43 protein-coding genes, 2 pseudogenes and 1 riboswitch are annotated in these 52,078 nt (G+C 40.0%); of the genes and pseudogenes, 19 read left to right on the forward strand and 26 right to left on the reverse strand.

Annotated features, from left to right (window positions below; all coding sequences use genetic code 11):
• The 4 genes and pseudogenes from ACLS0A_RS06810 to ACLS0A_RS06825 form a co-directional block, all read left to right on the forward strand.
• Positions 1-1,017 (forward strand): DNA adenine methylase (locus tag ACLS0A_RS06810; RefSeq protein WP_423111572.1); only part of this gene is annotated, 1,017 nt, incomplete at its 5' end.
• Positions 1,017-2,429 (forward strand): hypothetical protein, encoded by a 1,413-nt coding sequence (locus ACLS0A_RS06815; protein ID WP_416082831.1) that lies wholly within the window; start codon positions 1,017-1,019, stop codon positions 2,427-2,429. The genes ACLS0A_RS06810 and ACLS0A_RS06815, both read left to right, overlap by 1 nt.
• A gap of 123 nt (positions 2,430-2,552) precedes the next feature.
• Positions 2,553-2,680 (forward strand): annotated as a pseudogene (locus ACLS0A_RS06820) (helix-turn-helix domain-containing protein); the annotation flags it as partial.
• A gap of 387 nt (positions 2,681-3,067) precedes the next feature.
• Positions 3,068-4,513, forward strand: a complete 1,446-nt coding sequence (locus tag ACLS0A_RS06825; protein WP_416082832.1) for a glucose/sorbosone family PQQ-dependent dehydrogenase — start codon at positions 3,068-3,070, stop codon at positions 4,511-4,513.
• 66 nt (positions 4,514-4,579) lie between these two features.
• Here the strand turns inward: ACLS0A_RS06825 and ACLS0A_RS06830 are convergent, their stop codons facing one another.
• The 4 genes from ACLS0A_RS06830 to ACLS0A_RS06845 form a co-directional block, all read right to left on the reverse strand.
• The gene (locus ACLS0A_RS06830) at positions 4,580-4,903 is read right to left on the reverse strand and encodes an HI1450 family dsDNA-mimic protein (protein WP_103853038.1); all 324 of its coding nucleotides are present in this window, start codon (positions 4,901-4,903) and stop codon (positions 4,580-4,582) included.
• 108 nt (positions 4,904-5,011) lie between these two features.
• Positions 5,012-7,651, reverse strand: a complete 2,640-nt coding sequence (gene ppc, locus ACLS0A_RS06835) for a phosphoenolpyruvate carboxylase (protein ID WP_416082833.1) — start codon at positions 7,649-7,651, stop codon at positions 5,012-5,014.
• A 231-nt stretch (positions 7,652-7,882) separates the two neighbouring features.
• The gene (gene purR, locus ACLS0A_RS06840; RefSeq protein ID WP_415777098.1) at positions 7,883-8,887 is read right to left on the reverse strand and encodes an HTH-type transcriptional repressor PurR; all 1,005 of its coding nucleotides are present in this window, start codon (positions 8,885-8,887) and stop codon (positions 7,883-7,885) included.
• 421 nt (positions 8,888-9,308) lie between these two features.
• Positions 9,309-9,911 carry a peroxiredoxin C gene (locus ACLS0A_RS06845; RefSeq protein ID WP_103855102.1) on the reverse strand — a complete coding sequence of 201 codons (603 nt, stop codon included), beginning with the start codon at positions 9,909-9,911 and terminating at the stop codon, positions 9,309-9,311.
• A 158-nt stretch (positions 9,912-10,069) separates the two neighbouring features.
• Between ACLS0A_RS06845 and metC the strand changes: the two genes are divergently transcribed.
• Positions 10,070-11,263 (forward strand): cystathionine beta-lyase, encoded by a 1,194-nt coding sequence (metC, locus tag ACLS0A_RS06850; RefSeq protein ID WP_416082834.1) that lies wholly within the window; start codon positions 10,070-10,072, stop codon positions 11,261-11,263.
• A gap of 67 nt (positions 11,264-11,330) precedes the next feature.
• On the opposite strand, the gene ACLS0A_RS06855 is transcribed toward metC, so the two are convergent.
• From ACLS0A_RS06855 to ACLS0A_RS06890, 8 genes are all read right to left on the reverse strand, one after another.
• Positions 11,331-12,380, reverse strand: a complete 1,050-nt coding sequence (locus ACLS0A_RS06855) for an ABC transporter substrate-binding protein (RefSeq protein WP_416082860.1) — start codon at positions 12,378-12,380, stop codon at positions 11,331-11,333.
• Between the two features lie 8 nt (positions 12,381-12,388).
• A complete protein-coding gene (locus ACLS0A_RS06860) occupies positions 12,389-13,498 on the reverse strand; it encodes a metallophosphoesterase (RefSeq protein ID WP_416082835.1) in 1,110 nt (369 codons plus the stop codon).
• Positions 13,499-13,579: 81 nt separating this feature from the next.
• Entirely contained in the window at positions 13,580-14,638 is a 1,059-nt protein-coding gene (locus ACLS0A_RS06865; protein WP_416082836.1) for an ABC transporter substrate-binding protein, read from the reverse strand.
• A 97-nt stretch (positions 14,639-14,735) separates the two neighbouring features.
• A riboswitch (TPP riboswitch) is annotated at positions 14,736-14,838 on the reverse strand.
• Positions 14,839-15,059: 221 nt separating this feature from the next.
• Positions 15,060-17,666 carry a bifunctional aconitate hydratase 2/2-methylisocitrate dehydratase gene (acnB, locus tag ACLS0A_RS06870; protein ID WP_416082837.1) on the reverse strand — a complete coding sequence of 869 codons (2,607 nt, stop codon included), beginning with the start codon at positions 17,664-17,666 and terminating at the stop codon, positions 15,060-15,062.
• Between the two features lie 114 nt (positions 17,667-17,780).
• Positions 17,781-18,077: a YciI family protein gene (locus ACLS0A_RS06875; protein ID WP_046098686.1), complete on the reverse strand. Its 297-nt coding sequence runs from the start codon at positions 18,075-18,077 to the stop codon at positions 17,781-17,783.
• A gap of 13 nt (positions 18,078-18,090) precedes the next feature.
• Positions 18,091-18,549, reverse strand: a complete 459-nt coding sequence (yciA, locus tag ACLS0A_RS06880; RefSeq protein ID WP_017806408.1) for an acyl-CoA thioester hydrolase YciA — start codon at positions 18,547-18,549, stop codon at positions 18,091-18,093.
• Positions 18,550-18,558: 9 nt separating this feature from the next.
• A complete protein-coding gene (locus ACLS0A_RS06885) occupies positions 18,559-19,104 on the reverse strand; it encodes a septation protein A (RefSeq protein ID WP_103853027.1) in 546 nt (181 codons plus the stop codon).
• Entirely contained in the window at positions 19,104-19,832 is a 729-nt protein-coding gene (locus tag ACLS0A_RS06890; protein ID WP_416082838.1) for a hypothetical protein, read from the reverse strand. The genes ACLS0A_RS06885 and ACLS0A_RS06890 overlap by 1 nt, the downstream gene beginning before the upstream one ends.
• A 451-nt stretch (positions 19,833-20,283) precedes the next feature.
• On the opposite strand from ACLS0A_RS06890, the gene dld reads away from it, so the two are divergent.
• Positions 20,284-21,975 carry a D-lactate dehydrogenase gene (gene dld, locus ACLS0A_RS06895; protein ID WP_416082839.1) on the forward strand — a complete coding sequence of 564 codons (1,692 nt, stop codon included), beginning with the start codon at positions 20,284-20,286 and terminating at the stop codon, positions 21,973-21,975.
• 85 nt (positions 21,976-22,060) lie between these two features.
• On the opposite strand, the gene hemH is transcribed toward dld, so the two are convergent.
• The 3 genes from hemH to ydiJ are packed head-to-tail and all read right to left on the reverse strand — an operon-like array spanning position 22,061 to position 26,550.
• Complete coding sequence (gene hemH, locus ACLS0A_RS06900) at positions 22,061-23,029, reverse strand: ferrochelatase (RefSeq protein ID WP_416082840.1); 969 nt, start codon at positions 23,027-23,029, stop codon at positions 22,061-22,063.
• Positions 23,026-23,445, reverse strand: coding sequence for a hotdog fold thioesterase (locus tag ACLS0A_RS06905; protein ID WP_416082841.1), 420 nt, complete (start codon positions 23,443-23,445; stop codon positions 23,026-23,028). The genes hemH and ACLS0A_RS06905 overlap by 4 nt, the downstream gene beginning before the upstream one ends.
• 9 nt (positions 23,446-23,454) lie before the next feature.
• The gene (ydiJ, locus tag ACLS0A_RS06910) at positions 23,455-26,550 is read right to left on the reverse strand and encodes a D-2-hydroxyglutarate dehydrogenase YdiJ (RefSeq protein ID WP_416082861.1); all 3,096 of its coding nucleotides are present in this window, start codon (positions 26,548-26,550) and stop codon (positions 23,455-23,457) included.
• A gap of 481 nt (positions 26,551-27,031) precedes the next feature.
• Here ydiJ and ompA point away from each other — a divergent pair, with 481 nt between their 5' ends.
• From ompA to grxD, 5 genes are all read left to right on the forward strand, one after another.
• Complete coding sequence (gene ompA, locus ACLS0A_RS06915; RefSeq protein WP_416082842.1) at positions 27,032-28,063, forward strand: porin OmpA; 1,032 nt, start codon at positions 27,032-27,034, stop codon at positions 28,061-28,063.
• 95 nt (positions 28,064-28,158) lie between these two features.
• Complete coding sequence (locus tag ACLS0A_RS06920) at positions 28,159-28,740, forward strand: LemA family protein (RefSeq protein WP_103853020.1); 582 nt, start codon at positions 28,159-28,161, stop codon at positions 28,738-28,740.
• A 12-nt stretch (positions 28,741-28,752) separates the two neighbouring features.
• A complete protein-coding gene (locus ACLS0A_RS06925; RefSeq protein ID WP_416082843.1) occupies positions 28,753-29,196 on the forward strand; it encodes a TPM domain-containing protein in 444 nt (147 codons plus the stop codon).
• On the forward strand, positions 29,189-29,977 hold the full coding sequence (locus tag ACLS0A_RS06930) for a TPM domain-containing protein (RefSeq protein WP_416082844.1): 789 nt from the start codon (positions 29,189-29,191) through the stop codon (positions 29,975-29,977). The genes ACLS0A_RS06925 and ACLS0A_RS06930 overlap by 8 nt, the downstream gene beginning before the upstream one ends.
• An 83-nt stretch (positions 29,978-30,060) precedes the next feature.
• Positions 30,061-30,393 (forward strand): Grx4 family monothiol glutaredoxin, encoded by a 333-nt coding sequence (gene grxD / locus ACLS0A_RS06935; protein WP_103853017.1) that lies wholly within the window; start codon positions 30,061-30,063, stop codon positions 30,391-30,393.
• Between the two features lie 218 nt (positions 30,394-30,611).
• Here grxD and ACLS0A_RS06940 read toward each other — a convergent pair whose 3' ends face one another.
• On the reverse strand, positions 30,612-31,502 hold the full coding sequence (locus tag ACLS0A_RS06940; protein ID WP_416082845.1) for a DUF3298 and DUF4163 domain-containing protein: 891 nt from the start codon (positions 31,500-31,502) through the stop codon (positions 30,612-30,614).
• 130 nt (positions 31,503-31,632) lie between these two features.
• On the opposite strand from ACLS0A_RS06940, the gene folP reads away from it, so the two are divergent.
• The 3 genes from folP (at position 31,633) to sixA (ending at position 34,405) form a co-directional block, all read left to right on the forward strand.
• The gene (gene folP / locus ACLS0A_RS06945; RefSeq protein ID WP_416082846.1) at positions 31,633-32,457 is read left to right on the forward strand and encodes a dihydropteroate synthase; all 825 of its coding nucleotides are present in this window, start codon (positions 31,633-31,635) and stop codon (positions 32,455-32,457) included.
• A gap of 53 nt (positions 32,458-32,510) precedes the next feature.
• Positions 32,511-33,845, forward strand: coding sequence for a phosphoglucosamine mutase (glmM, locus tag ACLS0A_RS06950; protein WP_115249614.1), 1,335 nt, complete (start codon positions 32,511-32,513; stop codon positions 33,843-33,845).
• A 92-nt stretch (positions 33,846-33,937) separates the two neighbouring features.
• On the forward strand, positions 33,938-34,405 hold the full coding sequence (sixA, locus tag ACLS0A_RS06955; RefSeq protein WP_416082847.1) for a phosphohistidine phosphatase SixA: 468 nt from the start codon (positions 33,938-33,940) through the stop codon (positions 34,403-34,405).
• Positions 34,406-34,467: 62 nt separating this feature from the next.
• On the opposite strand, the gene ACLS0A_RS06960 is transcribed toward sixA, so the two are convergent.
• The gene (locus ACLS0A_RS06960; RefSeq protein ID WP_416082848.1) at positions 34,468-36,048 is read right to left on the reverse strand and encodes an AbgT family transporter; all 1,581 of its coding nucleotides are present in this window, start codon (positions 36,046-36,048) and stop codon (positions 34,468-34,470) included.
• 196 nt (positions 36,049-36,244) lie between these two features.
• On the opposite strand from ACLS0A_RS06960, the gene ACLS0A_RS06965 reads away from it, so the two are divergent.
• Complete coding sequence (locus ACLS0A_RS06965; RefSeq protein ID WP_416082862.1) at positions 36,245-37,585, forward strand: L-cystine transporter; 1,341 nt, start codon at positions 36,245-36,247, stop codon at positions 37,583-37,585.
• Between the two features lie 132 nt (positions 37,586-37,717).
• Here ACLS0A_RS06965 and potE read toward each other — a convergent pair whose 3' ends face one another.
• The 3 genes from potE to speFL form a co-directional block, all read right to left on the reverse strand.
• The gene (potE, locus tag ACLS0A_RS06970) at positions 37,718-39,040 is read right to left on the reverse strand and encodes a putrescine-ornithine antiporter (protein ID WP_416082849.1); all 1,323 of its coding nucleotides are present in this window, start codon (positions 39,038-39,040) and stop codon (positions 37,718-37,720) included.
• Positions 39,041-39,092: 52 nt separating this feature from the next.
• Positions 39,093-41,255 (reverse strand): ornithine decarboxylase SpeF, encoded by a 2,163-nt coding sequence (gene speF, locus ACLS0A_RS06975; protein ID WP_416082850.1) that lies wholly within the window; start codon positions 41,253-41,255, stop codon positions 39,093-39,095.
• Positions 41,256-41,446: 191 nt separating this feature from the next.
• The gene (gene speFL / locus ACLS0A_RS06980; RefSeq protein ID WP_423105275.1) at positions 41,447-41,719 is read right to left on the reverse strand and encodes a leader peptide SpeFL; all 273 of its coding nucleotides are present in this window, start codon (positions 41,717-41,719) and stop codon (positions 41,447-41,449) included.
• Positions 41,720-42,154: 435 nt separating this feature from the next.
• On the opposite strand from speFL, the pseudogene ACLS0A_RS06985 reads away from it, so the two are divergent.
• Positions 42,155-42,250: pseudogene (locus ACLS0A_RS06985) on the forward strand (IS1595 family transposase); the annotation flags it as partial.
• Positions 42,251-42,303: 53 nt separating this feature from the next.
• Here ACLS0A_RS06985 and ACLS0A_RS06990 read toward each other — a convergent pair.
• The gene (locus ACLS0A_RS06990; protein ID WP_416082852.1) at positions 42,304-43,632 is read right to left on the reverse strand and encodes a cation:proton antiporter; all 1,329 of its coding nucleotides are present in this window, start codon (positions 43,630-43,632) and stop codon (positions 42,304-42,306) included.
• A gap of 162 nt (positions 43,633-43,794) precedes the next feature.
• Between ACLS0A_RS06990 and ACLS0A_RS06995 the strand changes: the two genes are divergently transcribed.
• Positions 43,795-44,685, forward strand: a complete 891-nt coding sequence (locus tag ACLS0A_RS06995; RefSeq protein WP_416082853.1) for an endonuclease/exonuclease/phosphatase family protein — start codon at positions 43,795-43,797, stop codon at positions 44,683-44,685.
• Here ACLS0A_RS06995 and ACLS0A_RS07000 read toward each other — a convergent pair.
• Complete coding sequence (locus ACLS0A_RS07000) at positions 44,669-45,019, reverse strand: RidA family protein (protein WP_194750728.1); 351 nt, start codon at positions 45,017-45,019, stop codon at positions 44,669-44,671. The genes ACLS0A_RS06995 and ACLS0A_RS07000 overlap by 17 nt on opposite strands.
• Before the next feature lie 105 nt (positions 45,020-45,124).
• Here ACLS0A_RS07000 and ACLS0A_RS07005 point away from each other — a divergent pair, with 105 nt between their 5' ends.
• Entirely contained in the window at positions 45,125-45,847 is a 723-nt protein-coding gene (locus tag ACLS0A_RS07005) for a YwiC-like family protein (RefSeq protein WP_416082854.1), read from the forward strand.
• A 165-nt stretch (positions 45,848-46,012) separates the two neighbouring features.
• Here ACLS0A_RS07005 and ACLS0A_RS07010 read toward each other — a convergent pair whose 3' ends face one another.
• The 4 genes from ACLS0A_RS07010 to guaB form a co-directional block, all read right to left on the reverse strand.
• The gene (locus tag ACLS0A_RS07010) at positions 46,013-46,507 is read right to left on the reverse strand and encodes a hypothetical protein (protein ID WP_416082855.1); all 495 of its coding nucleotides are present in this window, start codon (positions 46,505-46,507) and stop codon (positions 46,013-46,015) included.
• Between the two features lie 3 nt (positions 46,508-46,510).
• On the reverse strand, positions 46,511-47,224 hold the full coding sequence (locus tag ACLS0A_RS07015) for a hypothetical protein (RefSeq protein ID WP_416082856.1): 714 nt from the start codon (positions 47,222-47,224) through the stop codon (positions 46,511-46,513).
• Between the two features lie 622 nt (positions 47,225-47,846).
• On the reverse strand, positions 47,847-49,406 hold the full coding sequence (gene guaA, locus ACLS0A_RS07020) for a glutamine-hydrolyzing GMP synthase (protein WP_416082857.1): 1,560 nt from the start codon (positions 49,404-49,406) through the stop codon (positions 47,847-47,849).
• Between the two features lie 62 nt (positions 49,407-49,468).
• Positions 49,469-50,932: an IMP dehydrogenase gene (gene guaB / locus ACLS0A_RS07025; RefSeq protein ID WP_416082858.1), complete on the reverse strand. Its 1,464-nt coding sequence runs from the start codon at positions 50,930-50,932 to the stop codon at positions 49,469-49,471.
• A gap of 179 nt (positions 50,933-51,111) precedes the next feature.
• Here guaB and birA point away from each other — a divergent pair, with 179 nt between their 5' ends.
• Complete coding sequence (gene birA, locus ACLS0A_RS07030) at positions 51,112-52,044, forward strand: bifunctional biotin--[acetyl-CoA-carboxylase] ligase/biotin operon repressor BirA (protein ID WP_416082859.1); 933 nt, start codon at positions 51,112-51,114, stop codon at positions 52,042-52,044.
• Positions 52,045-52,078 lie beyond the last annotated feature (34 nt).

A 52,078-nucleotide genomic window follows, 5' to 3' on the forward strand; every position in this document is an offset into this window, starting at 1 on the left:
ATAATGCAAAAAAAAGGAATATCTGGAGAGTCATTTTTTGATGTATTTTCTGGAACGGCTAATGTAGCAAAATATTTTAAAAAGCTAAATTATAAAGTTATTAGTTGTGATTTAATGTATTACTCTTATGTTTTACAGAAAGCTTATTTAGAAAATAATACAGAGCCCACATTTGAAAAATTATCAGATATAATTGATACATTGAAGCATCAAGATTTTTTTTCAACACCTCTGCAATTAATATTAAGTTACCTTAATAACATAAAGGATAAAAACGGTTTTATTTACAAAAATTATACACCTGGAGGGAGTAAAGAATTAGAACAACCAAGAATGTATTTTACTGATAAAAATGGTAAATTTATAGATAAAGTAAGAGTTAAAATAGAGGATTGGTACAATAATAATTTATTGACGGAACAAGAGTATTTTATTCTTATAGCGTCATTAATTGAAACAGTTTCATTCTATGCAAATATTTCAGGGGTATATGCAGCTTTCCATAAAACATGGGATCGAAGAGCATTAAAATCAATGTATTTAAGAGAGCCTGAGATAATAAAAAACTCTCACATAAATAAATGTTATCAAAATAATTCATTATATTTATTAGATGAAGTTAAAGCTGATATTTTCTATTTAGATCCCCCTTATAATCAGAGACAATATGCACCTAATTATCATCTATTAGAAACAATAGCAAAGTACGATTCACCTGAAATAAGAGGTGTCTCTGGTATGCGTGATTATTCAGAACAAAAATCTAGTTTTTGTAACGAAAAAACAGCACTTGAAGATTTAGAAAAAATTGTAGTAAATGGGAAATATAAACATTTATTACTAAGTTATAACAATGAAGGGATTATGTCTAATGAAAAAATATTAGAGGTATTAAAATCAAATAATAATCATGTTGAAATTTATGATTTTGATTATTTAAGATTTAAAAGTAATAATAATGGATTAAGTAGTCATAAAAAATATGTTAAAGAAAAATTATATATAGTGAGTAAATAATGAGTATTTTATGGATCTTAACTGAAGAAAGACCGAAAGTAGATGTAATTGAGATTATTTTTTCTAGGTTTGCAAAAGAAAAAGGTTTTGGGTTTATTCACTCAGGCTCTACTACAATAATCCCTTTAGTAAAGAATGATCGTTTTACATTTTCTTATCAAGTGTTAGGGATTAATACTCCTCATATTTCTAAAATTATTATTAAAACAGTTTCAGGAAAATCTAGCTTTGTTGATTACTTAATTTATTACCAAAATCAAGAGCCGGGTCCAACAGATCAACCTTTATTCGCTATTGAGGAGACTAAAACTGATGATAGTGAAAGTAGAAATACAGGGGTATTTCAACGCTGTACGAAATTTGTATATATTGATTTATTTTATCCAAATGTAAAGAAAATCATGCTTTATTCATTACAGGTGGAGCAAAAAGAAAAACCTAGTGCAACAAATGTATTTGGAAGTAAATTATTAGCAACTTACGGAGTTGAAATCTTAGGTAAGCATCAAAATGAAGAACAGATGACACCATTTAATTCCATTGATGAGTTAATTGATTTTAAAAATTCAATGCGTAAGCCGCCAAAGGGCAATGTACCTATATTAATTTATAAACTTCAAGATGAAATCAAAATATCAGGGAGATTAATAAAATCAGGTAGTTTATCTCATGATCCTAATATTGGGGCTCTAAGTATGATTTCTGCAGTATTAAGGAAAATGGGGTGGGAAGGGAAAATTACAATTATTGAACATGGTCTAGTTCAAAATAATCTACCTAACTCAAGCTTAAAACCAAATAAATTTATTCAAATTGCTAATAAATTAAATGTTTCATTACAAGGATTAAATATTATTAATCATAATACTTATAATGAGTATTGGAATATTGAAACTAATGGGGAAAAATTAGGGACTATATTTCTTCATATAGCTGTAGATTCTTTTTCTAAAGGATATTCTATTTTTGAGAATCATGCTGGTTGTGAAAAAAGTTACTTTAAGAGAAGTAATGGTGAAGTAGTTCCTTTAGAAAAATATAGTGATAGAACATTATATAAATCAGGTGATAAAACTGCTATTGCTTATATACCTGATCTAATTTTAGTTGATGTTGATTCCTTAGAAATCATAAATATTGAAGGAAAAACTTATGAAAATCGTTTTAAAGGTATTAAAGAATTGAGAAATTATGATTTTATTGAAAAAGAATATATTAAGCCATCATACCCTAAATTTGATATTGTAAGAACAGTTGTTTTATACGGAGGATCGATTTTCGATAATACAACATTAGAAGCAGAAATTGGTTTTTTATTAAACAGAAGTGGGAAAATGATTTTAGGAATTAAAGCTCCTAAACTATTCACAGAGGCAATATCTAACTTATTAGACTATTGGAAGGTAAAATAGGTATTTACCATAAATATTTATATGTAAAAGATCAGACCTAATCTGATAAATCATAATAAAAAGTGAGAGTTTCTTATTTAGAATATGAGTGACAAAATCAATTTAAACAAAAACGAAACTCTCATGTTTTGTTCTAACAGCCCCCTCATTAAACGCAAGACTTGGTTGCTTAATTTAGCTACAGAATTAAGTAACATCTCACAAGCCTGTAAATTGTGGGTATGAAGTGCGATACCTTTTATCGTTATCAATAAGCGGCAGAATAAGGTGGCATTGAATCCTTACTAAATCAAAATTGACGTGAGTCTAACCTCAAAAAACGCCTTGATGAGAAAGATAAGTAAGGCTCTTCTAGCTAATTTCAAACAAAGATTAATCGCATTTGAGAAGTTTGTCACTGAAAAAGGCATTATTTCAAGTAAATCGCAGATTGACCTACCATCTTGGCTATGAAAAATATCAGACTAGAAAAGGCAAAAATGCTTGTAACGGCTAAACGATCACCATTAAGTTGATATGAGTATTAACACTGAGTTTGGAATAGGGGCTGCGGTGGAAATTTTCGATTCTTCACCGCACTTTTTTCGTATCAATAAAATGTTTCCTAGCAGGAAAAACACCTTTTCTAATAATGGGTATTGGCACGTTTTAGCTTGTGGTACAATCCACGCGATTTTTTAACCTTAGGAGAAAATAATGAAAAATTAGCGTTTGCAGGGGCATTATTTGCTTTTGCAGTAACAAGTGCCAGTGCCATTGATGTAGTCAGCAAAGATGGCAAGGTGGATTTTGGTTCACGTTTTGAAGCAACGGTTATTACTAACAATGTTGATGGCGGTTGGGAGATGATCTGGGGGCCGAAAGAGCAACTTTGGCTAATAGAACGTGCAGGTAGAAATATCATGAGCATTGATTCAAAAGCTGGTGAGAAAACCGTGTTGTATCATTTTGCTAATGCTTATGAGAAATTCCCGCATCAAGGCGTGTTAGGGTTAGCCTTAGAGCCAAATTTTGATGCAGGTGAACCTTATGCTTATGCGGCTTATACTTATGTTGATGGTGAGAAAAAATTCGCTCGTATTGTACGCTTAATCTATGATGCGAAAGCCAATAAATTAGGTGATGAGCAAATTGTGATTGACCATATTATCGCAAGCGTGGAGCACAATGCAGGACGCATTAAATTTAGCCCAGATGGCAAACTTTATTACACCACAGGCGATCTGGGTTATAACCAAGGTAAACACGTTTGTGATGAAATTACTTCACAAAAATTGCCAACAGCTGAACAAGTAAAAAATCACGATCACAGTGCTTATAACGGCAAAACCTTGCGTATCAACAAAGACGGTTCAATCCCTGATGATAACCCTGTGATTAAAGGCGTGAAAAGCCACGTTTATACTTATGGACACCGTAATCCACAAGGTTTAGTGTGGGTGGGGAATCACCTTTATAGCACAGAACAAAGCCCATCAAGTGATGATGAATTGAACAAACTTGAAGCGGGTGGAAACTACGGCTGGCCACACGTTGCAGGCTTTAAAGATGATTTAGCCTATGTTTATGCAAATTATTCTGCGGCGGTAAATTGCCCGACAGTGAAATACGATCCGAATGTGATCCCTGAAGGCGTGCCAACGCAAAAAGAAACAGATTATAAAGAGCCAGTGGTTGATCCGGTGAAAACCTTCTTCACCGTGAACAATGACTACAATTACACCAACGCCACTTGTGGTAAATTGGCTTACATTTGCTGGCCAACTATTGCCCCGGGTAATGCGGTATATTATCCAAAAGACGGCGTGATTCCTGAGTTCCGTAATTCATTATTATTAGCAACCTATAAGAGCGGTTCGATTTATCAAGTAAAAATGAATGAAGATGCAAGCAATGTGCAAGGGGATACAGGAAAATATTTCACCAGTGCAAATCGTTATCGCAATGCGTTAGTGAGCCCTGACACCCGCAAAATCTATGTGGTAACAGACAATATGGGGAACGGTCGCCAATTAGATGACACACCAACATCAAAAATGGCAAATCCAGGATCAATTATTGTGTTTGAATATATTGGTCAATAATTCTTCTTTCTAATAGGAAAAGTGCGGTGAAAAATTCAAAAAAATTTCACCGCACTTTTTATCGCATTATTTTTTCCAAATAATATGATATTGACGATCTTCTTCTTGATGAGAAATGAGGAATTTCGCGAAAATATCGTCCATTTCGTCTTGCTCATTGACTAAGCCGATCCAAACTTCGGCATATTCTTCAGGATCAATTAGCACGCCGATTTCTTCTTCCCAATCTTCTGCGGTTTCGACAAATTCTACCGCCCCGCGTTCTTCAAATTGGAGATTAAAAAGCAGAATATCTGCGGGATCAAGATTTTCCCCAGCCATTTCAAGAAAAATATCGTAGGCAATATCAATGGCTGTATCGGGATCGAGTTTTTGTTTTTGTTCTGTCATTGGTTGTCTTATTTAGGTGAAAAGGGTGGGTATCATAACATAAGAATAATGGTGAAAGAAAAAGTGCGGTGATTTTCCACCGCACTTTGTTTTTTGCTCGGTTGGGTTTTAGCCCGTATTACGCATTCCCGCTGCGATACCTGTGATGGTGATCATTAAGGCTTGTTCAACATCAGGATTTGGATTTTCTGGATTTTCACGCAAGCGGCGTAATAATTCCACTTGTAATAAGTTAAGTGGGTCGGTGTAAATATTACGCAGTGCGATAGATTCGGCAATCCAAGGAAGATCAGACATTAATTGATCTTCGTGCGATAAAGACAGAATTGTTTGAATATCCGCTTTTAATTGTTCGCGTAATGATTGCCCTAAGTACCACAATTCAGGTTTCACAAGGTGCTGATCGTAATGCTCTGAAAGCCAGGTGTCGGTTTTGCTGAATACCATTTCCAACATTCCGATACGCGTAGAGAAGAACGGCCATTGTTTACACATTTCTTCGATCACATCACCTTTGCCTTGCTCAATAGTTAAACGTACGGAAGCACCTGCGCCAAGCCACGCTGGGAGCATTAGGCGGTTTTGCATCCAAGCGAAAATCCAAGGAATGGCACGCAAACTTTCTACCCCACCATTTGGATTACGTTTTGCAGGGCGTGAACCTAATGGCAATTTTGACAGCTCTTGCTCTGGCGTTGCAGAACGGAAATAAGGCACGAAATCTTTATCGCCACGCACCACGCCACGGTAAATTTCGCAAGACGTGGTGGAAAGCTCGTCCATCACTTCACGCCACGCGGCTTTTGGCTCTGGTGGTGGTAATAAATTGGCTTCTAAAATTGCGCTAGCGTAAAGATCTAAACTGCCCACAGCTACGGCTGACAAGCCCAATTTAAAGCGGATCATTTCCCCTTGTTCAGTAACACGCAAGCCGTTTTTCAATGAGCGTGGCGGTTGAGAAAGTAGCGCTGCGTGTGCTGGTGCGCCACCACGTCCAATTGTGCCACCACGTCCGTGGAATAAGGTGAGTTCAATGCCGAGTTCTTCACACAAATTCACTAGCTGTTCTTGCGCACGATATTGCGCCCAAGAAGCCGCCATCATTCCTGCGTCTTTGGCACTGTCGGAATAGCCGATCATCACCATTTGTTTGTTGTCAATCACGCCACGATACCAACCGATATTGAATAATTGGCGCATTACTTCTTCAGACGCATCTAAGTCATCAAGGGTTTCAAACAATGGTACAACAGGCAAGTGATAAGGCACGCCCGCTTCTTTCAAGAGTAAATGCACAGCAAGCACGTCAGAAGCCGTGCGCGCCATAGAAATAATGTAGCAAGAAATCACGCCCTCCGGCTGTTCTGCGATCACTTTACAGGTATCTAACACTTCTTGCGTTTCTGCTGAAGGTTGCCAATCACGCGGTAACAATGGGCGGCGTGAGCTTAATTCACGGATTAAGAACGCTTGTTTGTCATCTTCTGTCCATTGTGAATAATCGCCTAAACCGATATAACGGGTGATTTCTGCAATGGCATCGCTATGACGTGTGCTTTCTTGGCGAATATCAAGGCGAGAAAGGGATAAACCAAAGCAACGGATACGGCGTAAGCAATCAAGTAGCGCGCCGTTAGCGATAATGCGCATTCCGCATTGATGCAGGGATTGGTAACAATCGTAAAGGGGTTCCCAAAGCTGTTCATCATCAGTGAGCAGTTCTTGCTGATCCACAACAGGGGTTCTACCCTCTAATAAATCGCCATAATACGCCACGGTTTTGATCAATTTGCTACGCAAGCCTTTCACCACAAAACGATATGGCTCTAGGTGATCGCCATATTTAGCACGAAATTCAGGTGTGCATTCAATCACCGAAAGTTCATCGGCGAGTAATTTGATGTCTTCTAAGAAAAGTTCCGCTGCTTTCCAACGATTCATCAACAACACTTGGCGCGTGGTTTGCGCGGTAACAAATGGGTTTCCATCACGGTCGCCGCCCATCCAAGAAGAAAAACGCACTGGAGCAAGATCTACTGGCAGCTGCACCGCAAAGTTTTTCTCTAAATGGAAGTTAAATAAACGGCAGAATTCTGGCACAGCTTTCCATAAACTGTTTTCAATCACCGCCATTCCTGCTTTGGCTTCATCAACAGGCGTAGGACGTTGAGTACGAATTTCATTGGTATGCCAAGCAAGGGCTATCAGCTGCATTAAGCGGCGTTTCAGTTTGGTTGTTTCCGTTTCGGTTAAATCATCGTGTTCCAAACGGCTTAAACAGCGGTTGATTTCAACGTGTTTATGCCCGAGTGAACGGCGTGTTACCTCTGTTGGGTGAGCGGTAAGCACCAGCTCAATAATCAATTTCTGTACCGCATCAAGCACTTTTTCTGTTGGCACATTTTGCGCTTTTAAGCGTTGAAAGAGCGCTTCTAAGGTACGGTCGGAAGATTCTTGGTCAATATGCTGACGGGAAATGGTTTGATATTGCTCAGCAATATTGGTGAGGTTTAAGAAGTGGCTGAAAGCACGCGCTACAGGAATGATATTTTCATCGGAAATCGTGGCTAGTATTTCAAGCAATTGTTCACGGGATTTTTCATCACCTGCACGGGAATTTCTTGATAATACGCGAATTTTTTCAATTAAATCAAGAATTTCACTGCCTTGCGCATCACTGATGGTTTCCCCTAAGAAATGCCCAAGCATATTGATGTTGTTACGCAGCGTTGTGTATTGTTGGATCATAAGCACCTCACAAAAAAGTAAATTCGTTTTCTGAGATAGATATAATCAAAAATAGGGAGAAAGGTCAATTATTTAAAAGATAAAAAATAATATAAATCAAAAGTGCGGTGGTTTTTCTATAAATTTTTCTAGCTTTTTTATATAAAATCTAAATAAGTTGCAAATTTGTTAAAAAATAGAAATAAAAATGCCCGCACTTAACGGGCATTGTACTGAGCGGATAAATTGGCGTTAATTACATTTTTTCACCGAGCTACGGATCACCAATTCAGGGTGCATTTCAATAATTTCGTGCTGGCCTGATTTCTCACTAATACGTTGGAACAATAAGTTCACCGCTTGTGCGCCTAAACGCGATTTAGACTGGTGTATCGTAGTGAGTGGCGGCGAATAAAAACGTGAGGCGTGGATATTATCGTAGCCAATAATGGAAATATCATCAGGCACTTTCAGCCCTTTTTCGCCAATGGCAGAAATTGCGCCCAGCGCCATTACATCATTACAGCAAAACACGGCTGTTGGCAGTTCATCTTGCCTTAAGATTTTATTCATACATTCATAGCCGTCTTCTGGCTCAAAAAAGCCCTCCATCACCCAGTTAGGATTGATGGGCAAGTTGGCGTCTTCCATTGCTTTAACAAAGCCCTCATAGCGTGTTTTGGCGGTGGTTTTAATTAATTCTCCCGCGATAATACCAATGGCTTTATGTCCGTTATCAATCAAATATTTGGTTGCCATATAACCGCCCTCAAAGCTGTTATCTTGAATAATATCAGTGTTTTGATTATTCGGTCCCCAATCCATTACCACCATTGGAATATCCGTGAAATTCGCCAATAGATCAAGAGAATCTTGCGTATATTCTGCACACATCACCAATACGCCGTCCACGCGTTTTTTGGCGAGCATTTCTAAGTGATTTTTTATTTTTTCAGGCTCATTTTGTGTGTTACATAAAAATAAAGAATAGCCTTGGCGATAACAATGCTCTTCTACTGCGTGAATAATTTCCGCAAAATAAGGGGCTTCACTGGTGGTAACGATCATTCCAATGGATTTTGTGGTATTAACTTTCAAACTTCTCGCTACTGCACTTGGTGAATAATTGAGCGCTTGAATGGCGTCACGTACTTGCTTTTCTGTTTCAGGTGCAACAAAGCGGGTTTTATTGATCACGTGGGATACGGTGGTGGTGGACACGCCCGCCATTTTTGCCACATCTTTAATTGTTGCCATAGTTCCTCCAAAAAAATTTTGGCTATTATAAGGGGCGAAATGGAATTGTTAAGGTTTATTGTGAAAAAATTTGCGCTGTATCACAGCTTTTTCAACGTTAGTTAAGAAATTTTCTTTTTTTCGTAATTTTGCTATAATTCTGACAAGTTTTATCAACTTTTAGGAGTAAATTATGGGTACATTTGGCTATGCAATGATGATGGTTATTCTTTCTTTAGGCGTTATTCTTACCCTCGCCTCATCAATTTTTTAACAAAAAAATAGCGATTTAAAATTAAAATCTCGCCAAAAGAAGCTAAGTTTATTGAAACTTAGCTTTTTTATATTCATTATTTTAGTAAGGCTATAAAATAAAAATAAACCCTACTTAAGTAGGGTTTATTTAGTTCCTAAATTAAAATAATACTAAACAAATAGAAAATTAGAGTTTATCTGCGTTTTGTTTAAGGTATTTTGCTACACCTTCTGGGCTATCTTTCATCCCTTCTTTACCTTTTTCCCATTGAGCTGGGCAAACTTCACCGTGCTCTTCGTGGAATTGTAACGCATCTACCATACGGATCATTTCGTCAATGTTACGACCAAGTGGAAGATCGTTTACAACTTGGTGACGAACCACGCCATCTTTGTCGATTAAGAACGAAGCACGAAGTGCAACACCAGCTTCTGGGTGTTCGATACCGTAAGCTTGTGCGATGTCGTGTTTAACGTCTGCTACCATTGCGAATTGAACTTCACCGATACCACCGGCATCAACAGAAGTTTTACGCCACGCATTGTGAGTGAATTGAGAGTCGATAGACACACCAACTACTTCAACACCGCGATTTTTGAATTCTTGATAACGGTGATCGAATGCGATGATTTCAGATGGACATACGAAAGTAAAATCTAAAGGCCAGAAGAAGATAACAGCTGGTTTACCTTTGATGTGTTCTTTTAAGTTAAAGTTATCAACGATTTCACCGTTGCCTAATACTGCTGATGCAGTAAAATCTGGTGCTTGACGAGTTACTAATACCATAGTACAAATCTCCTATAAAAAATTGATGATAGATATGCTTAAATAACAATAAGCGTAAATCGGCAAATATTCTAAAGAAAAGCACCGCACTTGAATAGCTGTTTTTATCTATTAAATTGATTATTTTTACCTAAATTTAATAAAAGTAAGGAAAATTTATGAAAGCAAATACTACATCAAACACCACTTTTGTCCACGCTGGACGTAAAAAGAGAATGACGCAAGGTAGCGTCAATCCTGTGATTCAGCGAGCTTCTTCGCTGGTTTTTGATTGCCTTGCAGACAAAAAAGAAGCGGGCAAAAATCTCACCAAAGGGGCATTATATTATGGCCGCCGTGGCACGCTCACTCATTTTGCTTTGCAAGATTTAATGTGTGAATTAGAAGGCGGCGCGGGTTGTTATCTTTACCCTTGTGGCGCCGCGGCAGTAACCAATGCGATTCTTTCTTTTGTCGCCACAGGGGATCATATTTTGATGACAGGGGCGGCTTATGAGCCAACTCAAGTATTCTGTAATGTCATTTTGCAAAAAATGGGCGTGAGTACCACTTATTATGATCCGCTTATAGGCGCAGAAATTGCCAATTTAATGCAGCCCAATACCAAAGTGGTGTTTTTAGAATCACCGAGCTCACTCACAATGGAAGTGCCTGATATTCCTGCGATTGTCAAAGCCGTGCGTGCGGTGAATCCTGACGTGGTGATTATGATTGATAACACTTGGGCGGCTGGCGTATTGTTCAAGGCATTGGAACACGGTATTGATATTTCGATCCAAGCAGGCACGAAATATTTAGTCGGCCATTCCGATGCAATGATTGGTACGGCGGTGTCTAACGCCCGTTGTTGGGATAAATTACGCGAACATTCTTATTTAATGGGGCAAATGGTAGATGCGGATACCGCTTATATGACTGCGCGCGGTATTCGTACCTTAGCGGTTCGCCTTAAACAACATCAAGAAAATAGCATAAAAGTGGCGCAATGGCTGGCTCAACAGCCTGAAGTCAAGGCCGTGTATCACCCCGCCCTGCCAAGCTGCCCAGGACACGAAAACTTTAAGCGTGATTTCACGGGCGCAAGTGGGTTGTTTTCTTTTGAATTAAACGAAAAATTAACTCAAGAACAATTAGAACGTTTTATGGATCATTTTGAGCTCTTCTCAATGGCCTATTCTTGGGGTGGATTTGAATCTTTAATTCTGTATAACCAACCGGAAGAAATCGCCAAAATTCGTCCAAATATTGCACGCAAGCTCACTGGCACATTAATTCGTGTACATATTGGTTTTGAAGAAGTTGAAGATTTAATCGCCGATCTGAAAGCAGGCTTTGAACGATTGAAAGGCTAAACTTGAAAGGCTAAGGGCTAAAAGCACAGACCCCACCTAAAAAGTGGGGTCGTTTTTTGACTAAAAATTAATTTTCTTTTTTCAGTTTAATTTCTTGCACCCATTTATTCACTAAACGTTTCCCTTCTTCTGCTGAGCCAAAACGCTCGAAGTCAATATTAATCGGTTTTAAGGTTTTTGGATCAACGGATTTTGGTGAGGCTTCGGCATTCACATTGGTTGGAATTTGATATACCCCTGTTTCACGCCACGGCAGCTCTTGCGCTTCTTTAGATAATGCCCAATCCACAAATAATTTCGCATTATCTAAGTTTCTCGCACCTTTAATAATGCTCAATCCACCAAGGGAATAACTATCGCCCTCGCAAGGCAAAATAGCTTCCACTGGCGCACCATTTTCTTTCTCCGTAGCATAACTATGCACAAAACCCACGCTTACCGCACTTTCACCGCGAGATAGATTGCTGGTTACTTGCGCACTTTTCATATATTGCGATACATTCGCATCAAGCTGTTTTAAATATTCAAAGGCTTTTTCTTCCCCTAAAAGCTCAATGAGCGTAACAATGGCCGTGTAAGTTGTGCCTGAAAGCTGTGGATCAGGGATTTGAATTTGCCCTTTTAAGCGTGGATCGAGCAAATCTTTCCAACATTTTGGATACTCTTTAATACCGAGTTCAGCAAATTTTTCCGTATTCACGCCAAAGCCGAGAACAAGCATATATAAAATAGACGTAAATTCGCCTTTTTTATCTAACAAGACTTTAAATTGTGGCATTGTTTCCGCTTGTTTTGGTGAGCGATAGGGGCTAAGCAAGCCAAGATCTGCCGCCTGATGATGCAATTCGATTGTGCCGCCATACCACACGTCCGCTTGCGGATTATTTTGTTCCGCTTTTAACTTGGATAAGGTTGCGCCTGTGCTGTTACGCACAAACTGGGTTTGCACATTGTATTTTTTACTAAAGGCTTGCGTGATTTTTTCACAAGTTGAGCTTTGCACACTACAATATACCGTCAGCCTGCCTTCCGCCTGCGCAGGATTGGCAAACAATGCACTCGCCCCCAAGCAAAGTGCGGTGAAAATTTTGCTAAAATTTTTATTTAGAACGTTCATCATCATTCCTACTTTTTTCCTTTCACATCTATGATAAACACTTCCGATTGCGATCCCAATCGCATTGGGATTCCCCAAAAACCATAACCTGAAGTTACGAAAAAATGTCCGTTGCCAATTTTCTCATAACCATAATCTAAACGATATAACACTTTTGTGATCAAACTTGCAGGAAACACTTGCCCTTTGTGCGCGTGGCCTGAAACTTGAATATCGATCGGTAAGGAGGAATGCTCCATAATTTCTGTTGGGCGATGATCTAACAGAAAAATCGGTAGCTCCCCTTTTGTTTTATCATTAGTTTTATCAAGTGCGGCTAAAATTTGCTTAGTTTTTGGCCGCGCTTTGAATAAATCATCATTGCGTCCAATCAGCACAAAACGGTTATCCACTTCTAGCGCTTGATCCATCAGAACCGTAATGCCCGCCTTGCGAATTTCTTTGGCAATGGCTTGTTGCTGACCAAAGAAATCGTGGTTGCCTAAGGTGGCATAAACCCCAAGGGGCGCACGCAGTTTCGCAAGATGTGGCTGCATTTTTTCTGCTACATAAGCGCGAATATTATCGTCCATAATATCTCCCGGCAGCAAAATAATATCCACCTTTTGTTCATTCATTATTTCAGCCAGTTGATCTAATTGTTTCCCACCAAATAAACGCCCAAGGTGAAAATCACTTGCCATTCCAATGCGCAGTGGCTTGAAAGGCTTATCTAGCGTGATTTCATAATGAATCACCTGTGGCGTGTAAGCATTATACACACTCAAACCAATCAAACTGGCTAAACCAAGGGGATAAAACCAAGCTAAAGTGCGGTGTAATTTTTGCTTAAATTTTTGTTTTCTAAAAATAAAGTAAATCGCCACGCACACCAAACTGACAAAACTGGCAAAGAGCAAAAAGGCTAAAATAAATGCACTGGTGCGGAACATTGGATAAATGCGCGACACAGTGAGCAAAATAATACTGTTTGCGCCGAGATAAGTAATAAGGGTTAAAATTTTACGACAAACAGGACTGGTATTTTGCAAATAAAGCCAAGATAGCGTGCGGTTAAAAATATAAATGAAGAATTGTAAAAAAATAATACAAATTGCGAAAATAATTTGGTATCGCATTACGAACAGCTTTCCTAAAATAAAAAAATCATAAAGAGCGGTTATTTTTAACCGCACTTTATATTTTGTCAATGGAAAAGCTTAGTCGAGCTTAATTTCTTCAATCCAACGCTTAATCAAGCGCTTGCCCTCTTCGTCTGAACCAAAGCGTTCAAAATCAAAGTCAATGAGTTTTAAGGTTTTTGGATCAGTGGAATTTGGTGAGGCTTTGGCGTGAATATTGGTTGGAATTTGATACATTTTTTCTTCGCGCCACGCAATTTCTTGCGCTTCAGGCGTTAATGCCCAATCCATAAATAATTTTGCATTTTGTAAATTTCTTGCCCCTTTCAAAATGCTGATGCCGCCAAGGGAATAGCTGTCGCCTTCGCAAGGTAAAATGGCTTCCACAGGCGCACCATTTTCTTTCTCGGTTTGATAACCATTAATAAAACCAATGGTTACCGCCGCATCACCACGAGAGAGATTGGATTTCTCTGTACCACTTTTAGCATATTGAGAAATATTTTTATCTAAGGCTTTCAAATAGCGGAAGGCTTCTTCTTCACCGAATAACTGCACTAGCGTTGCGATAAAGGTATAGCCCGTGCCAGTATTGCGCGGATCAGGCATTTGAATTTGATCTTTAAATTTTGGATCGGTTAAATCTTTCCAGCATTTTGGATAGTCTTTAATGCCTAATTGTTTGAATTTTTCCGTGTTTACGCCAATGCCTAACACAATAATGTAACCAATGGAGGTCACATCGCCGTGTTTGTCGAGCAGGGCTTTAAATTGTGGCATAGTTTCCGCTTGCAATGGTGAACGATAAGGCTCGAGTAAGCCTAATTGTGCGGCTTGAAAGTGTGGCTCAATTGTGCCGCCGTACCAAATATCCGCCTGTGGCAAGGCTTGCTCCGCTTTGATTTTAGCAAGGGTTGCGCCCGTGCTGTTACGCACAAATTTGGTGTCCACGTTATATTTCTTGGCAAAAACTTTCGCCATTTTTTCGCAGACGGAATGTTGCACACTGCAATAAACCGTTAATCGCCCTTCAGCTTGCGCATTGTGGCTGAATAAAAATAGGCTGCCTGCAACATAAATAGGTAGAAGCGATTTGGCTAAAAATGATGAGAAAAACGTCTTAAATTGCATTGTCATTTCCTTATTAACAAATGATTAAAAAGTGATATTGACGAGCAAGAAAGAAATTAGAAAGGTAAAGCAGAAAATTCCGCAAAATAAAGGCGTTTGCAAGAATATGATCTAATTAGTTTCCTACGTCAGCATTAACTGAATCAGGTTCACGGGTATTATCTCAGCTTGTTTGGATATTCCATCAAGCACCCCGACTAATTCTCGTTTAGTATAGAAAGGGCAGGCTAGGGCTGTCAATGAGAAAAAGGTCAAATGGCATTAATTAATGATGAAAAGATTTAATAAAAATAATGAAAAAAATTACCGCACTTTGCTTTTCATTTAGGAAAGAAAATAACTGCATTTTTATTTTTAATAAACAGAGAAAAAAGAAAAGTGCGGTGAAATTTTTTGAATTTTTCACCGCACTTTGTGATAGGCGTTATTAAGCTGGTGCTTGGAAGATTACTTGATCGGCTTTTTGTGTATATTGATTAAGTTGATCAAAATTCATATAGCGATAAGTGTCATCTTTGTCCTGTTGTAAATCCGCCACATAGGCTTGGTATTCTTCTGGCGTTGGCAGTTTGCCGAGTAAGGCTGCTACGGCGGCGAGTTCTGCGGAAGCCAAATACACATTTGCGCCTTGTCCTAAGCGGTTCGGGAAGTTACGGGTGGAGGTGGACACCACGGTGGCGTTGTTTGCCACGCGCGCTTGGTTACCCATACAAAGTGAACAACCTGGGATTTCAATACGCGCGCCACTTTTACCGTAAATGCTGTAATAGCCTTCTTCTGTTAATAGGCTGGCGTCCATTTTAGTTGGAGGCGCAAGCCATAGACGGGTTGGAATCACATCTTTGAATTTAGCTAATAATTTTCCAGCGGCACGGAAATGCCCAATATTGGTCATACAAGAGCCGATAAACACTTCGTCAATTTTATCCCCTTGCACTTCAGAAAGCAGGCGAGCGTCATCAGGATCATTTGGCGCACATAAAATTGGTTCTTTGATTTCGTTGAGATCGATTTCGATCACCGCGGCATATTCTGCATCAGGATCAGCGCTGAGCAATTCTGGGTTTTCTAACCATTTTTCCATTGCTTTGATACGGCGTTCAAGGGTGCGTGCATCGCCATAGCCTTCTGCAATCATCCATTTGAGCAACACGATATTAGAATTGAGATATTCAATGATCGGTTCTTTATCTAATTTGATGGTACAAGCCGCCGCAGAGCGTTCAGCAGAGGCATCAGAAAGTTCAAAGGCTTGTTCCACTTTAAGGTGTTCTAGACCTTCAATTTCTAAAATACGGCCTGAGAAAATATTTTTCTTGCCTTGTTTTTCTACGGTGAGTAAGCCTTGTTGGATCGCATAATAAGGAATAGCGTGTACTAAATCACGCAAGGTGATCCCCGGTTGCATTTCCCCTTTGAAACGCACTAGCACGCTTTCAGGCATATCCAACGGCATTACGCCTGTGGCAGCGGCGAACGCCACCAAACCTGACCCCGCAGGGAAAGAGATACCAATCGGGAAGCGTGTGTGCGAATCGCCGCCAGTGCCTACGGTATCAGGCAATAACATACGGTTGAGCCAAGAGTGGATCACGCCGTCCCCTGGGCGCAGGGAAACACCGCCACGGTTCATAATAAAATCAGGCAGGGTGTGGTGGGTAACAACGTCCACAGGTTTTGGATAGGCAGCCGTATGACAGAAGGATTGCATTACTAGATCTGATGAGAAACCTAGACAGGCGAGATCTTTTAGCTCATCACGAGTCATTGGGCCGGTGGTATCTTGCGAGCCGACTGAAGTCATTCTTGGTTCGCAATATTGCCCCGGGCGAATGCCCTCTACACCACAAGCGCGGCCGACCATTTTTTGTGCAAGGGTAAAGCCTTTGTGGTTATCCGCCACCGCTTGTGGTTTCGTGAACACATCATTATCAGGTAAGCCAAGGGATTGACGCGCTTTATGGGTTAGCCCACGTCCGATAATTAATGGAATACGTCCGCCTGCGCGTACTTCATCTAATAACACATTGGTTTTTAAGCGAAATTCAGCCAAAACTTCATCGCTATCGTGTTTACAGATTTTGCCTTGGTATGGGTAAATATCAATCACATCGCCCATATTGAGCTTGCTGACATCTACTTCAATTGGCAATGCCCCCGCGTCTTCTAAGGTGTTGAAGAAAATAGGAGCAATTTTTCCGCCTAATACCACGCCGCCTGCACGTTTATTCGGAATGTAAGGAATATCTTCCCCCATAAACCATAGCACCGAGTTAGTGGCGGATTTGCGTGATGAACCTGTGCCGACCACATCGCCCACATAAGCGAGCGGATAGCCTTTTTCTTTTAACGCATTAATTTGTTGAATTGGCCCAATATTACCTACATCATCAGGTTGAATGCCTTCTCGTTCATTTTTCAGCATTGCTAAGGCGTGCAAAGGAATATCAGGGCGCGACCACGCATCTTGCGCAGGGGAAAGATCGTCCGTGTTGGTTTCGCCCGACACTTTAAATACGGTAACGGTGATCTTTTCATCTAATTTTGGACGTGATAAATACCAGTCTGCATTCGCCCAAGATTCAAGAATTTGTTGCGCGTAAGGATTGCCTTGTTTGGCACGTTGTTCTACATCGTAGAAATTATCGAACATTAAAAGGGTGGAAGAAAGGGCGCTGACGGCATAAGGGGCAAGGGCTTCATTATCAAGGGCTTGCAGCAAGGGTTCTATATTATAACCACCTTGCATTGTGCCCAAAATTTGCACCGCACTTTCTGGGCTAATTAATGGAGAATGTGCCGTTCCATTGACAATGGCAGCAAGGAAGGACGCTTTGACATAGGCTGCTTCGTCCACCCCTGCTGGCACGCGGGTTTTAAAAAGCTCAAGGAGATAATCGGCTTGCTCAGCAGGGGGATTTTTTAATAATTCGATAAGCTGTGCGGTTTGTTCGGCATCTAATGGTTTTGGTACAACACCTTGTGCCGCACGTTCATCAATATGTTTTTGGTAATTTTGTAGAAAGTTTGACATTGTGTTTCCTCTTATTGCTTTTATCGTTAGGGGTAGCACTTTTCTTGCTTTCACTTTCTTGCGTTAAACAAGAAAAGTGCGGTGTTTTTTGAGAGAATTTTTGCGATTTTTTGCTTAGAAAACTTTCTTAAATGGCTTAATCATCACCTCGCCATAAACGCCAGCTTCCACATAAGGATCTTGGCTTGCCCATTGTTGTGCCGCTTCAAGGCTGTCAAATTGGGCGATTACTGTTGAGCCAGTAAATCCAGCTTCACCGGGATTTTCGTCATCAATGGCAGGATTTGGGCCTGCGGTTAAAAGGCGGTTTTCTGCTTGTAATTGTTTTAAACGTGCAAGATGCTGTTCACGCACGGCAAGGCGTTGAGCAAGGGTATTGGGTTTGTCTTGAGCAAAAATAACGTAATACATAGTTTCTCCTTTCTTAGGCTTCATCAATTAACGCAAGGGCTTTTTCTAGCTCTGGGTTATTTTCTCTTGGAACTGCACGCGGTCGGCCGTTGCTATCTACTGCAACAAAGCTGAATACGGCTTCGGTTACGCAATAACGTTCACCAATGGGTTCGCTGGATACTTTTTTCGCCCACACTTCAATTTTAATTTGCAATGAAGTGCGTCCCACTTTCACGCAGCGGCCGTAGCAACATACCACATCGCCCACAGAAATCGGGCGGATAAAGGTCATACTATCCACCGCCACGGTAACCACACGGCCGTGCGCAATTTCTTTGGCTAAAATTGCACCGCCCATATCCATTTGCGACATAATCCAACCACCGAAAATATCGCCGTTGGCATTGGTATCAGAAGGCATCGCAAGGGTGCGTAATAACAATGTGCCTTGTGATTGGCGACCCGTTTTGGTTTCAATAAATGCAGACATAATGTTTTCCTATTGTTCTTTATTCTCTGTTTTTGGAAGATAACGATAAATATAAACGCCTGTTGCGACTGTTGCAACAAGGCTAAGTCCAATAATGCCGAAGGTTTTGAAATCCACCCAAAGATCATCGGAAAAATATTGGCTGATGATGATATTTAGGATCATACAAAACAGAAAAAATCCTGCCCAGCCTAGATTTAATTTATTCCAAACGGCATCAGGCAACTGAATTTCTTTACCTAATAATTGCTGAATGAGCGGTTTCTTAAAAATCACTTGGCTGATAATTAATGCTAAGGCAAACAAGGCATAAACTACCGTTACTTTCCATTTTAAAAATTCTAATTCGTTGAAATAAGCGGATAAAGCGCCAAAAAAAACCACCGCACTTCCCATAATGAGCTGTTGTTTTTCAATTTTGCCGTATTTCAGTTTTAGTACCACAAGCTGAATGATTGTCGCAATAATCAAGGCGATGGCCGCTTCACGAATACCAACCAGTTTATAAACAGCAAAAAAAACTAAGAGCGGTATAAATTCTAAAATTTGTTTCATTATTGTTGATCCTTGCGCATAAATAAGGTGTAAAAGCGATAAGTGAAAAGTAACGAAAACACGCCAACCACAGCGCTTAAAAATAACATTACCACATCAAAAACTAGATTATCGCTTAATGAAGAAATGCGTCTTACCACAAATGGCAGCACCACATAAATTAACAAACAATAAATAAACAACGGCGCAGCGCGTTTCGCGCCACTTAGCCAGCTATTTTTCAAGGCTTGCATAATACTTACGGGCTGAATCAGATATTCCGTGGAAGCTAAACTTAAACGTACAAAAATAAAAAAGCCGAGTAACATCGCCACCAAAGAGAGGATTGAAGGGGATTGCCCTTGCAAAATGGCAAACAGACTTTCTACCAAGCCGATCATTAAGGGAATAAACCCAATCACACTCACTGCCACCACGCCTGCAAAACGTTGTAAAGTTAACACCGCACTTTGGTTTAAGGGATTTTGATTTAACGGATTTTGTTGTTGAGTGCTAATGCGGTGAAAGGTGAGAATCCCCCAAGAAGAAATAAATAGGCTAACTAACTGTTGTGCCACACCAATTACCAAAAATTCTGCGCTGATATTGCTTGGCAAAGGCAGATTTTGTCCATTTGCTTGGCTGATTTCAGGCATCGGCACGACCGCGCTTAAAAGAAAATAGAAGATTAACGAGCTAATCAAAAAGAAAAAGATAAATTGCTGAGTAATCTTTTTTTGATTACGCATAAAATTCCAACAATCTTGAAAAATTTGAGTAAAATTAATGTTCATTAGTTTGCTTCCAGTTAAAAATCATTGCGACATTATACAATAACTCTTTTTTTGTTGCTTTTGGTTTGCTAAAAATCCCACATCGCAATGTAATCCTTTAAAATGTTCGCACTATTGCGCATTCAACATATTTTATCTAAAAGAGAGGAGCGATATTATGCGTTAATTGTCCTTATTGTTAAACAAAATGAAAAGTGCGGGAAATAAATTTTTCAAATTTTTTAACAAATTTTTAAAAACTTTGAACTTCATCACAAAACGATTCCTTTTCAATGGCAAAAATTGGCGAAATACGCATCAATGGTTAGGAGATAAAGCATCCGCGCATTCTTTGATTGAAATTCCTTGTTATTCCTCTTATAGTAGCTAATGTTAAATTCTTGTTACATTATATAAGAGGTGTCAAATGTCAATAACGCATTTAATTACTCAATTAACGCAAATTGTTAGCCCTAAATATGTGATTACCGATCCGCTAAAAGCCGAAGAATACACCACAGGCTATCGTTTCGGGCAAGGAAAAGTGCTAGCAGTGGTGCGTCCGGGATCATTATTAGAATATTGGCAAGTGTTAAAAGCTTGTGTCGCAGCTGATGTGATCGTGATTTCACAAGCGGCAAATACAGGGCTGACGGGCGGTTCAACCCCTGCGGGAAATGATTATGAGCGTGATATTGTGCTTATCAATACAATGCGAATGACAGGGATTCAGCCGATAAATAATGCAGAGCAAGTGGTATGTTTTGCTGGTTCGCGTTTAAACGATTTGGAATCATTGCTGAAAGAATACAAACGTGAGCCGCATTCTGTTATCGGTTCATCTTGTATCGGCGCTTCGGTGATTGGTGGAATTTGTAATAATTCAGGTGGAGCCTTGGTGCAACGTGGGCCAGCTTATACGGAAATGGCATTGTACGCACAGTTAGATGAGAACGGCGAATTGCACCTAATCAACAATCTTGGTATTGATTTAGGCGATAGCCCAGAAGAAATTCTGACTAACTTGCAAGAAGGGCGTTATCAGCGTAAAGACATTCATCTTGATTGCGGTAAAGGACACGATCACGATTATTGCCATCACGTTCGCCAAATTGATGCAGACACACCTGCACGTTTTAATGCGGATCCGAATCGTCATTATGAAGCGTCAGGCAGTGCAGGAAAATTGGGCGTGTTTGCTGTGCGTTTGGATACCTTCCCGCAAGATAAAGAAAGTGCGGTGTTTTATATCGGCACAAATGATACACAGGTTTTAACTGACATTCGCCGTCATATTTTGGCTGAATTTAGCAGTTTGCCTGTATCGGGTGAATATATTCATCGTGATGCCTTTGATATTGCCGCTGAATATGGAAAAGATACTTTCTGGGTGATTAAACGTTTTGGTACGCACCGTTTACCAAAATTATTTGCACTCAAAGCCAAAGCCGATCGCCTAATGAAAAAATTCGCTTTTTTACCAAATCATCTCAGCGACAAAGCGTTGCAATTTGTTTCTAAATTATTGCCGCAACATTTGCCACAAAGTTTGAGAGATTATCGTGATCAATATGAACATCACTTAATCTTAAAAATGGGTGGGGAAGGCGTGAAAGAAGCAAGAGAATATTTGCAAAGCCTATTTGCAGATAAATCCAAAGGGGCATATTTTGAATGTAGCCCAGAAGAAACCCAAGCTGCAATGTTGCATCGCTTTGCTGTGGCTTCTGCAGCCATTCGTTATCGTGCCATTCACGAACCTGAAGTGGAAGAAATCGTGGCATTGGATATTGCTTTACGCCGTAACGATCAAGATTGGTTTGAGAAATTGCCTGCCGAGTTAGAAAATAAATTAATTCATAAACTCTATTACGGACATTTTATGTGCTATGTGTTCCACCAAGATTATTTAGTCAAAAAAGGCTACGATTGGGAAGAAATCGAACACGAAATGTTAGCCTTGCTTGATAAGCGCGGCGCGCAATATCCAGCAGAACATAACGTAGGGCATTTGTATGAAGCGAAACCAGAATTGAAAGCGTTCTACCAAAAATTAGATCCAACCAATAGCTTCAACCCAGGCATTGGTAAAACTTCTAAGAAGAAACACTGGGCTTAATTATGGTTTGAGTGAAAAACGAAAGTGCGGTCCAATTTTTAGAAAAATTTAGCAAAATGCCTAGACATTCATCTAGGCATTTTTTCTATATTTTCTTCTTAATTAATTCCGCCATCATTTCAATATGGGCGGGTTCTGCGTTAAGGGCAGGGATATATTGGAAAGATTTTCCTCCGTTATGCAGGAAAATGTCGCGGTTTTCTACTTCAATTTCTTCCAACGTTTCTAAACAATCGGCAGAGAAACCAGGGCAGATGACGGCGATTTTTTCAATGCCTTGGTTTTTTGTGGCATTTTGTAAAAAATGATCCGTATAAGGCTGCAGCCATTCTTCACGACCGAAACGGGATTGAAAGCAAAGTTGCCATTGGTTTTCTTTTAATCCAAGGCGATCTACCACTGCGATGGTGGTTTGTTTACAATGCTCGCGATAATAATCCCCTTCTTGCTCATAACGTAATGGAATACCGTGATAAGAAAAGAGCAGAAATTCATCGGGTTTCATTTTAGCTTTGATGGATTGCACGAGTGCATCAATATATTGTTCATCAAGATGATAAGAATGGATAAACTCAAACGGCACTAGCCTACGAATGGATTTTAATGATTGGGCAAAGCAATCCAATACTGCTGCCGTTGTGGTGCTGCTGTATTGCGGATAAAGCGGTAGCACAATGATTTTATCCACTTGATTTTTGAGTAAATTTTCCACCGCACTTTGCATTGAAGGATTACCATAAGTCATTCCAATTTCCACAAGGGCGTTAATTCCTTGTTGATCGAAATACTGTTGTAACTTCTGCTGTTGCTGTTTAGAAATCACCAATAATGGTGAGCCTTGTTCTGTCCAAACACTGCGGTAGGTTTCTGCCACACGTCTGGAACGGCGAGGCAAAATCACGCACTTTAGTAGCGGCCACCATTGCCAGCGGGGAAGATCTACCACGCGTGGATCGGTGAGAAATTGCCATAAATAGCGTGAAAGGGCTTTGGGTTCTGGAGCGTCTGGCGTGCCTAAATTAGCAAGAATTACGCCGATTTTCTGTTTGTTCATTGATTTACCACGCTTAATGTGAGTTTTGCAAAGCAACATAGTTTATCGGCTTGATCTTTAATGTCAATTTGCCAAAATTGGATGGTTTTGCCTAAGCGAATAGGGGTAGCTTTGGCAGTTACCACACCTTCACGCACAGGGCGAAGATGGCTTGCGTTAATTTCTAATCCAACCACCGCTTGCTTTTCTTCCACGCAACAAAATCCTGCCATTGATGCAACAGTTTCCGCCAATGCCGCAGAAATTCCGCCGTGTAAAAAACCCATTGGTTGAGTGGTGCGTTGATCGACAGGCATTGTGGCTTCTAACCAATCCTCCCCTTGAGCGCTAAATTGAATGCCTAAATGTGCTACAGCACAATGTGCATTAAATTGATTAAGTTGTTCTAATGTAAAGTGTTTTTTCCAAATTTTCATTGTTTTATTCTAGTTAAGTAAAGTTAATAGGGCTTGTACTGGGTGCTTTAGCTGCCATTTTTCAAACCGTTTTACTTGGCTACGACAAGAATAGCCTGTGGCAAGGCAATAATCAGGATTTTTGCCTGCCAGTTTTTTCTCCCACGAGCTGGCATAAATGGCTTTCGACATTGCAAGATGTTGTGTTTCGTGGCCGAATGTACCAGCCATTCCACAGCAGCCCACGGTTTCCACTTGTAATGGTTGTCCAAAGGCAGCAAAGATTTCTTGCCATTCTTTAGGACTATTTGGTAGCCCTGTGGATTCAGTACAATGGGGGAATAAATGCCATTGTTGCTCTTCTGGTAAAGTGCGGTGGTTTTTTTGTGAATTTTTTATTCCCTGTGCGAATTGCTCAGAATGGAGTTGATTTTTTAGCCATTGATGGGCGGTAAGCACTTGGAAATCGCCACGTTCCGCACCTAAAATTTCACGATATTCATCACGGTAAGACAGCACAATAGCAGGATCGACCCCCACTAAAGGAATGTCTAACTTCGACATTCGATTTAAAAACGCAGCTTGATTTTTCGCCGTTTTAGCAAAGCGAGTGAGGAAACCTTTGATATGTTGTGCTTTGCCATTGGGCTTGAACGGCAATAAAATAGGGCGATAGCCGAGTTTTTGCGTTAGTGCGACAAAATCTGCTACCACTTTGGCATCATAATAAGACGTGAAAGGATCTTGTACGATAAGCAGCATATTTTGCTTTTCCGTTTCGCTTAAGTTTTCTAGCTGTTCTAAATTCAAACCTTGATAGTTAAGGGCGACTAATTGCTGTTGCAAATTCGGTTGGCTTAATAAAGGCAAATCCACCATTCCTAAGGCTTTTTGTGCCAGCGGTTGGGTAATTTTAGCCGCAGTAAAAAAGTTAAAAAATTTCGGCGCTTTTGCCATATAAGCCGCAACCAGTTCCACATTTGACACTACATAATCTTTGATTGGGCGAGCATAACGTTGATGATAAAAATGCAAGAACTTGGCACGGAAGCTCGGCACATCAATTTTTATCGGACATTGGCTTGCACAGGCTTTGCACGAAAGACAGGTGTCCATTGCGGCTTTCACTTCGTGAGAAAAATCATATTCGCCACGCGCTTTTTGCAGGCTATGGCGAATTTTAGCCACAAAATCGCTGAGTTTCATTTGGCTTTGGCGAAAATCTAACTGATCGGCAGAAATATTTTGATTTGCGAGCAAACGCAGCCATTCACGCACCATCGCGGCACGTCCTTTCGGTGAAAATAAGCGATTTTTGCTCACCTTCATTGAAGGACACATTGTGCTGTTTACATCAAAATTAAAGCATAAACCATTGCCGTTGCAGTTCATTGCGCCAGAAAATTCTGCTTTCATTTGAATTGGAATTTGGCGATCTTGATCCGCGCGCATTGGTGATAGGATAGAGTAAAGCGCTTGTTCGCTGTCAAGTGCGGTGCAAATTTTGCCCGGATTTAGGCGATTTTGCGGATCGAACAGAGTTTTGATGTAACGCAGTTCTTGCCATAATTCAGGCGTGAAAAAGGTTTCGCCATATTGCGAGCGCATCCCTTTGCCGTGTTCGCCCCAAATCAGTCCGCCGTACTTGTGCGTTAGATCGGCCACTTGATCGGAAATTTCTTTAAACAGTTTCACTTGTTCTTTGTCGCATAAATCAAGGGCGGGGCGAACGTGTAGCACGCCCGCATCAACGTGGCCAAACATTCCGTATTCTAAGTGATGGGCATCAAGCAGCGCACGAAATTCACTGATGTAATCGGCAAGATGTTCAGGTGGTACGCAGGTGTCTTCCACAAAAGGAATGGGCTTAGCCGCACCTTTCGCATTCCCCAGTAAGCCCACGGCTTTTTTACGCATCGCATAAATACGCTCAATGGAAGGCAAATCACTGCAAACTTGATAGCCGATAATATCATCTTGATTTTGCGCAATTTTTTCATCAAGCTGTGCGCAAAGTTGTGCTACTTGTTTTTCAATCAGGGCTTTGCTGTTGCCAGCATATTCCACAATATTCAAGCCAAGAATTGGGTTTTCTTGATCTTCAGTAAGTAGATCGCTCACGGAGTGCCAAATGATGTCTTGTTTGGCGAGATTTAGCACTTTGCTATCCACGGTTTCCACTGAAAGGGCATTCGCTTTGAGCATAAAAGGGGCGTTACGTAACGCGGCATCAAAAGAGCGGTATTTTATATTAATTAATGTGCGATATTGTGGGATTGGCGTGAGATCTAAAGTTGCTTCACAAATAAACGCAAGTGAGCCTTCTGAACCTGTTAAAATGCGTGAAAGGTTAAATTCTGATTCATCATTATTAAATACATTTTTGAGATCGTAACCGGTTAAAAAGCGATTAAGTTGTGGCAAATCACGCAAGATTTCAGGGCGTTTTTGTTGGCAACGCTGGAAAATTTCTTGATGCAAATGACGGCTGCGCTGAGAAAGCGGTTGTTGCTGTAATGATTGCTCGAAATCTGTGGTTTTCAGCACGTGGGTGTCAATCACTTCGCCATCGATTAAGACGGCACGCAAACCTAAAACGTGATCGGAGGTTTTGCCATAACGTAATGAACCTTGCCCTGAGGCATCGGTATTGATCATTCCACCTAGGGTCGCGCGGTTGCTGGTGGATAATTCGGGCGAGAAAAACAACCCATAAGGTTTCAAAAATTGGTTCAGTTGATCTTTTACTACGCCTGCTTGCACTTTTACCCAACGCTCTTGCACATTGAGTTCAAGAATTTTCGTCATATAACGCGAAAGATCCACAATAATATTATTATTTAAGGCTTGTCCATTGGTGCCTGTACCGCCACTGCGTGGGGTAAAGGTGAGCGAAAGGTATTTTTCTTTTTGAGCTAGTTTAGTGAGGCGAACCACATCTGCCGTATCCTTAGGGAATAAAATGGCTTGTGGCAGTTGCTGATAAACACTGTTATCCGTTGCAAGACTTAAGCGATCCGCATAGCTTGAAGCAATATCGCCCGCAAAATGTTGGCGTTTAAGTTCTGCTAAATAATCAGAAACTAAAGGTGAAAGCTGTGGAATATCAGATAGACGTGGTAGCATTTTATTACTCATATAATGATTAACAGAATGAGCAGATTTTAGCATATTGTTACGATCCTTTCATCGAAAGAAAGGGATCAAATTTGTTTTTTCGGTAAGGTGAAACGAGAAAATAGATCTATTTCTGCTTAAAAAATAATCTGAAACAGTAAGTGTTTGTATGAATTTTGAGCTAAAAAGAGAAAAATCGTTTGATTTTCTATTTTTTCAAGCTGATAATATATTCGCTTTGAATAGGTCCGATCTGATTAGATTGACGTAAAAGCAAAGTAGGAATAGAGAAAATATCGTTCTCTAAATACTTATAAGATTAAACTTAGCCATAAACTATGGGTTCATTTTATAAAAAAAGTTTGTTTTTTTGTAAAAAAAGTTTAAGATCAACGTACACACATTATTGTGTTTAGGTTTCATTTGGCAACTGATACTAAATGAAACTTTCATTTTAAATTTATTGATGACTAAATAGAGGATCATCCAAATGAAAAAAACTGCAATCGCATTAGCTATCGCTGGTTTAACTGCTGCATCAGTAGCACAAGCTGCACCACAAGCAAATACTTTCTATGCTGGTGCTAAAGCTGGTTGGGCATCTTTCCACGATGGTTACGGTCAATTAGAAGGCACAGGTTATGGTTATTTACGTAACTCTGTAACTTACGGTGTATTCGGTGGTTACCAAATCACTGATAACTTCGCTGTTGAGTTAGGTTACGATGACTTTGGTCGTGCTAAACTTCGTAAAGCTGGTAAAACAGTTGCTAAACATACTAACCACGGTGCACACTTAAGCTTAAAAGCAAGCTACCCAGTATTAGAAGGTTTAGATGTTTATGGTCGTGTAGGCGCGGCATTAATCCGTTCTGACTACAAAAATAAGAAAGGTACAACAACTCTTCTTGGTGAAGATGCGCACAGCTTAAAAGTATCTCCAGTATTTGCTGGTGGTTTAGAATATAACCTTCCATCATTACCAGAGTTAGCATTACGCGTTGAATATCAATGGGTTAACGGTGTTGGTCGTTTAGAGCAAAACGGTGAGCGTGTAGATTACACTCCAAACATCGGTTCTGTAAGCGCAGGTTTATCTTACCGTTTCGGTCAAGGTGCACCAGTTGTAGCGCCTAAAGTTGTTTCTAAAACTTTTGCGTTAAGCTCTGATGTAACTTTCGCATTCGGTAAATCTAACTTACGTCCAGAAGCACAAAGCACATTAGATGGTATCTACGGTGAAATCGCTCAATTAAAATCTGCAAACGTTGCAGTAGCTGGTTACACTGACCGTATCGGTTCAGAAGCATCTAACTTAAAATTATCACAACGTCGTGCAGAAACTGTTGCTAACTACTTAGTATCTAAAGGTGTTTCTCAAAACGCTATCTCTGCAACAGGTTACGGTGAAGCTAACCCAGTAACTGGCACTAAATGTGACGCAGTTAAAGGTCGTAAAGCATTAATCGCTTGTTTAGCTGATGACCGTCGCGTAGAAATCGCTGTTAAAGGTAACGAATAATTTTTCGTTAATACTTTGATAAGTTTATGAAAAAAGACCTAAACGAAAGTTTAGGTCTTTTGTTATCTCGTCATTTTATCGTTAAGGAAAAGAAAATGAAAAAGTGGATTATTGTGCTAATCGTGGCTGTGATCGCAGGTTTCACACTAATGACAAGCTACAATGGTTTAGTGCAAGCGGAAGAAAAAATTGATTCCGTATGGGCAAATGTTGAATCGCAATACCAACGCCGTGCAGATCTCATTCCAAACATCGTGAATACCGTAAAAGGTCAGGCTAATTTTGAAAAAGAAACTTTAACAGGTGTAATGGAAGCCCGTGCAAAAGCGAGCCAAACAAAAATTGATCCAAGCAATATGACAGAAGAACAGCTTGCACAATTCCAACAACAACAAAATTCTGTGGGATCTGCCTTATCTCGCCTGTTAGTTACTGTAGAAAAATATCCAGATCTTAAAGCGCACGAAGGCTTTATGAATTTACAAGCACAATTAGAAGGCACGGAAAATCGCATTAATGTGGCGCGTGATAAATTTAATGAAGCGGCTCGCGAATATAACCAAAAAATTCGTCAGTTCCCAACAAAATTAGCGGCGATGATTTTTGGTTTCAAAGAAAAGCCTTACTTCAAATCTGCAGTAGGATCTGAAAACGCGCCTGTTGTAAGTTTTAACTAAGAGCAGTCTATTATGGCGCTATTTTCAAGAATCTCTTTTGATAAAAAGCAAATCGAGGCGGCAATTGTTCGCCTCGAACAACAAACTTCGGCAGAGTTGCGCGTTTATATTGAACGCCACATTCCAAAGTCATCAAACTCAGTCCTTGAACAAGCTTTATCTGTTTTCCAGAAGTTAGAAATGACAGCCACAGAGGCGCGTAATGGCGTGTTGATCTACATTGCCTATAAGGATCACCAATGTGGCATTATTGGTGATGAAGGCATTCATCAGTATGTCGGGGAAAACTTTTGGCAAGCGCAATGCACTGAAATGACAAATCATTTTAGCCAAAAGGTTTATACTGAAGGCGTTGTCAATATTATTGATAATATTGCTCAAGTTTTGGCGCAATATTTTCCTATTCAGCCAAATGATCGTAATGAGCTTGATAATGAGGTGATTATTAATGATTAAGCTAATGAAAAGTGCGGTCGTTTTGTTGCTTGTTTTTTTGAGTCTAAGTGCAAGCGCGGTCAATTTCCCACCACCGCCTAATCCTTTTCATTATGTGAATGACTATACCAAAACGCTCACTCCATCGGAAAAACAGCTTTTGGAAAATAAGCTCATTGCTTATTCTAAAGAAACCAGCTCGCAAATTGCGGTGGTGTTAATTCCAACCACAGGGAATTATGATATTGCACAATATAGCTTTGAGTTGGGTGATAAATGGGGAATTGGCCGTAAACAGCTTAATAATGGCGTATTAATGTTGATCGCCATAAATGATCGCAAGATTTTTATTGCCACAGGACAGGGGCTTGAGGGTGCGTTGCCTGATGCTTTTCTTTCTCGAGTGATACGCAATGTGATTACGCCAGCCTTTAAGCAAGGGCATTATATGCTAGGTATTGATCGTGGATTGGATTACATCATTGCCGCAAGCAAAGGGGAATATGACGCGGCTCAAACAGAAGATGATGATTGGACACAATATATTCCAATCATAATGATCAGTATTTTTGTCTTATTTGTACTGTTTGGCGAACTAAGTTGGCGTAGAACGCCTTATATCAGCCCTACTAATAATCACAATGGACAAATTTTCCGCCAGCCCCCTGTTCGCAGACGCCGTAGCGGTGGATTTGGTGGAGGCTTTGGCTCTGGCGGCGGCTTTGGTGGTTTTGGTGGCGGTTCTGGCGGAGGCTTTGGCGGCGGTGGCTTCGGTGGCGGTGGTGCTGGCGGAAGTTGGTAATACCTGATTATTATACTCGGGTTATTGGTATCTCAAGCCCCTTATGCTACAATCAGCCCACTTAATTCAAAACGAGGATAATTATGGAAACCTTAGAACGTATTAAAAAACAAATTGCTGAAAACCCTATTCTTATTTATATGAAAGGCTCACCGAAATTCCCTTCTTGCGGGTTCTCTGCAAGAGCGGTAGAAGCCCTAATGAATTGTAAAGTGCCTTTTGGCTATGTGGATATTTTGCAAAATCCTGATATTCGTGCAGAGCTACCCGCTTATGCAAACTGGCCAACCTTCCCACAATTATGGGTAGAGGGTGAGCTAATTGGCGGTTGTGATATTATTTTAGAAATGTATCAACAAGGTGAATTACAAACTTTATTAGCTGAAGTTGCAGCGCGTCATAAAGAAGAAAATTAATGAAATTTACACCGCACTTATATAAGTGCGGTTTTTTTTAGATTAATTTTTTATTGGGTAAAACCGTGAATTACTTCACAAATTTGAATATTACTCTTTGCTTATTGAAAATGACTTGCGTATTATTTATGCCATAACAAGTGCTATTTTAATAGCCTGATGGTCATATTTTGCTTTCCGAGTGTGCCTCTAATGAGGCACTTTTTTTATTTCCTATTTTATTTAAGCCAAGGTTTCACATATTCAGGATTGAGTAGATCAATTTCTGTTTGCCCCCAATATAAATCCAACGTTCTTTCTCCTTCAGCATAAGAATTAAGGGCATAAGGTGGATAGACAAAATGAACGCCTTCTTGATCAAAATAAAACTCAGGTGAAATATAGAACAGATCGCGAGAGGTAAAAGGTTCTTCCCCTTTGGCGAGATCTTGAGTGTAAATTTTCCATAAGGCATCAAGTAGTGCGGCTTGGTTTTCTTGTGCAACTAATTTTTCAAGGGTAATCAGGCTCTTTTGCTGTACATCAACATTAAGATAATGGCTCATATTAAATCCGTGAGCACCACCGCCATAGTTATAGATACTCACTCTGAATCCAAGCCAGTTTTGGCGTTGTCCTAAATAGTAGGGCGAAATAGAAAAATCTTTTCCAATTGTACCCTCGGTTAAAATTTCCTCACGATATTCTTGATAAATTTGTTCAAGGGATTTTTTCAGTTGATCTTGAGTGATAGCGGTGAGCTTTGGTTCTTCATTCCCTTTTTCATATTGAATGTATCGCCCCCAATATTGGCGAAGCAATTCGTCAAGCCATTCAATATGGGTTTCAGGCATACTTACTGAAACCTTGATGGTTGCTGTGCTCTCAGCGTTTTTTAGGGTTAATGTTTCTTCTTTTTGGAAGATCGGAGAAATTTCCACTTGCAATGCAGGGAATAAGGATTTCTGTGCATTCAGCTCATTTTGTAATTGGTTAATTTCTTGCTGTTGGCTCTGTTGCATTTTTTCAGCTTGTTGCAATTTTTGTTGTAATTCAGCCACTTGTTTATCATCACAAGCAGACAGTAAAAAAATCGCACTAAAACTTAAAGCTAAAACTGTTTTGTTCATTTTGATTTCCTCTTGGTTATTTGCTCGTCAGTATAAGTGAATTATGATTTCAGCGCGACAAAATGTTTATATTTTGTTTGCACAAATATTTCGCTATAATTGACCGCACTTTGATGCAAAACAAAAGATTATGAAGTTACAAGCCAATAATAAAACCCTTTCCCTAGCTCAACCCCAAATTATGGGGATTTTAAATTTCACGCCAGATTCTTTTTCTGATAGCGGTTTGTTTTTTGACCGTGATAAAGCCTTATTTCAAGTGGAAAAAATGCTTAACGAAGGGGCTACTATTATCGATATTGGTGGTGAATCCACGCGCCCAATGGCACAAGAAGTCAGCCTTGAGCAAGAATTAGATCGTGTTGTGCCAATGGTGGAAGCCGTGAGAAAACGCTTTGATTGTTGGATTTCCGTGGATACTTCTAAGGCGCAAGTAATGGCGGAAAGTGCCAAAGTTGGAATGGATTTCATTAATGATATTCGTGCTTTAACTGAACCCAATGCGCTACAAACCGCCGTGCAATTAGCCTTGCCCACCTGCATAATGCATATGCAAGGGCAGCCACGCACAATGCAACAAAATCCTCATTATGAAAATGTGGTGCAAGAGGTGCTAAATTTTCTCGAAAATCGCACCGCACTTTGTTTAGCAGCGGGAATGAAAAAGGAAAACATTATTTGGGATCTGGGTTTTGGCTTTGGTAAAACCGTGCAACATAATTATCAATTATTGCAACAGCTAGCAAAATTTACCCAAGATTATCCTGTATTGGCAGGCATCTCGCGTAAATCAATGATTGGCGCCGTGTTAGATAAACCTGTTGATGAGCGTATTGTGGGCAGTGTTGCCGCCGCATTAATTGCAGTGAACAATGGTGCGAAAATTGTGCGTGTACACGATGTTGCCCCCACCGCAGACGCATTAAAAATTTGGCAAGCCACGCAAATGGCATAATAACGTCAATCAACGTAATGATTTTTAACGATAAAACATAAAAAGGAATACAAATGGCAGAACGCAAATATTTCGGCACTGATGGTGTGCGTGGAAAAGTAGGCACTTCACCGATTACCCCTGATTTCGTCCTTAAACTTGGTTGGGCAGCAGGAAAAGTGCTAGCAACGCAGGGTTACGGCACAGTGTTAATTGGTAAAGATACCCGCATTTCGGGCTATATGTTGGAATCTGCCCTTGAAGCAGGTTTAGCCGCAGCAGGGCTTTCAGCTGCCTTTACTGGGCCAATGCCAACCCCTGCCATTGCTTATTTAACCCGCACTTTCCGTGCAGAAGCGGGCATTGTGATTTCCGCTTCTCATAATCCTTATTATGATAACGGGATCAAATTTTTCTCCACACAAGGTACAAAATTGCCTGATGATGTGGAAGAAGCCATTGAAGCAATGTTAGAACAGCCAATGGATTGTGTGGAATCCGCACAACTTGGGCGTGCTAGCCGTATTAACGATGCGGCAGGGCGTTACATTGAATTTTGTAAAAGCACCTTCCCAGCTCATTTAAGCCTAGAAAATTACAAAATTGTGGTGGACTGCGCAAATGGCGCAACCTACCATATTGCCCCGAATGTAATGCGTGAATTAGGCGCAGAAGTGATTGAAATCGGCACGCAACCAAATGGAATGAACATCAATGAAAAATGTGGCGCGACCGACATTAAAGCCTTACAAGACAAAGTGTTAGAAACTAAAGCTGATATTGGTTTAGCTTATGATGGTGATGGTGATCGCTTAATCTTAGTGGATCATCTTGGTAATAAAGTGGACGGCGACCAAGCTTTATTTATCATCGCTCGTGAAGCCTTGCGTGCAGGCAAACTAAAAGGCGGTGTGGTTGGCACATTAATGAGTAATATGCGTCTTGAACTTGCCTTAAAAGAATTAGCGATCCCATTTGTGCGTGCTAATGTGGGCGATCGTTATGTGTTAGAACAAATGCAAGAAAAAGGCTGGCAGCTTGGTGGTGAAAACTCAGGGCATATTATTATTGCTGATAAAAACACCACAGGGGACGGCATTATTGCGTCCCTTGCAGTGTTAGCGGCAATGGTAGAACATCGCTTATCCCTTAATGAATTAGCTAGTGCGGTGCAGTTATTCCCACAAGTGTTAATTAATGTTCGTTTCGCAGGTGGCAGCAATCCATTAGAAAGCGAACAAGTGAAAGCCGTAGCCGCAGAAGTGGAAAAACGCTTAGCGGGCAAAGGGCGTATTTTATTAAGAAAATCAGGCACCGAGCCGCTAATTCGTGTGATGGTGGAATGCGAAGACGGCGCGCTTGCACAACAATGTGCAGAAGAAATCGCTGAAGCGGTGCGTGTAAACTAAATAAATTGAAAAGTGCGGTGTAAAAGAAGCGAATTTTTCGCTTCTTTTCTTCTCATTAATTTGTTGCTTTTCATTAAAAATAGAGTAGTGATATGAAAATTTTTGTAATGCGACACGGCGAGGCACAAACCATCGCCCCATCAGACAGTGCAAGACCGCTCACAGAAAATGGTAAACAGCAATCCTATCAACAAGGACAATGGTTACATTCTATTAATGCCGATCTTGATAAAGTGCTAGCTAGTCCTTATTTGCGCGCGCAACAAACCTTTGAGCAAATTAATTTAGCGTTCCAAAATCAAATGCAATCGAAGTTAGAAACCTGGGATGCCATCACTCCTTATGGTGATGCAGGATTAGTGCGAGATTATTTGAATGTGCTAGCTGAAGAAGGTGTAGAAACCTTGCTGATTATTTCCCATTTGCCTTTGGTGGGGGATATTGTGCGCGAATTGTGCGGTCGAAATCCTACGAATTTTTACCCTGCCACCCTTGTAGAAATAGAAATACATTGCGCAGAAAAAATGGGGAAAGTGGAAAGAGTCAATTATCCTAAATAGCATATTGAAGAAGAAAAAAGTGCGGTAGAAAAGACCGCACTTTTTGTTTTATTGGTTTATTCTTATGGCGTGTAATAGGTTGCTGAACCCGGGCCAACAGGCAAGCCAAGGACAAACACCCAAACAAAGAATAGCCCTGACCACGCAATTAAGAATGCAACAGAATAAGGCAACATCATTGATACCATTGTGCCTACGCCCGCATCTTTCTTGTATTTGATCACTGTTGCCATAATTAGTCCGAAATAGCTCATCATTGGCGTAATAATATTGGTTACGGAATCGCCAATGCGATACGCACCTTGAATCACTTCAGGGGCATAGCCTGCCAGCATTAGCATAGGAACGAAAATTGGGGCGGTAACTGCCCATTGTGCCGAGGCAGAGCCGATCATTAAATTAATAAAAGCACAGATTACAATAAAGCCAATAAATAATAGCCCGCCGTGTAAACCGAGATCTTTGAGCAATGTCGCCCCTTTTACAGCAATAATTTGTCCAATATTTGTCCAGCTGAAGAAAGCAATAAATTGAGCGGCGAAGAAAATAATAACCAAATATAGCCCTAGGGTGCTCATTATTTCTGCCATTGCATTGACCACATCTTTGTCGCTACGGATAGATTTTACTACCACGCCATAAACAATGCCGGGGATTGCAAAGAGTAAGAAAATAAATACCACGATAGATTTTAAGAATGGTGATCCTGTGATTAGCCCTGTGCTTGGGTTACGCAAAATACCATTTTCTGGTACAACGCTAAGAGCAAGTAATGCACTAAGTAGTAAAAACGTTAGCCCAGCGAAGACAAGCCCTTTGCGTTCCAAAGGAGACACTTCGGCGGAGCGCTGTTGAGCCAATTCTTCTTGGCTGAGTGAACCTGTGTATTCACCTAACTGTGGTTCTACGATTTTCTCAGTAATAATATAGCCGATAATCGCGATCACAAAGGTACTCGCACACATAAAATACCAGTTTGCTTCAGCGCCAACGACATAGCTTGGATCGATAATTTGTGCAGCTTGTTGTGTGATCCCAGCCAGTAGTGGATCGATTGTGCCGAGTAATAAATTCGCCGAATAACCACCAGATACCCCTGCAAAAGCGGCGGCTAAACCTGCAAGTGGGTGGCGACCAAGAGAATGGAAAATAATGGCTGAAAGAGGAATTAGCACAAGATAGCCTAATTCTGCCGCCATATTCGACATAATCCCCGCGAACACGACTGCAAGTGTGGTGAGTTTGCGTGGTGCTTTTAATACCACTAAACGCATTGCGGCAGAAATTAAACCAGATTTTTCTGCAATCCCCACACCGAGCATTGCTACAAGCACTGTTCCCAACGGTGCGAAGCTTGTAAAATTCTTCACTAAATTGGTAAGGATTTTTATCAAGCCTTCTTGATTAAGTAAACTGACTGCATAAATGACTCCATCAGGGCTACGACCTTTTGCCCCCTCGGGACGTGGATCAAGGGCGGAAAGTCCAAAATATTCGCCTAAAGCAGAAGAAATAAGAAGTAAAGCAATAAGAATAATAAAGAGGGTTACAGGGTGGGGAAGTGCATTACCAAGCCATTCTATGGTGCGCAGAAACTTGCTTCCCTTTTGTGGTGTTTGTGCTGGGCTTTTTAATGATGTCATCGTTCACCTCATTGTTAGTTGTTAATAAAAAGTAAACATCTATAACTTTAATGCTTTTTTCTCAAAAAGCTAGCCTTACGATAGATTAAAATTGCATAAGATATAGCAAAATTTTTATTGAAAGAAATAAGAAAAAGCCAGTATTATGTGAAAACTTAGGATCAAAGATTTGCAATAAACATAAGGAGCAACAATGATGTGGAGCTATATTACGATTAATTTAGTCATATTTATTGCTTTATTAATCGGCGTGAAATGGTACTTTAACCGAAATCACACGCTATCGCATAGCGTGTTTTTGGCGTTAATTTTAGGGGGATTGTTTGGTGGCGCATTGCATTTTCTTTATGACAGCAATGCCCCTGTGATAAAAGAAACCTTAAACTGGATTGGCATTGTCGGCAGTGGTTATGTAAGATTGCTGCAAATGATTGTAATGCCGCTGGTTTTTGTATCGATTCTCTCTGCAGTGGCACGCTTGCAAGGTGCAAGTTCACTGGGCAAGATCAGTGTTAGCGTACTTTCTGTCCTGCTCATCACAACGGCAATCGCAGCGGTGATTGGGATTACAATGGCAAATTTATTTGATCTTTCTGCCGAAGGGCTAGTGGCAGGCGATCGTGAGCTTGCCGCGCAAGATCGCGTGCTTGGTCGAGCAGAAAAAGTGGCAGGCTTGAATGTGCCGACAATGTTGCTTTCTTTTATTCCGAAAAATCCTTTTGCTGAACTCACTGGCGCAAACCCAACTTCTATTATCAGCGTGGTGATTTTTGCAGCGTTTTTAGGCGTGGCGATTTTGCGCATTCGTCAAGACAATGAAGAACTTGCCAATCGCTTATCGCAAGGGGTGGAAAGTTTGAATAAATTAGTGATGAGCCTTGTTCGCGTGGTGATTCGTCTTACCCCTTATGGCGTATTGGCATTGATGACAAAAGTGGTTGCCACTTCAAATCTTGCAGATATTCTTAATTTGCTCGGTTTTATCGTGGCATCTTATTTAGCTATTTTCTTAATGTTTGTGGTACACGGTATTTTACTTTCTTTGGTGAAAGTGAATCCAATTCGTTATTATCAACAAGCCTTTCCGACTTTGCTGTTTGCATTCACTTCACGTTCAAGTGCGGCGACAATTCCAATGAATATTGAAACCCAAGTATCAAAATTGAACGTGCCTTCAGCCATTGCCAATTTTGCTGCATCTTTTGGGGCGACAATCGGACAAAACGGCTGTGCAGGGATTTATCCTGCAATGCTCGCCGTAATGGTAGCGCCAACGGTGGGGATTGATCCAATGTCCTTAGACTTTTTGCTGACCCTCGTATTAGTAGTAACCCTTTCTTCCTTTGGCATTGCTGGTGTGGGCGGCGGAGCAACCTTTGCTGCGATCATCGTGCTTTCCACAATGGGCTTACCGCTCGCATTAGTCGGCTTACTCATTTCCATTGAACCGCTAATTGATATGGGACGCACCGCCCTAAACGTAAACGGTGCAATGACCGCCGGTGTGGTTTCAAGCAGAATTCTGCGCAAATCTTAATTCTGCAAAATATAAGTGCGGTGGTTTTTTAGAAAGTTTTTTCAGATTCTATATAAAAATAATAAAGGCTAGCTTTTAGATTTTTATCTTTTAAGTTAGCCTTTTGATTTTTAGTATTTTTCTGCTACTAGATCATTTCGCTTTGCTCATCATAGAGAAATCAAATTTATAGGATACAAATCCATAAAGAGTCCAACCAACAAAAGTTACGATTGAGCCATATAGCATAGCTTGTTCTCCTGCTGCATAGAGCGCATAAATGCTATACAGTGAACCAATGAAAGCAACAAAAATAGTAATTTTATATTTATTGGTTGAAACATTAGCAGATCTTAAGAGTACACCAAGTGCAGCCATAGATAATAAGTATGGAATAACATTGGTAACTACAGCAAGATCGACTAACACATTAAATTGTTTATTTAATGATGGACTAATAGTCATAAATGCGAGTAGTGTTTGAATTGCAGTGATTGTTACCATTCCAATAATTGGGGCATTTTTATCGGTAACTTTTTTGAAGAAAGCAGGGAAGTACCCTTCTTCTGCAGAAGATTTAAATACTTGAGCTATAGTAAATTGCCAGCCCAATAATGAACCAAAACAAGATAATACCATTAATCCCATAATGATTTTTCCTGTCGTTTCATTAAACATATGTGCAAAAGCTAATCCAAATGGCGCTGTAGAATTAGCGAGTTCTAAGTTTGGCACTATGCCAGCAATAACATTGGTTGATACGATATAAATTACGGCAGCGCCAAGTGTTCCACCTAATACAGCAATAGGAACATTTTTCTCTGGATTTTCTACGACATCAGTATTTGCACAAGCCGATTCTAAACCCAGAAACGCCCATAAGGTCATTGAAATAGATACACTAATGGCTTCAAATGTTGGAACATGATGTGGATTCCAAGAATTTACATACATTGAACCATCGAACCAATACCAACCAATAATACTAATTCCTACAACAGGGATAATCACTCCCCAAATAGTGAATGAACTGATATTCCCTGTGATTCTTGGACCTCCGAAATTTAGCGAGGTAGCAAGCCATAGTGTGAAAATTGTCCATAAAGCAATGCTCACAGGAGATAGGCTTACGCCAAATAATTCAGAACCATAGCCTACAGCAGAGATTGCAATGGCGGTATTTGCAATAACAAGCGATACGCCATAGGTGTAATTAGCCATAAAATTTCCAGCTTTACCGAAAGAATATTCTGCATATCCTCCCATACCACCAGATTTTTTACTAAACATACCACATTGTGCAAAAGCATAAGCTAATGCAGTTGAGCCAACCGCGGTTACAAGCCAAGAGACAATTGAAATTGTTCCGATTTCAGCTAATTTTGTAGGGAGCATAATAATTCCTGATCCCATCATATTTACCATTGTTAAGATAGTGAGCTGAAGTACACCAATTTTGTTATTTTTAGTACTCATAATTTACTCCTTAGAAAGTGCAGTGAAATTTCACCGCACTTTCTATTTCTATTTAGTGGTTAGTTAATACATATCCGTAAGCCCGAGTGCGTCCATCAGGATCTTTTTGGAGATAAACCCCTTGGATCTCTGGTGCAAATCCTGGAAGTGTATTAATGCCTTCTTCTAAAGCGAGAAAATATTGTTGTGCCGTAGTGCTCCATTTTTCTCCTGGTACTACGCACAATACGCCTGGTGGGTAAGGGAGTGCCCCTTCTGCGGCAATTCGACCAACAATATTGGTTAGAGGGACAAGCTCGACATTATTACGAATAAATTCAATGTTCGCGGCTTGTGGATTGAGAGCGTATTCAGGTAATGTTGCTTTACGGAAAAGTGCTTTTTGTAGCTGTTTTACGTTACGGCTAACATAGAGATCGTGCATCTCCTGACAAAGCTGATGAATCGTGTAACCTTGGTAGCGTTCTTCATTATTTTTGTACACAGTAGGTAGTACGTCTTTGAGTAACGAATTTTGCTTAATGTGTTTTTCAAATAATGCGATTTGTGCAACCAATGTTTGCATTTTTGTGAGAGTTTCTGCTGGAGTAAGAAGGAATAAAATAGAGTTTAAATCGCATTTTTCAGGGATAATGCCATTTTCTCGCAAATAGTTCGCAAGAATAGTGGCAGGAATTCCGAAAGATTCATACTCACCATTTGCAAGGCTAATACCGGGCGTGGTTAGGAGAAGCTTGCAAGGATCAACGAAGTATTGATCTTCTGCATAACCTTCAAATTTATGCCAAGTATCGTGAGCGTGGAATTTAAAGAATTCAAGATTAGTTGCAATCTCTTCAGTATTGTAATCTTGCCATTTTTTACCATTAATCATCGTTGGAATAAATGGACGAATAAGATCACAGTTGTTGAGAATCATTTTTCTTGCTTCTATACCAACCTTGACACAATCATGCCATAGCTTGCGCCCAGCAGCGCTACCTTGAATTTGGGCGTTCACATCCAAACTTGCAAATAGAGGATAAAATGGACTTGTTGAAGCATGTAGCATAAAAGCGTTATTTAGTCGTTTATGATTTACATAACGAGCTTGTCCTTTGATATGCTTATCTTTTTTGTGAATTTGTGATGCTTGTGAAAAACCAGCTTGTTGCTTATGTACAGATTGAGTAACAAAAATACCCGGATCATTTTCGTTGAGTTCAAGTAGTAATGGTGAACTATCTTTCATCATTGGAATGAACTGTTCATAGCCAACCCAAGCAGAGTCAAACAAAATATAATCACAAAGATGACCAATTTTATCGACAACTTGACGTGCGTTATAAATTGTTCCGTCATAAGTACCTAATTGAATAACGGCTAAGCGGAATGGGCGAGACTGAGATAATTTTTCTGGTGCGGTTTCTTTTATCAGAGATTTTAGGTAATCCTCATCAAAGCAGTGACTATCAATTCCTCCAATAAAACCAAATGGATTTCGTGCCGTTTCTAGATAAATTGGTGTAGCACCAGCTTGAACTAAGGCTCCATGGTGAACAGACTTGTGATTGTTTCTATCAAATAACACCAGATCACCTGGTGAAAGTAGGGCATTTAACACCACTTTATTGGAAGCAGATGTTCCATTTAATACAAAGTATGTTTTATCAGCGTTGAATACTTGAGCAGCGTGTTTTTGTGCATCACAAGCTGCACCTTCGTGGATAAGCAAATCACCTAGTTTTACGTCAGCATTACAAATATCTGAACGGAAAATGTTTTCACCATAGAAATCATATAAGAAACGACCAGCGGGATGTTTCCGATAGTATTGACCACCTTGGTGTCCAGGACAGTCAAAGGCAATATTCCCCATTTCTACATACTCACTTAGCATTTTGAAGAAAGGAGGAAGCATTTTCTCTTCATAGAGTTTTGCTGAAGTTTCTATTTGTCTGCTATAAAGATGAATGTCATAGCTGTTTAAATCCTGGATATGGAAGACTTTATCGAAATATTTAGGATTAAGTTTCTGATTTTCGTGTAAAACAACAAAAACAGGAATATTAAACTCAGTTGCTAATATTTCATCAATATATTGTTCAATATCATCTGTAGTAAGTACAATTGCACCAACATCTGTAAAATCAGTGTTTTCAATTAACACTAGTTCTCTTTGTGTTGAAAAATACTGCTCAACATCTTTGCTATATGCGATTTTTAAAATTGACATAATAAAATCCTTGTGTAATTTTAGGCAAAGAATCCCCTTGAAATAAAATTTAAGTTTTATTTCTAGCTAGGAAATAGATTGCAGTTAATGTTTTGAATACAAAAATCTACTATGTAAAAATATAAATACTTTTACAAAATAAATAATGTAAACTAAACAGGGAATGTTTTTTAGATGAAAGACATCATCTATTACGAGAAGTAATGAGATGAGCTGTTCTGAATAGCAAATAAAGAATAAGAAAAGCAAGAACGGTGAGATGGCATCATAATATGTCGTGTTCTACGAATGTGGGCCATTAAAGAAATTCCTTTACCAGGATTATAATCTATGTGATACTTTTGTTTGTTTGTTTGTTTGTTTGTTTGTTTGTTTGTTTGTTTGTTTGTTTGTTTGTTTGTTTGTTTGTTTGTTTGTTTAGCATAATTTCCTCCCGAACTTATACTATAAAGAGCATATTCTATTGCTCACTTATATTATTCATTTGATAGTTTCTTGTATCAAGAGAAATATGTTAAATATGTGATCGGAATCACTTTTTATATTTAAAAAATTGTTTTTTTAATAAGATGTGAGTTTAAGTGGAGATTATTTGGATGGAATTTAACAAATTAGTAACACTTTTGTAAAATTAATATAATGGTATTTGTGTTATATAATAAGTGTTTTTTTTATTTTGGATGTTTATTAGATTGAAATTTATGTTAGTTATATAAAAGCTGTTTGAGATTCTGAATTTGAATAACAATTTGTTTTGTTACAAAGCTACGGGGCTGGCACTAACGATAATTCAACTATTTTTCACCAGAATATTACAAAGAGAGATTGTTATCATTTCGTACTTAACTCCAATGAAGTTTCTATAGATAAAATATAATTTAGTAAGGTTACTATTTTAAATGCTCAGAAAATATAACGGAATTGATAAGAAATCTTTTCCGTTATTTCTGAAAGAAGGCAAATTTTGTAACATCAGCACACGAAAAAAATGGTAACATCTTGTAACTTTAGCATGGGGCTAGGGCTAACCTAAGTTAGCCCTTCCTTTTTATGCCTCTGTTTCTTCCTTATGCTCCGGCTTTAACCCCACATATCCTCTTGCTTGCAAGGTGGCTTCTTTGGATTTGCGAACCATTGTTTCAATGGTGGTGCCTTGGACGAGAATGGAGAACATTACCACGGCGTAGGTCATTACCAAAAGCAGATCACGCACGTTCATACCGATTTTCGGGATATACAGGCTGCCTACGGGAATGGAAAGTGCCATTGCGAGTGAAAGCCCGCCACGCAAGCCGCCCCAAGTGAGAATACGTAAGGTGTATGGATTGTAAGTGGTTTTCATACTTAAGAATTTAAACGGAGTCCACACGCTGATATAACGGCAGATTAGGCAAAGTGGAATGGCGAGTAAGCTTAAAATAATCCCTTGATAGGTGAAGTTTACCAACAACATTGCTGCACCGATTAGGAGGAATAATAAAGAATTTAGGAAGTGGTCGATCATTTCCCAAAAATGATCTAAATAATGCTGACTTTGTTTGGAGAAGCCTGTGTGTCTTGTCCAGTTGCCGATGATAATGCCCGAAACCACCATTGCCAATGCGCCTGAAACTTCGAGCAAATTAGCTACCATAAAGCCAGCGGTTGGAATGGTGAGCGTGAGCAAAATTTCTAAACTTCCGTCATCGGTAGCAGAGATCAGGAAATGCGCCACTAAGCCGAGTATCAAGCCAAACAGCAAACCGCCGCCTGCTTCCATTAGAAAAAGTTCGCTCACATCAGCTAGGGTAGGTTGTTTGCCACCGAATGCTACGGCAAAGATAGTAGTGAAAATCACTAATCCCACACCGTCATTAAATAAGGATTCCCCTTCCACTTTCATTGAAAGTTTTTTCGGCGCTTTTAGATTTTTGATGATAGCTAACACAGCGATAGGGTCGGTAGGGGAAATTAAGGCGCCGAACAACATACAATAAATAAAATCCACTTCCCAACCAAGGGCGTAAGTTAAAAGATAAAAAGTTGAACCGATAAGGAAGGTAGAAGCGAAGGTGGAAAATAAGGCGAGAATGGTGATTTCACATTTTTGGCTTTTCATTACGGGAAGTTTTATCCCCAATGCGCCGGCAAAAAGTAGGAAACCTAAAATTCCGTTGAGTAAGAAACTTTTAAAATCAATCTGTTCCATTACGCCTTTGGCGAGCAAATCAACGTGTAGAAAATTGAAATGCCCCATTATCAATAACACGAGCGAAGCAATCATTGAGGTAGCGGTAATGGCGATGGTATATTGAATTTTGTCGTTAATTTTTTGCGTAACAAAGCCGATCAGAATGGAAATGGCGGAGAGAAAGCAAATATAGGTATAAACGTTCATTGAAATGCCTTAATCAAAATAATAAAGAATTTTGCTAAGAAACGTGGCTGATTTTGCTCCATTTGGTGATTTAGACGGGAAAGGAACGCAAGCCAAATTAATTGGCGTAGTATAAGTAAACTGCTATTATTTAGAAAGCACAAAATTTCAAAATACATCAAAATGAGTAAACTAAAATCCTTTTTTATCGCCCTGATAGGATTGATTCTACTGAGCGTTGGCTATTTGTGGTATAGCCTAGAAATTTACCCCGAGCCACAAATGCAATTTCGCACAGAAAATGCGTTACATTATGAACGTAAAGCCTTGGATAATACCGTGGCTTGTTTTTATGCAGAGCAGCCTGTTAAACCCATTGAACAGCAGGATTTTCGCCTGTTGGTGTGGAATATGCACAAAGGGCAAGATCAAGGTTGGCAACAACAATTAGCGAACTTGTCGCAAGGGCAAGATTTTCTTTTATTGCAAGAAGTGTCAAGTCAGCAAAAGTTGGTGGAGCAACATTCTTCCCAAAATTTTTCCAAATTTTCTACCGCACTTTATACCAGCAGTTTTGCCTATTTGGGCAACCAATCAGGTGTCGCACTGATGAGCAGTTTTGCGCCACAATATTATTGTGCAGGATCTTCCATTGAGCCTTGGATTCGTATTCCTAAAGTGGGCAATGCAATGGCGTTTCCGTTGAGCAATGGGCAATCGTTATTGACAATTAATTTGCATTTGGTGAATTTTGAATTGAACCCAAACCATTACCAACAGCAGTTAGACGCAATGTTTAAGCTGATCGAACAGCATCAGGGGCCAATTATTCTGGCGGGGGACTTCAATGCGTGGAATGAAGGGCGGATAAATTTAATCAAAAAACTCACCGCACTTTATGGTTTGGCAACCGTATCATTTCAGCCTGATGATAGACTACGTTTTTGGGATAATCCGCTCGATTGGGTCTTTGTGCGGGGGATTCGCGTGAAATCTGCGCACACAGTGCAGACCACCAGTTCCGATCATAATCCGTTACTGGTGGAATTAACTTTGGCTACACCGCAGCGGTAATCACAATCTCCACTTTCCATTCAGGTACGGCAAGTTTGGCCTCTACGGTTGCACGGCTTGGCGGATTGTGGCGATCAACCCATTCGTCCCAAGCGCGGTTCATCTCTGCATAATCTTGCATATCGGCCAAGAAAATTTGGGCATTTAAGATCTTGCTTTTATCTGATCCCGCTTCAGCCAGTAATTTATCAATTAAACCAAGCACTTCCTTGGTTTGCTCATATGCATTGCCTTGGGTATTTTCTGGCACTTGCCCCGCCAAATAAGCCACGCCGTTATAAACGCACATTTCGGCAAGGCGCTCATTGGCGTGAAAACGTTGGATTGTTGTCATCTTTTTTCCTTCATATGAAATAAAAATAATTCGCAAGGATTATAGCGATTATGCGCAAAAATAGCTAAAATTCTTGGCAATTTTTCACCGCACTTATTCGTTATTATGAAACTGCTTATTTCCAATCAACACGGTGCTATCGTAATGGCACTGATGCCGTTTTTATACGGAATGTTGCTTTCTACACCGATCACGCTACATTTATTTCTGTTATTGGCGTGGTTCGCCCTTTATTTGATGACCTATCCCTTTTTAAATTTATTCAAAGGCAGAAACCTTGAGCTTTATCGCAAATGGACGCTAATTTACGCCACCGCCAGCTTACTTTTCGCCTTGCCTGCCTTATGGCATAACTGGCATATTTTATATTTCTTGCTAGCAATGTTGCCTTTTGTCGCGGTGAATATTTACTATGTAAAACAAAAAGATGAGCGCGCATTGTTGAACGATTTTGCCGGCATTACAATTTTCGCCATCGCAGGAATGGCTGCGTATTATTTCGCCAACTCACAATTCGATCACAAAATCTACTGGGTTGCGCTCTACCCAAGCTTATTTTTTGTCGGCGTAACGCTGTATGTTAAATCCGTCATGCGTGAACGTAAAAATCCACGCTATCTGCACGCGTCCATCGCATTCCATTTACTCTGTATTCTTGGTTTCGCCTTATGCCAGCAATATTTATTAGCCTTAGCTTTTGTCCCACCATTTATCCGCGCAATCTTGCTTCCCAAATACAAACTTTCCGTTAAGCAAGTTGGAATGGCAGAAATGGCAGTATCATTTTTGTTTTTTGTGATGTTGGTGTGGGGGAGTTTGTTGAGTTAATAGTAGGAATTCATTACTATAGTTTTAGTATTGTATAGCGAAATGCTAATAGTAATAGCTCATTATTTTTTGATATGGAAGGAAATGCAATAAAATTGCTACAGTTAAATATAACTTGATAACTAAAGTTTAGTTAAGAATTGTTTAAGTCAAATTTAGGCTAATTTAAAGATTTTTGGGTTTACGTTCTCTGATTGCATTATCCAATTTTTCTGTTTTAAGTTGATAAATTTTGTTAGGTAGATAAAGTGAATATCCTAGAGCAAAGCTTGCAAAATAAAGGTACGTGTACTCGGCATACTTAACTATTTCTTGGTGTAATGCATCTTTTGATTTACCAAGTAGAATGCTAATAAATACAGATATAAACACTATTAGATAACAATGAAAAAGGTGCTTGTTTCTAGTAGAACGAGCACGGATAGTTTGTTTTTGCAATGAAATTTCTCGCCAGTTTGTTTTATTGTTAATTGAAAAATCAGAGAATAGCGTCATTATAGCGACAAGAAGAGCAGCTGGTATAGAAAAAACATTAACGATTAAATTAACTGCTTCCTTGTTATCATGAATATATGGTTGGGCAAAGTAAGAAATAATACCAGAAACCAAAACGATTACGATAAAAGTTAACACTTTCTGAATATCTATTTTTCTAGCCATTTCTTAAATCTCTGTAAATTTTTGACGTTTTAGTTCGTCAAAATAATCACTTAAACTAAGCCAAGCATCTTCATGTTGAAGACTATTGGAATTATTAAGTTTTTGCACTGTGATAGTTTTGTGTAATTGAATTTCAGAGCTTTTTATTTTTTCATTATTTCCTGTGACGAACTCTACCTCTGGTGGTAGTTCTTCATCTGCTAACATCTCTTTGGCTTCGGTTTTTACAAATTTCTGTGCTTCAAGACTTGCTCGTGAATTACCAATTAAACGAACAGAAACATCAACTTGTAATTCCTGTAAAATTTTTTGTTCTTCTTCTGTTAGATCTTTGGAGAATTCATCTTTGGCATTCTGAATAAATTTATTAAAGAGTAATGAAATACGTGAACGAGCTGCTGCATTTGCTTTTCTATTTAATTCATTTTGAGTTATAGCATACATTGATGCTGAAAATTTAAAGGCTTTAACTCCATTTCTATTAAGTAATTGTAGTTTATCTATATTAGCAACGTTACAGAATTCAAAGCTATCATCTGTATTTTCGTTATGCAAAAAGTTATTTAGATAATTTTGAACCGTAATTAATGTTAATCCATGAGAACAGAAGATAACATGATGATCTTTGAATAATAAATAAGCTTCTCCATTGATAAATTCGCGCTGACTTGGCGCTGTTTGCTCTTTACCATCATCAAACTCTTCGGTACATGCCATATTCATTGTCAGAGCAGTTTGACCGATTACACCAGATACGATATGTAATAAAAGTATTTTTTCTTTTGTAAAAATATCAGTATCTTCACGATAGTGCTGAATACGATAAACTACATTATTGAGAGTTCTTTCGGTAGAATGAACATTTCTTAATTGTTTTTTTGCGTTTATTTAAACGTTGAGTTATGTCTTCTATGCCTTTAGCTGTTGTTGTTCTTGTATAATATGCTTTCTTTCTTAAAAAACTTAGCCATATCTATTCCTTTGTTAATTATTTCTTTTTCTTCCCTGTTCATAAAGTTTTGTAAGGGATACTAATCTTATTATAGTATAGGTATTTAATTAGATAGAAGGTAAATTTCTTTACAGCTATTTATTTAATTATATCCATAAACTTGAGAAAGTGTAAGAGTTTATTGTTGGATTGTATTTAATAATAACTAAAAAACTCTATTTAGGTTAGAAAAAGCAAATAAGAAAGGGTTGTCTAGGTTCTAGTATAAATTAAATAGGTAGCCATTGAGCTGGTTTGTTACAAGGAGTATATAGTTTTATCCTATCATTTATTAAATTATAAAAAAGGCTTTGATATATTAAAACTCAAAGCCTTTTTATTATTTATTTACTCCCACTCAATCGTCGCAGGCGGTTTTCCGCTGACGTCATAAACCACGCGGGAGATGCCGTCCACTTCGTTGATGATGCGGTTGGAGATTTTGCCGAGTAGGTCATAAGGCAGGTGCGCCCAATGTGCGGTCATAAAATCAATGGTTTCTACTGCACGGAGGGAAACAACCCAGTCGTATTTACGTCCATCGCCCATTACGCCGACGGATTTTACCGGTAGGAATACGGTGAAGGCTTGACTGACTTTGTAGTACCAACCTGAATTGTAAAGCTCTTCAATAAAGATAGCATCGGCACGGCGGAGTAAATCACAGTATTCTTTTTTCACTTCGCCAAGCACGCGTACGCCTAATCCTGGGCCTGGGAATGGGTGGCGGTTGAGCATTTCAGCAGGAAGCCCGAGGGCTAAGCCGATTTTACGCACTTCATCTTTAAACAGTTCGCGTAATGGCTCTACCAAGCCAAGTTTCATATAATCTGGCAATCCGCCCACGTTGTGGTGAGATTTGATCACGTGCGCTTTGCCCGTTTTGCTCGCCGCAGATTCGATCACATCAGGATAAATTGTGCCTTGTGCTAACCATTTGACGCTACTGAGTTTTTTCGATTCGTCATCAAACACATCAACGAACACTTTACCGATCATTTTGCGTTTCGCTTCAGGATCTGAAATGCCTTTTAATGCGTTTAAGAAACGATCTTCGGCGTCCACTCGAATGATGTTTAAGCCAAATTTATCACCGAACATTTCCATTACTTGATCGGCTTCGTTTAAGCGTAGCAAGCCGTTGTCCACGAAAACACAGTGTAAGTTTTTACCGATAGCTCGGTGTAATAATAAAGCAGTAACGGAAGAGTCCACGCCGCCTGACAAGCCTAAAATCACTTCGTCATCGCCCACTTGTGCTTTAATGCGAGCCACGGCATCTTCGATGATATTTTCTGGTGTCCAGTTGCGTTCACAACCACAAATGCTCACCACAAAATTGGTTAAAAGGGCTAAGCCACTTTTGGTGTGGGTAACTTCTGGGTGGAATTGTACGCCGTAGAAATGATGGCTCTCATCAGACATCGCTGCAATCGGGCAAGTTGGCGTTGTTCCTGTGATTTGAAAGTGCGGTGGTAATTGAGTAACTTTATCGCCGTGGCTCATCCAAACATCTAACTTGTGATCGCCATCATCTAAGCCCGCGAAAAGTGCGGTGGGATTTTCAAGCAAAACGGCAGCATAACCAAATTCACGATGGTCAGAAGTTTCCGTTAAACCGCCTAACTGCATTGCCATTGTCTGCATTCCGTAACAAATTCCTAGCACTGGCACGCCAGCGTTAAACACATATTCAGGCGCGCGCGGGCTGTTTTCTTCCGTAGTGCTTTCAGGCCCGCCAGAAAGAATAATCCCTGTTGGGTTAAATTCACGAATTTGTTCTTCCGTTACGTCCCAAGCCCACAGCTCACAATATACCCCAATTTCCCGCACACGGCGAGCGATAAGCTGGGTATATTGCGAACCAAAGTCTAAGATTAAAATTTTGTGATTGTGGATGTTGTTCATTTTATTTCCAGTCATTAAATTAATTATGTGAAAAAGTGCGGTATTTTTTACCGCACTTTTATTTAGCCCATTCTATAATTCGGCGCTTCTTTAGTAATGGTAACATCGTGGACGTGGCTTTCTTTGATGCCGGCGCCGCTGATGCGTACGAATTGCGCTTTGGTGCGCAGATCTTCAATGGTGGCGCAGCCGGTTAAGCCCATACAAGAACGTAAACCGCCCATTTGTTGGTGGATAATTTCTTTGAGATAACCTTTATATGGAATGCGCCCTTCGATGCCTTCTGGCACGAGTTTATCGGCGGCGTTGTCGCTTTGGAAATAGCGGTCGGACGAGCCTTTGCTCATTGCGCCTAAAGATCCCATTCCACGGTAAGATTTAAAGGCACGCCCTTGGAATAATTCAATTTCCCCTGGGGCTTCCTCTGTCCCTGCGAACATTGAACCTACCATTACGCAACTTGCCCCAGCAGCAATGGCTTTGGCAATATCGCCAGAATAACGGATACCGCCGTCAGCAATAACAGGAATACCGCGATCTTTTAACGCTTCGGCCGCATCGGCAATGGCGGTGATTTGCGGTACACCTACGCCTGTTACAATACGCGTGGTACAAATTGAACCCGGGCCGATACCAATTTTCACCGCACTTGCACCGGCATCAGCAAGGGCAATCGCGCCTTCTGCTGTCGCCACATTGCCAGCAATAATTGGCAAATCAGGATATTTCGCACGAGTTTCGCGCACACGTTGCAACACGCCTTCGGAATGTCCGTGGGAAGAGTCAATTAGCAATACGTCCACGCCAGCTTGCACAAGGGCTTCGATACGTTCTTCATTGCCTGCGCCAGCACCTACTGCCGCGCCCACGCGTAAGCGCCCGAATTCATCTTTACAAGCGTTAGGTTTTTGTTCAGTTTTTTGGAAGTCTTTTAAAGTGATCATGCCTTTTAATTTGAAATCATCATTCACCACTAGCACTTTCTCTACACGGTGTGCGTGCATTAGGCTGAAAATCTCTTGGCTAGATGCGCCTTCTTTTACGGTAACTAAGCGCTCTTTTGGTGTCATCAGATCCGCAACAGTTTTATTCATATCTTTCACAAAACGCGTATCGCGCCCAGTGATAATGCCTTCTAACGCGCCTTGGCTACTCACCACAGGGAAGCTTGCAAAACCATTTTTCTTCACGATTTCCGCTAACTCGCCAATAGTTAAATCAGGGGTAACTGTGATAGGATCGGAAACAATGCCACTTTCAAATTTTTTCACTTTACGCACGCGATCCGCTTGGCGTTCAATGCTCATATTTTTATGAATGAAACCAATACCGCCTTCTTGTGCAAGGGAAATGGCAAGTTTCGCTTCGGTAACGGTATCCATTGCGGCAGAAAGCATTGGGATATTTAAACGAATGGTTTTGGTTAATTGCGTGGATAAATCGGCAGTGTTTGGTAGCACGGTGGAATGTGCTGGAACGAGAAGGACATCATCAAACGTGAGGGCTTCTTTTAATACGCGTAGCATAGCAATATTCTCTCTGTAGAAGGGAAAATCCCTAAGGTTAATATGAAAAAAGGGTAAAAAATATTGCGGCGAGATTATACAGAGTTTATGCTGATTTGGGAATGGCAAACCACAAATATTTTTTGCATTTAAAAAATTCGCGACTATTTATAAAAGGGAAAGTTATAAAAGGAAAAGAAATGTTTGAGCTTTTAACTTTGTTGGCGGACGGCAAGAAAAATTCTCGCCAAAATTTGACCGCACTTTTACATTGTGATGAAACACAACTCTATGCTCATATTCAGGCGCTAAGCGAACTGGGCATTAAATTTGAACTAAACGGTGATGAAATCCAGCTCAAGCCAGAATTGCCCTTGCTTTCGGCGGAGAAAATAAAGCAACGTCTTGCGCCTTATCCCGTGCTAGTCAAACCTGTGATTCATTCCACAAATCAATTTTTATTGGAACAGATTGAGCAGCTAGAAAAAGGGCAGCTGTGCTTGGCGGAATATCAATACGCAGGGCGTGGGCGGCGTGGGCGTGATTGGCTTTCGCCCTTTGCAGGGCAGATTATTCTTAGCGTCTATTGGACATTCCCACCGCAGATTTCGCTGAATGGGTTGAGTTTAGTTATCGGCATTGCCATTGCAGAAACCTTACAAGCCTTTGGCGCGCAAAGCATCGGGTTAAAATGGCCGAATGATGTGTTATTGCAAGGGCGAAAGCTGGCGGGCGTGCTGGTGGAAATTGCTAATCGTAAGAATGGCTTGCTGAATTTGATTATTGGCATTGGCATTAACCTTGCCTTGCCGAAACAGACTAATATTAATCAACCTTGGGCAGAATTACGAGAAATTCTACCGCACTTTGATCGCGATGAAATCATCATCGCGCTAGTGCAGCGACTTTATCATTATCTCGATCTCTTTGAACAAAAAGGAATGGCATTTTTTCATTCACGCTGGGCGGAATGGGATGCTTTTCTTAATCAGCCCGTGAGCTTGATCAGCGAAAACGCGAGCCAGCACGGCATTGAACGTGGCATAGACAGCGAAGGCTACCTGTTATTAGAAACGGAACAAGGCCTTGTGCGATTTAATGGCGGCGAAGTGTCGCTACGGCAAAAAGCGTAAAAGCCGAACACAAAATAAAAGGGGAAGGCTGTTT

It is taken from the genome of Avibacterium volantium (genome assembly GCF_049366555.1).
GTDB lineage: Bacteria > Pseudomonadota > Gammaproteobacteria > Enterobacterales > Pasteurellaceae > Avibacterium > Avibacterium volantium_A.

Excerpts from the sequence above, each read along its gene's own strand:
- ACLS0A_RS06815 (WP_416082831.1), top strand. The coding sequence starts at position 1,017 with ATGAGTATTTTATGGATCTTAACTGAAGAAAGACCGAAAGTAGATGTA.
- ACLS0A_RS06830 (WP_103853038.1), bottom strand. The coding sequence starts at position 4,903 with ATGACAGAACAAAAACAAAAACTCGATCCCGATACAGCCATTGATATT.
- ppc (WP_416082833.1), bottom strand. The coding sequence starts at position 7,651 with ATGATCCAACAATACACAACGCTGCGTAACAACATCAATATGCTTGGG.
- purR (WP_415777098.1), bottom strand. The coding sequence starts at position 8,887 with ATGGCAACAATTAAAGATGTGGCAAAAATGGCGGGCGTGTCCACCACC.
- ACLS0A_RS06845 (WP_103855102.1), bottom strand. The coding sequence starts at position 9,911 with ATGGTATTAGTAACTCGTCAAGCACCAGATTTTACTGCATCAGCAGTA.
- metC (WP_416082834.1), top strand. The coding sequence starts at position 10,070 with ATGAAAGCAAATACTACATCAAACACCACTTTTGTCCACGCTGGACGT.
- ACLS0A_RS06855 (WP_416082860.1), bottom strand. The coding sequence starts at position 12,380 with ATGAACGTTCTAAATAAAAATTTTAGCAAAATTTTCACCGCACTTTGC.
- ACLS0A_RS06860 (WP_416082835.1), bottom strand. The coding sequence starts at position 13,498 with ATGCGATACCAAATTATTTTCGCAATTTGTATTATTTTTTTACAATTC.
- ACLS0A_RS06865 (WP_416082836.1), bottom strand. The coding sequence starts at position 14,638 with ATGACAATGCAATTTAAGACGTTTTTCTCATCATTTTTAGCCAAATCG.
- acnB (WP_416082837.1), bottom strand. The coding sequence starts at position 17,666 with ATGTCAAACTTTCTACAAAATTACCAAAAACATATTGATGAACGTGCG.
- ACLS0A_RS06875 (WP_046098686.1), bottom strand. The coding sequence starts at position 18,077 with ATGTATTACGTTATTTTTGCTCAAGACAAACCCAATACCCTTGCTCAA.
- yciA (WP_017806408.1), bottom strand. The coding sequence starts at position 18,549 with ATGTCTGCATTTATTGAAACCAAAACGGGTCGCCAATCACAAGGCACA.
- ACLS0A_RS06885 (WP_103853027.1), bottom strand. The coding sequence starts at position 19,104 with ATGAAACAAATTTTAGAATTTATACCGCTCTTAGTTTTTTTTGCTGTT.
- ACLS0A_RS06890 (WP_416082838.1), bottom strand. The coding sequence starts at position 19,832 with ATGCGTAATCAAAAAAAGATTACTCAGCAATTTATCTTTTTCTTTTTG.
- dld (WP_416082839.1), top strand. The coding sequence starts at position 20,284 with ATGTCAATAACGCATTTAATTACTCAATTAACGCAAATTGTTAGCCCT.
- hemH (WP_416082840.1), bottom strand. The coding sequence starts at position 23,029 with ATGAACAAACAGAAAATCGGCGTAATTCTTGCTAATTTAGGCACGCCA.
- ACLS0A_RS06905 (WP_416082841.1), bottom strand. The coding sequence starts at position 23,445 with ATGAAAATTTGGAAAAAACACTTTACATTAGAACAACTTAATCAATTT.
- ydiJ (WP_416082861.1), bottom strand. The coding sequence starts at position 26,550 with ATGCTACCACGTCTATCTGATATTCCACAGCTTTCACCTTTAGTTTCT.
- ompA (WP_416082842.1), top strand. The coding sequence starts at position 27,032 with ATGAAAAAAACTGCAATCGCATTAGCTATCGCTGGTTTAACTGCTGCA.
- ACLS0A_RS06920 (WP_103853020.1), top strand. The coding sequence starts at position 28,159 with ATGAAAAAGTGGATTATTGTGCTAATCGTGGCTGTGATCGCAGGTTTC.
- ACLS0A_RS06925 (WP_416082843.1), top strand. The coding sequence starts at position 28,753 with ATGGCGCTATTTTCAAGAATCTCTTTTGATAAAAAGCAAATCGAGGCG.
- ACLS0A_RS06930 (WP_416082844.1), top strand. The coding sequence starts at position 29,189 with ATGATTAAGCTAATGAAAAGTGCGGTCGTTTTGTTGCTTGTTTTTTTG.
- grxD (WP_103853017.1), top strand. The coding sequence starts at position 30,061 with ATGGAAACCTTAGAACGTATTAAAAAACAAATTGCTGAAAACCCTATT.
- ACLS0A_RS06940 (WP_416082845.1), bottom strand. The coding sequence starts at position 31,502 with ATGAACAAAACAGTTTTAGCTTTAAGTTTTAGTGCGATTTTTTTACTG.
- folP (WP_416082846.1), top strand. The coding sequence starts at position 31,633 with ATGAAGTTACAAGCCAATAATAAAACCCTTTCCCTAGCTCAACCCCAA.
- glmM (WP_115249614.1), top strand. The coding sequence starts at position 32,511 with ATGGCAGAACGCAAATATTTCGGCACTGATGGTGTGCGTGGAAAAGTA.
- sixA (WP_416082847.1), top strand. The coding sequence starts at position 33,938 with ATGAAAATTTTTGTAATGCGACACGGCGAGGCACAAACCATCGCCCCA.
- ACLS0A_RS06960 (WP_416082848.1), bottom strand. The coding sequence starts at position 36,048 with ATGACATCATTAAAAAGCCCAGCACAAACACCACAAAAGGGAAGCAAG.
- ACLS0A_RS06965 (WP_416082862.1), top strand. The coding sequence starts at position 36,245 with ATGTGGAGCTATATTACGATTAATTTAGTCATATTTATTGCTTTATTA.
- potE (WP_416082849.1), bottom strand. The coding sequence starts at position 39,040 with ATGAGTACTAAAAATAACAAAATTGGTGTACTTCAGCTCACTATCTTA.
- speF (WP_416082850.1), bottom strand. The coding sequence starts at position 41,255 with ATGTCAATTTTAAAAATCGCATATAGCAAAGATGTTGAGCAGTATTTT.
- ACLS0A_RS06990 (WP_416082852.1), bottom strand. The coding sequence starts at position 43,632 with ATGAACGTTTATACCTATATTTGCTTTCTCTCCGCCATTTCCATTCTG.
- ACLS0A_RS06995 (WP_416082853.1), top strand. The coding sequence starts at position 43,795 with ATGAGTAAACTAAAATCCTTTTTTATCGCCCTGATAGGATTGATTCTA.
- ACLS0A_RS07000 (WP_194750728.1), bottom strand. The coding sequence starts at position 45,019 with ATGACAACAATCCAACGTTTTCACGCCAATGAGCGCCTTGCCGAAATG.
- ACLS0A_RS07005 (WP_416082854.1), top strand. The coding sequence starts at position 45,125 with ATGAAACTGCTTATTTCCAATCAACACGGTGCTATCGTAATGGCACTG.
- ACLS0A_RS07010 (WP_416082855.1), bottom strand. The coding sequence starts at position 46,507 with ATGGCTAGAAAAATAGATATTCAGAAAGTGTTAACTTTTATCGTAATC.
- ACLS0A_RS07015 (WP_416082856.1), bottom strand. The coding sequence starts at position 47,224 with ATGGCATGTACCGAAGAGTTTGATGATGGTAAAGAGCAAACAGCGCCA.
- guaA (WP_416082857.1), bottom strand. The coding sequence starts at position 49,406 with ATGAACAACATCCACAATCACAAAATTTTAATCTTAGACTTTGGTTCG.
- guaB (WP_416082858.1), bottom strand. The coding sequence starts at position 50,932 with ATGCTACGCGTATTAAAAGAAGCCCTCACGTTTGATGATGTCCTTCTC.
- birA (WP_416082859.1), top strand. The coding sequence starts at position 51,112 with ATGTTTGAGCTTTTAACTTTGTTGGCGGACGGCAAGAAAAATTCTCGC.